This window comes from Micromonospora ureilytica, from assembly GCF_015751765.1.
GTDB lineage: Bacteria > Actinomycetota > Actinomycetes > Mycobacteriales > Micromonosporaceae > Micromonospora > Micromonospora ureilytica.
In genome coordinates, this window is the sequence record NZ_JADOTX010000001.1 from 2,688,299 (window position 1) to 2,745,969 (window position 57,671).

General features: G+C 70.9%; 45 protein-coding genes (2 of these 45 running past the window's edge). 28 read left to right on the forward strand and 17 right to left on the reverse strand.

All coding sequences use genetic code 11. The features are described from left to right. Positions 1–677, reverse strand: partial view of a glycoside hydrolase family 19 protein gene (locus IW248_RS12045; RefSeq protein ID WP_196927045.1) — the 5' portion only. It extends 403 nt beyond the left edge of the window; 677 of the gene's 1,080 nt are visible here — the first part of the coding sequence; the start codon lies at positions 675–677; its stop codon lies beyond the left edge, outside the window. 429 nt (positions 678–1,106) lie between these two features. Between IW248_RS12045 and IW248_RS12050 the strand changes: the two genes are divergently transcribed. The 7 genes from IW248_RS12050 to IW248_RS12080 all read left to right on the forward strand — a co-directional run bounded on the left by IW248_RS12050 (position 1,107) and on the right by IW248_RS12080 (position 10,149). Continuing rightward, positions 1,107–2,129: a polysaccharide deacetylase family protein gene (locus IW248_RS12050; protein WP_196927046.1), complete on the forward strand. Its 1,023-nt coding sequence runs from the start codon at positions 1,107–1,109 to the stop codon at positions 2,127–2,129. A 97-nt stretch (positions 2,130–2,226) separates the two neighbouring features. Further along, the gene (locus IW248_RS12055) at positions 2,227–3,186 is read left to right on the forward strand and encodes an acetamidase/formamidase family protein (RefSeq protein WP_196927047.1); all 960 of its coding nucleotides are present in this window, start codon (positions 2,227–2,229) and stop codon (positions 3,184–3,186) included. 61 nt (positions 3,187–3,247) lie between these two features. Beyond that, positions 3,248–4,666 carry a WGR domain-containing protein gene (locus IW248_RS12060; RefSeq protein ID WP_196927048.1) on the forward strand — a complete coding sequence of 473 codons (1,419 nt, stop codon included), beginning with the start codon at positions 3,248–3,250 and terminating at the stop codon, positions 4,664–4,666. A 67-nt stretch (positions 4,667–4,733) separates the two neighbouring features. Further along, a complete protein-coding gene (locus IW248_RS12065) occupies positions 4,734–5,837 on the forward strand; it encodes an endonuclease domain-containing protein (RefSeq protein WP_196927049.1) in 1,104 nt (367 codons plus the stop codon). Next, positions 5,834–6,565 (forward strand): hypothetical protein, encoded by a 732-nt coding sequence (locus tag IW248_RS12070; protein WP_196927050.1) that lies wholly within the window; start codon positions 5,834–5,836, stop codon positions 6,563–6,565. The genes IW248_RS12065 and IW248_RS12070 overlap by 4 nt, the downstream gene beginning before the upstream one ends. Further along, positions 6,562–9,807, forward strand: coding sequence for an ATP-binding protein (locus IW248_RS12075; RefSeq protein ID WP_196927051.1), 3,246 nt, complete (start codon positions 6,562–6,564; stop codon positions 9,805–9,807). The genes IW248_RS12070 and IW248_RS12075 overlap by 4 nt, the downstream gene beginning before the upstream one ends. A gap of 9 nt (positions 9,808–9,816) precedes the next feature. Beyond that, on the forward strand, positions 9,817–10,149 hold the full coding sequence (locus IW248_RS12080) for a putative quinol monooxygenase (RefSeq protein ID WP_124818540.1): 333 nt from the start codon (positions 9,817–9,819) through the stop codon (positions 10,147–10,149). A gap of 60 nt (positions 10,150–10,209) precedes the next feature. On the opposite strand, the gene pdxY is transcribed toward IW248_RS12080, so the two are convergent. The 3 genes from pdxY to IW248_RS12095 form a co-directional block, all read right to left on the reverse strand. After that, on the reverse strand, positions 10,210–11,061 hold the full coding sequence (pdxY, locus tag IW248_RS12085) for a pyridoxal kinase PdxY (protein WP_196927052.1): 852 nt from the start codon (positions 11,059–11,061) through the stop codon (positions 10,210–10,212). A gap of 142 nt (positions 11,062–11,203) precedes the next feature. Next, positions 11,204–11,998 (reverse strand): S1 family peptidase, encoded by a 795-nt coding sequence (locus IW248_RS12090; protein WP_124818536.1) that lies wholly within the window; start codon positions 11,996–11,998, stop codon positions 11,204–11,206. Positions 11,999–12,130: 132 nt separating this feature from the next. Continuing rightward, positions 12,131–13,147, reverse strand: a complete 1,017-nt coding sequence (locus IW248_RS12095; protein WP_196927053.1) for a LacI family DNA-binding transcriptional regulator — start codon at positions 13,145–13,147, stop codon at positions 12,131–12,133. Positions 13,148–13,404: 257 nt separating this feature from the next. Here IW248_RS12095 and IW248_RS12100 point away from each other — a divergent pair, with 257 nt between their 5' ends. From IW248_RS12100 to IW248_RS12160, 13 genes are all read left to right on the forward strand, one after another. After that, on the forward strand, positions 13,405–15,759 hold the full coding sequence (locus IW248_RS12100; RefSeq protein ID WP_196927054.1) for an AbfB domain-containing protein: 2,355 nt from the start codon (positions 13,405–13,407) through the stop codon (positions 15,757–15,759). Between the two features lie 406 nt (positions 15,760–16,165). Further along, complete coding sequence (locus IW248_RS12105; protein WP_196927055.1) at positions 16,166–17,458, forward strand: cytochrome P450; 1,293 nt, start codon at positions 16,166–16,168, stop codon at positions 17,456–17,458. A gap of 261 nt (positions 17,459–17,719) precedes the next feature. Next, positions 17,720–18,202, forward strand: coding sequence for a helix-turn-helix transcriptional regulator (locus tag IW248_RS12110; RefSeq protein WP_196927056.1), 483 nt, complete (start codon positions 17,720–17,722; stop codon positions 18,200–18,202). Between the two features lie 253 nt (positions 18,203–18,455). After that, positions 18,456–20,855, forward strand: a complete 2,400-nt coding sequence (locus IW248_RS12115; protein ID WP_196927057.1) for a sensor histidine kinase — start codon at positions 18,456–18,458, stop codon at positions 20,853–20,855. Positions 20,856–20,871: 16 nt separating this feature from the next. After that, a complete protein-coding gene (locus IW248_RS12120) occupies positions 20,872–21,276 on the forward strand; it encodes a roadblock/LC7 domain-containing protein (protein WP_030490280.1) in 405 nt (134 codons plus the stop codon). A gap of 55 nt (positions 21,277–21,331) precedes the next feature. Further along, positions 21,332–22,525, forward strand: a complete 1,194-nt coding sequence (locus tag IW248_RS12125; protein WP_196927058.1) for an ABC transporter substrate-binding protein — start codon at positions 21,332–21,334, stop codon at positions 22,523–22,525. Continuing rightward, positions 22,522–23,418 carry a branched-chain amino acid ABC transporter permease gene (locus IW248_RS12130; RefSeq protein WP_196927059.1) on the forward strand — a complete coding sequence of 299 codons (897 nt, stop codon included), beginning with the start codon at positions 22,522–22,524 and terminating at the stop codon, positions 23,416–23,418. Before IW248_RS12125 ends, IW248_RS12130 begins: the two co-directional genes overlap by 4 nt. Continuing rightward, complete coding sequence (locus IW248_RS12135; RefSeq protein WP_196927060.1) at positions 23,415–24,434, forward strand: branched-chain amino acid ABC transporter permease; 1,020 nt, start codon at positions 23,415–23,417, stop codon at positions 24,432–24,434. Before IW248_RS12130 ends, IW248_RS12135 begins: the two co-directional genes overlap by 4 nt. Beyond that, positions 24,431–25,174 carry an ABC transporter ATP-binding protein gene (locus IW248_RS12140; RefSeq protein ID WP_196930152.1) on the forward strand — a complete coding sequence of 248 codons (744 nt, stop codon included), beginning with the start codon at positions 24,431–24,433 and terminating at the stop codon, positions 25,172–25,174. The genes IW248_RS12135 and IW248_RS12140 overlap by 4 nt, the downstream gene beginning before the upstream one ends. Further along, entirely contained in the window at positions 25,174–25,944 is a 771-nt protein-coding gene (locus tag IW248_RS12145) for an ABC transporter ATP-binding protein (RefSeq protein ID WP_124818518.1), read from the forward strand. Before IW248_RS12140 ends, IW248_RS12145 begins: the two co-directional genes overlap by 1 nt. Positions 25,945–25,996: 52 nt before the next feature. Next, complete coding sequence (locus IW248_RS12150) at positions 25,997–26,800, forward strand: class I SAM-dependent methyltransferase (RefSeq protein WP_196927061.1); 804 nt, start codon at positions 25,997–25,999, stop codon at positions 26,798–26,800. A gap of 340 nt (positions 26,801–27,140) precedes the next feature. Further along, on the forward strand, positions 27,141–28,121 hold the full coding sequence (locus tag IW248_RS12155; RefSeq protein WP_196927062.1) for an ATP-binding cassette domain-containing protein: 981 nt from the start codon (positions 27,141–27,143) through the stop codon (positions 28,119–28,121). Continuing rightward, entirely contained in the window at positions 28,118–28,945 is an 828-nt protein-coding gene (locus IW248_RS12160; protein WP_124822795.1) for an ABC transporter permease, read from the forward strand. Before IW248_RS12155 ends, IW248_RS12160 begins: the two co-directional genes overlap by 4 nt. 1 nt (position 28,946) lies before the next feature. On the opposite strand, the gene IW248_RS12165 is transcribed toward IW248_RS12160, so the two are convergent. Continuing rightward, entirely contained in the window at positions 28,947–32,126 is a 3,180-nt protein-coding gene (locus tag IW248_RS12165; RefSeq protein ID WP_196927063.1) for an ATP-binding protein, read from the reverse strand. 157 nt (positions 32,127–32,283) lie between these two features. On the opposite strand from IW248_RS12165, the gene IW248_RS12170 reads away from it, so the two are divergent. From IW248_RS12170 to IW248_RS12180, 3 genes are all read left to right on the forward strand, one after another. Next, the gene (locus tag IW248_RS12170) at positions 32,284–33,189 is read left to right on the forward strand and encodes a siderophore-interacting protein (RefSeq protein ID WP_196930153.1); all 906 of its coding nucleotides are present in this window, start codon (positions 32,284–32,286) and stop codon (positions 33,187–33,189) included. A 129-nt stretch (positions 33,190–33,318) separates the two neighbouring features. Beyond that, positions 33,319–34,779, forward strand: a complete 1,461-nt coding sequence (locus IW248_RS12175; protein ID WP_196927064.1) for an SDR family NAD(P)-dependent oxidoreductase — start codon at positions 33,319–33,321, stop codon at positions 34,777–34,779. A 33-nt stretch (positions 34,780–34,812) separates the two neighbouring features. After that, a complete protein-coding gene (locus tag IW248_RS12180) occupies positions 34,813–35,289 on the forward strand; it encodes a heme-degrading domain-containing protein (RefSeq protein WP_196927065.1) in 477 nt (158 codons plus the stop codon). A gap of 43 nt (positions 35,290–35,332) precedes the next feature. Here the strand turns inward: IW248_RS12180 and IW248_RS12185 are convergent, their stop codons facing one another. Then, the gene (locus IW248_RS12185; RefSeq protein WP_196927066.1) at positions 35,333–36,709 is read right to left on the reverse strand and encodes an FAD-dependent oxidoreductase; all 1,377 of its coding nucleotides are present in this window, start codon (positions 36,707–36,709) and stop codon (positions 35,333–35,335) included. A 252-nt stretch (positions 36,710–36,961) separates the two neighbouring features. On the opposite strand from IW248_RS12185, the gene IW248_RS12190 reads away from it, so the two are divergent. Beyond that, positions 36,962–38,290, forward strand: a complete 1,329-nt coding sequence (locus tag IW248_RS12190) for an alpha/beta hydrolase (RefSeq protein WP_196927067.1) — start codon at positions 36,962–36,964, stop codon at positions 38,288–38,290. 14 nt (positions 38,291–38,304) lie between these two features. Here IW248_RS12190 and IW248_RS12195 read toward each other — a convergent pair whose 3' ends face one another. Next, a complete protein-coding gene (locus tag IW248_RS12195; RefSeq protein ID WP_196927068.1) occupies positions 38,305–39,525 on the reverse strand; it encodes an MFS transporter in 1,221 nt (406 codons plus the stop codon). 41 nt (positions 39,526–39,566) lie between these two features. Between IW248_RS12195 and IW248_RS12200 the strand changes: the two genes are divergently transcribed. Next, positions 39,567–40,661, forward strand: coding sequence for an ROK family transcriptional regulator (locus IW248_RS12200; RefSeq protein ID WP_196927069.1), 1,095 nt, complete (start codon positions 39,567–39,569; stop codon positions 40,659–40,661). A 146-nt stretch (positions 40,662–40,807) separates the two neighbouring features. Here IW248_RS12200 and IW248_RS12205 read toward each other — a convergent pair whose 3' ends face one another. Both IW248_RS12205 and IW248_RS12210 read right to left on the reverse strand, forming a co-directional pair. Further along, complete coding sequence (locus tag IW248_RS12205) at positions 40,808–40,978, reverse strand: hypothetical protein (protein ID WP_196927070.1); 171 nt, start codon at positions 40,976–40,978, stop codon at positions 40,808–40,810. Between the two features lie 73 nt (positions 40,979–41,051). After that, positions 41,052–41,435 (reverse strand): MerR family transcriptional regulator, encoded by a 384-nt coding sequence (locus tag IW248_RS12210; RefSeq protein ID WP_196927071.1) that lies wholly within the window; start codon positions 41,433–41,435, stop codon positions 41,052–41,054. Between the two features lie 110 nt (positions 41,436–41,545). On the opposite strand from IW248_RS12210, the gene IW248_RS12215 reads away from it, so the two are divergent. Then, positions 41,546–42,250, forward strand: coding sequence for an SDR family oxidoreductase (locus tag IW248_RS12215; RefSeq protein ID WP_196927072.1), 705 nt, complete (start codon positions 41,546–41,548; stop codon positions 42,248–42,250). 28 nt (positions 42,251–42,278) lie between these two features. Here IW248_RS12215 and IW248_RS12220 read toward each other — a convergent pair whose 3' ends face one another. Then, positions 42,279–43,526 (reverse strand): L,D-transpeptidase, encoded by a 1,248-nt coding sequence (locus IW248_RS12220; RefSeq protein ID WP_196927073.1) that lies wholly within the window; start codon positions 43,524–43,526, stop codon positions 42,279–42,281. Positions 43,527–43,740: 214 nt separating this feature from the next. Here IW248_RS12220 and IW248_RS12225 point away from each other — a divergent pair, with 214 nt between their 5' ends. Next, a complete protein-coding gene (locus IW248_RS12225; RefSeq protein ID WP_196927074.1) occupies positions 43,741–44,268 on the forward strand; it encodes a hypothetical protein in 528 nt (175 codons plus the stop codon). A gap of 224 nt (positions 44,269–44,492) precedes the next feature. Next, positions 44,493–45,629 carry a DUF1996 domain-containing protein gene (locus tag IW248_RS12230; RefSeq protein WP_196927075.1) on the forward strand — a complete coding sequence of 379 codons (1,137 nt, stop codon included), beginning with the start codon at positions 44,493–44,495 and terminating at the stop codon, positions 45,627–45,629. Positions 45,630–45,740: 111 nt separating this feature from the next. Here IW248_RS12230 and fxsT read toward each other — a convergent pair whose 3' ends face one another. The 7 genes from fxsT to IW248_RS12265 all read right to left on the reverse strand — a co-directional run. Beyond that, on the reverse strand, positions 45,741–47,894 hold the full coding sequence (gene fxsT, locus IW248_RS12235; RefSeq protein ID WP_196927076.1) for an FxSxx-COOH system tetratricopeptide repeat protein: 2,154 nt from the start codon (positions 47,892–47,894) through the stop codon (positions 45,741–45,743). Between the two features lie 358 nt (positions 47,895–48,252). Further along, positions 48,253–49,227, reverse strand: coding sequence for a hypothetical protein (locus tag IW248_RS12240; protein ID WP_196927077.1), 975 nt, complete (start codon positions 49,225–49,227; stop codon positions 48,253–48,255). Between the two features lie 32 nt (positions 49,228–49,259). Then, entirely contained in the window at positions 49,260–50,789 is a 1,530-nt protein-coding gene (locus IW248_RS12245) for an OmpL47-type beta-barrel domain-containing protein (RefSeq protein WP_196927078.1), read from the reverse strand. Positions 50,790–50,797: 8 nt separating this feature from the next. Continuing rightward, positions 50,798–54,736 carry a ThuA domain-containing protein gene (locus IW248_RS12250; RefSeq protein WP_196927079.1) on the reverse strand — a complete coding sequence of 1,313 codons (3,939 nt, stop codon included), beginning with the start codon at positions 54,734–54,736 and terminating at the stop codon, positions 50,798–50,800. A 23-nt stretch (positions 54,737–54,759) separates the two neighbouring features. Further along, on the reverse strand, positions 54,760–55,764 hold the full coding sequence (locus IW248_RS12255; RefSeq protein WP_196927080.1) for a multicopper oxidase domain-containing protein: 1,005 nt from the start codon (positions 55,762–55,764) through the stop codon (positions 54,760–54,762). 302 nt (positions 55,765–56,066) lie between these two features. Beyond that, the gene (locus tag IW248_RS12260) at positions 56,067–56,906 is read right to left on the reverse strand and encodes an amino acid ABC transporter ATP-binding protein (RefSeq protein WP_196927081.1); all 840 of its coding nucleotides are present in this window, start codon (positions 56,904–56,906) and stop codon (positions 56,067–56,069) included. Between the two features lie 4 nt (positions 56,907–56,910). Further along, positions 56,911–57,671, reverse strand: partial view of an amino acid ABC transporter permease gene (locus tag IW248_RS12265; protein ID WP_124820188.1) — the 3' portion only. The gene runs 34 nt beyond the window's last position; the window shows 761 of its 795 coding nt (coding positions 35–795); its start codon lies beyond the right edge, outside the window; the stop codon is at positions 56,911–56,913.

Sequence of the window (57,671 nt, forward strand, 5' to 3'; positions counted from 1 at the left end):
TTCGCGGTGTTCTGCTCGACCACGTGCACGAGCCCGCCGGTCTCGTGGTAGACGTTCGCCAGGAAGGCCGCGGCCTCCTGCCGTTGGACGGTGGCGCTGCCGCTGCGCGCGAACGCCGGGTAGGCGCTGAGCGCGGCGACAAGTCCGGAGTACGTGTAGAACGAGTTGCGACCTGGGAACATCTGGTTGAACTGGGCCTCGGTGACCACGAAGCCGCCCGGGTTGGTGGGCGGCGGGGTGGTCGGTGGCTGACCGCCACAGGTGTACGGCTCCCAGTACCAGGTGCTGACGACGGGGTCGTACCCCGGGTTGTCGTGCTCGGCGATGTAGTAGGAACCGTTTGTGTACCGCACTATCGCCCCGGTGGCGTACCAGGTCCCGGCGGTCCAGTTCGGGTAGCTGCAGGTCCCCCCGGTGGGCGGCGTGGTGCCCCCGCCACATGCGCCGAGGTCCTCCCAGACACCCGTCGTGCCCGGCGGCGCCTCGTTCTGGGTCCACCACTTCGCCCGGTAGTTACGGCCGTTGTGGGAGACCTGGGCGTCTCCCCAGTAGACGGCCGGTGCCTGCCACGATGCTGAACAGGCCGCCGCCGACGCGGCGGTGGCCGGGATGACCGCCACCAGCCCACCGGCGACGATCAGTGCCGCCAGCGCGACCAGCGCGCGCAGTCTCGTCATGTGATCACTTCCCTCCTGGTACCTCGCTGGCCGAAACCCGGGCGGATATCGACCGAAGTGACTGTAACATCTTCTGTTCACAATCTTTACTATTACGTGCGGCCGGCTCGACGGTCGGCTCGGCGACGGCTGTCGATAATTCCGGCAGCTTTCCGGATCATGTCGGGTACATACGTATCGACGAGCATGATCGAGATCCCCCGGGAGGCCGCAGTGCCTGGCCAGCCCCCAAACAGCCCTCTGCGTTGTTCCGAGGATGTTCCGGAACTTGTTGACGCGTTGGAATTCTCGCTGTAATACTCCGATCCACTGAGGTCAATGCCATCGGCTTCGTTGCGGTCTCGGCTCCACCCCACCACTCATCCACACCTGTCCGGACTGTGCTGCCCGCCCCCCAGGGCGCGTCCGGCCTGCGCGAAGGGGCACCAGATGAGCAGGCTCTTCCCCCGCACCGCCCTGTGGTCGAGGCGGTTGCGCGCGGCGCTCGCCGTCCTGGCCACCGCCGTCGCCATGTGCGGCGTCGTCCTCGCGGCCACCTCGACCCCGTCGAGCGCCGCCACCTGCAACGGCTATGTCGGCCTCACCTTCGACGACGGTCCGACCGGCAGCACCAGCTCGCTGCTGAACGTGCTGCGCACCAACGGCGTACGCGCCACCATGTTCAACGTCGGGCAGAACGTCCAGAACAACCGGTCGGCCGCGCAGGCCCAGGTGTCAGCCGGCATGTGGGTCGCCAACCACAGCTGGAACCACGCACACATGACCTCGATGAGCCAGTCGCAGATGCAGTCGGACCTGTCCCAGACCAGCTCGGCGATCCAGTCGGCGACCGGCAGCCGACCGACGCTGTTCCGGCCGCCCTACGGCGAGACCAACTCCACGTTGCAGTCCGTCGCGTCGTCGCTGGGCATGCGCCAGGTGATCTGGGACGTGGACTCCCAGGACTGGAACGGCGCCAGCGTCAGCCAGATCGTGGCCAACGCGAGCCGACTCCAGGCCGGTCAGGTCATCCTGATGCACGACGGGATCCAGAACACCCGCGACGCGATCCCCCAGATCATGGCCAACCTGACCAGTCGCAACCTGTGCCCCGGCATGATCTCGCCGTCCACCGGCCGCGCGGTAGCGCCCGACGGCACCACCCCGCCGCCCACCACCACCCCGCCGCCCGCCGGCGGCACCTGCACCGCCACCGCCACGACCCCCAACGTCTGGGGCGACAGGTACAACACGTCGGTGACGGTCAGCGGCGCCAGCACGTGGACAGTGGTCGTGGCCATCACCTCGCCCCAGCGGGTCACCACCATCTGGAACGGCACCGCCACCTGGGACAGCAGCGGCACCGTCATGACCATGCGGTCCAACGGCAGCGGCAACACCTTCGGCTTCACCACGATGACCAACGGCAACAGCAGCGCCCGCCCGCAGATCCGTTCCTGCACCTCGGGTTGACATCGCCCGGGTCCGAATCGTGCGCGGTGGGTGCGCCCGGCACCCACCGCGCACCGGGCCACCCGCGGCGCGGACCAGCTGCAACTAGCCTGCACAGATGCGACACACCCTCATCCCGGGGGATGACAGCCTCCACGGTCACTTCTCCCCCGATGTCCCGCCGGTGCTCACCATCGACCCCGGCGACACAGTCACCTATCGCACCCTGGACTGCTGGTGGTCCGCCGGCCCGTACCCGGGCGGACCGAACCGGGACCGGCCCCGGGTCGCGCAGCACCAACCCGACCACGGACACGCGTTGATCGGTCCGGTCGCGGTCCGCGGTGCGCGCGCCGGACAGACCCTCGTGGTACGCATCGACGCGGTCGTCCCGGCCAGTTGGGGAACCACAGTGGCCGGCGGCTGGCCGAGCGGGTTCAACGAGCGCTACGGCGTGCAGGACCAACAGGTGGTGCACGCCTGGACGCTGGACCCGGTGACGATGACCGGCCGCAGCCAGCATGGCCACGCTGTCGCGCTGCGGCCCTTCATGGGAGTGCTCGGCATGCCACCCGCGGAGCCGGGACGGCACTCGACGACCCCACCGCGCCCCTGGGGCGGCAATCTGGACTGCCGGGACCTCACCGCCGGCAGCACTCTCCTGCTGCCGATCCCGGTCGACGACGCGCTGTTCTCCGTCGGGGACGGGCACGCCGCACAGGGTGACGGCGAGGTCGGCGGCACCGCGATCGAGTGTCCGATGGACGAGGTGACGTTGACCTTCGACGTGCGCGACGACTTTCCGGTCACCGGCCCGGTGGCTCGTACCCCCGATGCCTGGCTGACGCTTGGCGTCGGTGCGTCCCTCGACGACGCCACGTTCGCCGCCCTGGACTCGATGCTGACCCTGATGCAGCGGCTGCACTCGCTCAGCCGCGCGGACGCGGTGGCGCTGGCCAGCATCGCTGTCGACGTACGGGTGACGCAGATCGTCAACCAGAGCGTCGGCGCACACGCGGTGCTCCGCGACGACGCGCTGCGCTGGCCGGACGCCGATTCTGTCGGGGGCCGCCGTTAGCGTGTGGGCACTGTCGCCGCGCCGGCCGGATCGCGCCGCTCGCTGACCCTCGGAGGCCCCCATGTCCCAGGAGACGACCTACCTCGAACTGTCCGAAGTGGACGGTGCGCACAAGTTCTACGAGGTCATCGTCGACAACGCCACACTGACGGTGCGCTACGGCCGGATCGGTGACCAGGGGCAGGTCAAGGCGAGTGCCTATCCGGACAACGCCCGGGCCCGGGCCGCCGCGGCGAAGAAGATCGGGGAGAAGGTCCGCAAGGGCTACGCGCCGGCGGTCCCCGGGGTCCGCCAGAAGCGCACCGTGTCGCGGCGGCAGATCGTGAGCACCCGCTCCACCGCCCACACCGCCCCGGTGCTCTGGCGCTACGACTCCGGCGCCCCCGCGTTCGGCATCTTCGTCGACGGGCAGCACTGCATGGTCGGCAACGAGCACGGTGTCATCACGACGCTCGACCACGACGCGCAGGTCCGCGGCCAGGTCCGCCTTCCCGACGGGGTGAAGTGCATCGTCGCCGACGACGCCTGGATCTACGCCGGCTGCGACGACGGCAACGTCTACGACCTGTCCGGCAAGGTGCCCCGGGTGGCGTACGCGATCGCCCCGGAGATCGACATCTACTGGCTGGACATCCACGACGGCGTCCTCGGCGTCTCCGACGCCGACGGCGGCATCACCGCCGTCGACCACGAGGACGAGTTCCTGTGGCGTCGTCCCGGGCGGGGGCGTTCGGCCTGGATGGTGCGGTGCGACAACGACGCCATCTACCACGGCCACTCGCAGGGCGTGACCGGCTACGAGTGGCGTACCGGCGGGGAGCTGTGGCACACCACTACCGGTTCGGTGCTCTTCGGCTGGCAGGAGCACGGCAGCGTGTTCGCCGGGACGGGCACCCGCGAGGTGGTGCGCCTGTCCAAGTCGGGTCGCCTCGAACGCACCTACCGCTGCGACGCCCCGGTCTTCTCCTGCGCCACCGCCGAAGGCGGTCGGTACGTCTTCGCCGGCGACAGCCAGTCTTCGATCTACTGCTTCGACGCGGCGGGCACCCGGCTGTGGAAGCTCGGCACCGGCTGCGGCTCGGCGTACTCCATGCAGTACCACGACGACCGGCTCTACGTCGTCACCACCGGCGGCCATCTGGCCTGCATCGACGCGAGCGAGCCGGCCATCCGCGCGGCGCAGGCCGGTGACGTTCCCCAGGTCCGCGACATCAAGGCCCCCCGCCAGGCGCCCCAGCCGGTGCAACCGACGATCGTCGAGGTGACAAGCGACCTGGGCGCGGGCGTGGTCGTGCAGTGCCTTGACGATCGGGGGCGGCTGCGGGTTCAGGTGCTCTCCGACGGCTACCGGCGCGACTGGTCGGTGCAGTTTCCCAAGGGGATTCGCGAGCCGGGCGCCCGCTATCTGGTGACCGAGGTACGGGAGTCCAGCCGCGGTGGTTACTACCGCGCGTACGGCGACATCCGCCGTCTGCGCTGACCGGCGAGCGCGCCGCTTCCGCTGTCGAGGGCCCCGGTCGCGCACGCTCGTGTCGTAGGGTGCCGGCATGGCGCACCCCGTCCGGGTCAACGGAGACGCCACCGGGGCCTGGTGGGCCGCCCCGCCGACGCGGCGAGTGAGTCACCTACCGGGCGTCGACCCGGAGCTGCTGCGGGTGGCGCTCGACCCGTTGCCACCGGCAGCGCCCGCGATCGTGCACTACCGGCCCACTGTGGTAGGTCCGCTCGGTGACCTCGTGGACGCCCTGCTCGACCAACTGGACACCGCAGCCCTCGCGATGTTCCCCCGCTGGTTGGCGGGGGCCGACCGTTTCGACAGCGCGGGCACGCTCGGTGTGGCGGCGGTGCGCGCCCTCGCGGCCCGTACCGCCGCCCGCTCCCGGCACTTCGGCCCGTTCCTCGCCGACCTCGCCGAGCGTGGGCTGCGCGATCGGCGCCGTGCCGCCGCCCGGTCCCGCTTCGCGCCGGGGGTACGTGCCGCCGGGCTCGCCCGCGTGATCGCCGAGGCGTACGACCGGGAGAGCTGCGTACTCGTCGTGGCCCTGCCCGACCTGGGTGAGGACGCCGAGCGGACGCTGGTGGCCGCCGCCGAGTGGTTCGTGCGGCACGGCGGCTTCACTGTGTGGTTGGCCGGTGGGCCGCTGCGCCACGTCGACCGGGTGCGCTCGGTGCCCCTGCCGGTGCCGGCGCGATTCGCCGAGCTGGCCAGCACGACCGAACCGATTCCGGCCACCGTCGCCGAGCCGGAGTCGACGGTGCTGGCCTGGCCGCCGATCGCGGGCGTGCCGCGCGGTGACAGCGCCGCCGAGCAGGCGTTGGAACGCGCGCTCGCGCCGCACGACTGGGCGCGGGGCCGGCGGTGGAACCAGACCTACGAGTGGCACGTGCTGGGCGCGGCATACCGACTGGATCTGTTTTGGCCCGTGGAGGGTCTTGCGGTCGAGGTGGACGGCCCGGAGCATCGTGGGCGAATCGCTTTCGCCAACGATCGGCGGAGAGACGTGCAGCTGCAACTCCTCGGGCTGGACGTGCTCCGCTTCACCAACGAGCAGGTGCTGACCGACGCTCCGGCGGTGGTCGACGGGATCCGTCGGCTACTGGCCCGGCGGCGCGCGGGCGGCACGTACCCCCATGGAGATGAGACATCATGACGAGCCCGGCGGACGTCCCGCACCTGACGCCGAACCAGATCAACGCCCTCGTGGTGCTGATGGTCGAGGCGCGTCGAGTCACAAACGTCGAGCTGAAGGAGCTGGCCGGTTTCACGCTGACCGGCAAGGACAACACGAAGCTCGTCGACCTGGGCCTGGTGGACACCGACAAGAATCACCGGCCGTTCGCCCACGAGCTGACCGAGGACGGCTGGCGGGTGGCACGTCAGCTGCACACCTCCCCGCCGCCGAAGCAGGGCGGCTCGACCACCCGCTCGCTGTTCGTCGTCCTGTCCAACCTGCACCGTTCGCTGGACCGGCTCCGGGTCAGCCACGGCGACTTCTTCAAGCAGACCGGAGCAACGGCGCCGGCGGCCGGCGAGTCTCGGCCCGACGCACCGGCACCGGCCACGGCGGCGGCACCGACTGCGGCGGCACCCACGGCGGCGGCACCCGTGTCCGCGGCGGAGGTGGAGGCGCTGGTCCGTTCGGCGTACCGGGATCTGGCCACCGCGCCTGGCGCCTGGGTCGGCCTCGCCGACGTCCGCGACCGGCTCGCCGACACCGATCGGGCCGCCCTGGACGCGGCGTTGCGGGCGATGGTCGGCCGGGAGGACGTCCGCATCATCCCGGTGGCGAACACCAAGTCACTGACCGCACGGGACCGGGCCGCGGCCGTCCGCATCGGGAACGAGGACAACCACGCCCTGGCGATCGGCCCGGCATGATCTCCGACGACCAGCGGGCCGCGCTGGACGCGGTGAGTCTCAACCCGGCGGTCACCCCGGACGACGTGTGGCGACCCAGCCCGCACAACGTGCCGGAGCTGCACGAGAAGGTGGCCGCGGAGATCCTGCGCGGGGTGGCGCGGGCCCGCACCGACGACACGAGCATGCCGCTCGGCGTGGCCATGCAGGGCCGCGCGGGCGCCGGCAAGACGCACCTACTCGGAGCGGTCCGGGAACGGATCCAACGCGACGGCGGCTACTTCTTCCTTGTCGACATGGTCAGTGGCAAGACGTTCTGGGAGAGCGTGGCCCTGGCCCTGGTGGAGGGGATGGGTCGGCCCCACGTCGGCTGGGGCACCCAGCTGAAGACCTTCCTGCGTCGACTCACCCCCCAGCTCGGCCTGCCGACTGAGGTCCGTGACGCGGTCGCCGGCGCCCAACCGGTGACCCGTGCGCACCTCGACACCTTCATCTGGGCGCTGCGCGAGCGCGATCGGGAGGTCGGGCGGGACGCCCAGGACACCGCTCGGGCGCTCGTCCTGCACGGCGCCATCGACTTCGAGGCACAGGACGTCGGTTACGCCCACCTGATCTCCGAACCGGGTGACCCGGCCGCGCGGGCGGCGTGGGGGTTGAGCACCGCGATCCGTACCCCGCAGCAGGTCGTGCAGGACATCTCCCGGCTGATGGCCCTGACCCTGGACCCCACGGTCATCGCCGTGGACCAGCTCGACACGCTGTTCGCCCAGACCAGCACCTCACTGCTCAACCAGCATCAGGGGCTGGAGGACGGCCAGGCCAAGGTGCTCGGCCCGATCGCCGACGGCCTGCTCAAGCTCCGCGACATCACCCGCCGCACCCTGGTCGTTGTCTCGTGCCTGCCGGACACCTGGGTGCTGATGACCCGCGCCGCGCCCACCCCGGTCGCCGACCGCTTCCGTACGTCGACCCTGCCCGACCGGATCCCCACCCCGGAGATTGGGCAGGCGATCGTGGCGAAGCGCCTCACCGCCGCGTTCGCGGGAATGTTCTTCGGGCCACCGCACCCCACCTGGCCGATCGCCCCCGCCGCCTTCGCCGACGCTCCCACCCTGACGCCACGCGCCCTGCTGCGCCGGGTGGACCGCCACATCGCCTGGTGCCGTGATCGCGACGATGTGGTCGAGCTGGACCGGCTCATCGACGGCGCCGACTCGACGCCGACGGTGGGCCCCGTCCGTGGCTCTTCCAGTGACCCGACGACGGACGAGCGCCGCCTGCACGAGTTGGACGCGCGGTTCGCCGAGCTGGTCGAGGCCGCGGACGTGTCGGCCGCCGTCGACCCGGCGGGCGAGGACGAACACATGCCACCGCTGCTCGCCGCCGGCCTGGCCGCCTGGATCGCCGAGCAGGCGCCGACCGGTGCCACCTACAAGTACGATCCGCCGCCCGGGCGCAAGCCCGCGCTGCACGGGCGGCTGATCGAGGTGCTCGACGAGGCCACCGAGAACGAGGCGCACTGGTGCTTCCGGGCCATCGCGCACCCCAACGCCGTCGCCGTCACCGCGCGGGTCAAGGCCGCGTGCACCCTCGCCGGGTTGGACCGGGACCTGCCACAACGGCGGCTGATCCTGCTGCGCAACGGTCCGTGGCCGACGGGGAAGCGTACGACCGAGGTGTTGGCCGGCTTCGACGCGGCCGGCGGCCTGCGGTGCGCCGTGCCGGAGGCGGACCTGCGGGTCTTCGCGGCGCTGCGGGTGATGGCGGCCGAGCCGTCCACGGCCCTGCAGGAGTGGCTGGTGACCCGTCGCCCGGCCAGCGGCACCGAGCTGTTCCGCGCGGTCCTGCCCGGGCCCGACGGGACGCGCGGCGCTGCTCCGCCGACGACGCCGGACGACGGCGAGCCACCGTCGGACGGCAGCGACTCCGACCCGACGAACGCGCCGGTCGCCGACGTGGCAGGTGGTCCGGCGGCCGGTTCGGCGGCCGGGCCGGCCACTGCCCCGGTCGACCCCGTTGTCGGCGCCGGCGGTCTGGCGGTCGGGCTGGGGCGGACCGTCGACGGTGGTCAACCGTTCACGGTGCCCCTGGAGTCGCTGCGCCGCCACGCCGTCGTGTTCGCCGGGTCCGGCTCGGGCAAGACCGTGCTCATCCGTCGGCTGGTCGAGGAGTGCGCCCGCGAGGGAGTCTCGGCGATCGTGCTCGACCCCAACAACGACCTCGCCCGGCTCGGCGACGCGTGGCCCGATCCACCGAGCGGCTGGGGCCCCGGCGACGCCGAACGGGCCGCCGACTACCTCGCGCACACCGAGGTGGTGGTGTGGACGCCCCGGGTCACCGCCGGTCGGCCGCTGAGCTTCCAGCCGCTGCCCGACTTCACCTCCCTGCGGGACTGGCCCGACGAGTTCGACCAGGCCGTCCGCTCCGCCGTGGAGGCGCTCGCGCCCCGAGCCGGCGTGGACAGGTCGAGCCGGCTCGCCCAGCAGGGCAAGGCCGTGCTCACCGAGGCCCTCCAGGCGTACGCGCGAAGCGGGATGGTGGGCCTGCCCGGCTTCACCGACTTCCTCACCGACCTGCCCGAGGGGGTCAGTCGGCTGGCCCGCGCCGGTAAGCTCGCCGAGGAGTTGGCCGAGGCGCTCAAGGCGGCGATGGTCACCGATCCGCTCTTCGGCGGGGTCGGCGCGCCGGCCGACCCGGGACTGTTGCTGACGCCGTCGCCGGGGCGGCGGGCCCGGGTGTCGGTGATCAGCTTCGTCGGCCTCACCTCCGACCAGGAGCGGCAGAGCTTCGTCAACCAGTTGCAGATGGCGCTCTTCGCGTGGATCAAGCGGCACCCCGCCGGTGACCGACCGTTGGGTGGGCTGTTTGTGATGGACGAGGCGCAGACACTGGCGCCCTCGACCGGCACCACGGCCTGCACGGCCAGTTCGATCGCGCTGGCCTCGCAGGCCCGCAAGTACGGGCTCGGGCTGGTCTTCGCCACCCAGGCGCCCAAGGGTCTGCACAACCAGATCTCCGGCAACGCGACGACGCAGTTCTTCGGGCTGCTCAACGCGCCGGCGCAGATCGACGCGGCCCGGCAACTCGCCGAGGCCAAGGGCGGGCGGCTGCCGGACATCGGCCTGCTCAACAGCGGTGAGTTCTACGCCGCCGGGGAGGGATTCTCGTTCGTCAAGGTCCGCACCCCGTTGTGCCTGACGCACCACCCGAAGGCGCCGTTGACCCCCGAGGAGGTCGTCGCCCGCGCCCGCCCGGCTGGGTAGCCTGGGTCCATGATCTTCATTACCGCCAAGTTCCGGATCTTGGCCGAGCACGCCGACCAGTGGCCGCAGATCGCCGCCGAGTTCACCGAGGCGACCCGGGCGGAGCCGGGTTGCCTGTGGTTCGACTGGTCCCGCAGCGTGGACGACCCGACCGAGTACGTGCTGGTCGAGGCGTTCCGCGACGACCAGGCCGGCGCGGCCCACGTCCAGTCCGCTCATTTCCGCGCGGCCCGGGAGACCCTGCCGCCGCACCTGGCCGAGACGCCGCGCATCGTGAACGCCACAGTGCCGCAGGAGGACTGGTCGCTGCTCGGCGAGATGGCCGTCCCCGAGGGCCGCTGACCAGCGCCGTTTCACCGACCGCCGTCAGCGCTGACGGTTCGGCGACCCGCCGCCCGCCCGTCAGCGCAGTCGGCGGGCGGTAAAACGGGTCGGCGGGTCGGCGATCACGTCCTGCGCCGCGATCAGTTGGATCTCCCGGGTGCCGGCCGCGAGAGTCGCCTCCAGCACGGCGTAGACGGAGGCGATGGTGCGTTCCAGCGCGGTCGCTGGTGAGCCGGTCGTCCACAGGTGCGCGAGGTACAGCGCCGCGGTGACGTCGCCCCCACCGTTCGGGTTGATCGGCAGCAGCGGCGTGGTCACCGCCCAGGCGCCTTCGTCGGAGACCGCCACCACCTCCAGCGAGTCCGGCGGCAGGTCGCCGTGCAGGACGCTGGTCACCAGGACGTGCCGCGGCCCGGTCGCGCGCACCACGTCGACCGCGTCGAGCACCTCGGCCAGCGAGTTCGTCGTACGGCCGGCGAGGAAGTCCAACTCGAAGTGGTTCGGCGTGATGATGTCCGCGCGTGGCACGACGGTGTCCCGTAGGTACTCCGGAATTCCCGGCCGGACGAACATGCCCCGACCGGCGTCGCCCATCACCGGGTCGCAGCAGTACACGGCGGCCGGGTTTGTCGCCTTCACCCTCGCCACCGCGTCCAGGATCACCGCGCCCATGGCCGGGTCGCCCTGGTAGCCGGAGAGCACCGCGTCGGCGGTGCCGAGGACCCCGCGGTCCTCGATGCCCGCGATCACCTCCGCCACGTCCGCCGCCGGGAGCAGCGGGCCCCGCCAGGCGCCGTACCCGGTGTGGTTGGAGAAGTGCACAGTCAGGACCGGCCAGACCTCGTGCCCGAGCCGTTGCAGAGGAAAGGCCGCCGCCGAGTTGCCGACGTGACCGTAGGCGACCGACGACTGGATGGACAGGATCTTCACCGGCCCATCATCGCCGTTGCGCCCGGCGCCGCACGGTCGGCCCGCCGAATCTGTCGGGTGGCCCACTCGCCGCCCGTTCCGTCGGACGGCACGAACGGGCGGCCCGGACCGTGTCGTCCGGGCCGCCCGCGCGGGCGTACGGTCAGCCGCCCAGGCTCGCCGCGGCCGAGGCGATCGACGAGGCGAAGTAGCTCACCTGGGTGTAGACGCCCGGGTAGTTGGGCCGGGCGCAGCCGTTGCCCCAGCTCACGATGCCGACCTGGATCCAGGCGTTGCTGGCGTCGCGGCGGAACATCGGGCCACCCGAGTCACCCTGGCAGGTGTCCGTGCCGCCGCTGGCGTAGCCGGCGCAGATCTCCTGGGCCGGGATGAGGTCCCCGCCGTAGTTGGCGTTGCAGGTGGAGTCGCTGACGAACGGCACCGTCGCCTTGAGCAGGTACCGCTGCTGGCCGCCGCCCTCGCGCGCGGCGCCCCAACCGGCGACGGTGAAGGTGCCGCTGTCGTACGCGGTAGTGCTGGCGATCGGCAGCGTGCTCAGCCCGGTGACGGGACTGGCCAATCGGATCAGCGCCCAGTCTCGCCCGGCGCCGTTGTAGCCGGGGGCGCGGTAGACGTAGTTGGACCGGACGGTGATCCGGCTGGACGACTGGAGGTCGACAGTCCCGAGCGTCGCGGTGATGCTGGTGTTGGTGCCGGTCGAGCCCACGCAGTGTGCCGCGGTGAGCACCAGCCGGGAGCTGTACAGCGCCCCGCCGCAGCCCATCGAGAGACGCACCATGAACGGGAACTCGCCCTGAGCGGCGCGGGTACCACCGACGACGTTCGGCGTCACGGGACTGTCGGCCGCGGCGGCCGGCGCGGTGAGGGTGAGGCTGGCCGCGGTCACCGCGGCCAACGCGGTGGCCAGCAGGCCAGTGAGGGTACGCCAGCGAACCATGCATTCCTCCGCATCAGGATGGCGCGCCTCGTGAGCGCACCCCGTTTCGAGATAGCGGTCATCATATTGAGGTGCGTGGATGTTGCGGGTCATCCTCTCTGGGTCGTACCACCGAGGCTATGGATCTCGGTCTCACCCGCCCGGCGTGCCGGTGCTCTCCCGGCGGATGAGCCGGAAGGGCGTCTGCACGGTCAGCGGCCCCGCGACCTCCGTGCCCTCGATGCGAGCGACGAGACGGCGTACCGCGAGACGGCCGATCTCCCTCTTGTCCGGGGCGATCGTGGTGAGGGTCGGGGCACTGAACCGGCCCTCCTCGATGTCGTCGATCCCGACCACCGCGACGTCCTCGGGCACCCGGTGACCGGCCTCGGCCAGCGCCCGCAGCGCGCCGATGGCGACCAGGTCGTTGTAGCCGAACACCGCGTCCGGCGGGTCACCGAGCGCGAGCAGGTCACGCATGGCCCGCTTGCCGTCGAGCCGGCCGAACGCGTCGGTGCGGGCGACCAGCCGCAGTCGGTACGGCAGGCCGGCGGCCGTCAGGGCCTCCCGGTAACCCCGGAACCGCAGGTGCGCCGACTGCCGGTCACCGCCCGGGGTGGCGCCGATAAACGCTATCCGGCGGCGCCCGATCGCCACGAGATGCCGGATCGCCGCGTGACTGGCGGCCACGTTGTCGATGGCGATGTGGTCGTGCGGCACGTCGAAGACGCCCTCGCCGATCAGCACGAGTGGGCTGCCGGCGGACCGGGCCAGCACCTCCTCCCGGCCGATGCGCACCGGGCTGAGGATCAGGCCGTCGATGACGCGCTGCCGGGAACCGTCGAGGAGCGCCAGCTCCGCCCCCCGGTCCGCCGCGGTGTTCTCCATGACGAGCGTGTAGCCGAGCGCGGCGGCCTCGGAGATGGCGATCTCGGCGAGCTCGGCGAAGTAGGGGTTGGTCAGTTCCGGGACGGCCAGGGCGATCAGGCCGGTACGCCCCCGGCGGAGATGTCGGGCGCCGAGGTTGGGGCTGTAGCCGAGTTCGTCGATCGCCTGCTGCACCCGCTGTCGGGTCCGCTCCCCCACCGGCCGGTACCCGTTCACCACGTTCGAGACCGTGGCCAGCGAGACACCGGCGCGCTGGGCGATGTCCTTCAGGTTGACGCCCATCCACCAACCTTTCGCGAATTCGGCAGGCGGGCCGACAAGGCATTGATGAACAAGCATTGACGGGACGCCCGGCGCGGCTCTATAACGTTATACAGGTGATGATGGATGTCAATATGCCGGTCACCGTTGGCGTGTGGAGATCCCACCGACATCCGTCGCTGACGCCCGTCCCCCGTCAATGACCACCCGATGCCCACCACCCACGCGCTTCGGGCCTGGCTGCACAGCCCGCGGCGACTCGCCCCCTCGGAGACGGCATGACACGTCACGTCCCCATCCGCCCCGCCCTGCCCCTACTGCTCATCCTCGCCCTGGTGGCCGGCATTCTCGCCGCGCCCTCCTCGTCGGCGTACGCCGCGCCGGCGAAGACGCCACCACTGACCACCCCCTGGACCAGCCAGGCCCTGGCCGGCACACCACTGCCCGAGTACCCGCGACCCCAGATGACGCGGCCGGACTGGCTCAATCTCAACGGCGAGTGGCAGCTACGCCAGTCGACGACCGACGACGCCCCACAGTTCGGCGCCAACCTGCCCGAGCGGGTCAACGTGCCCTTCCCGGTGGAGAGCGCCCTGTCCGGCATCCAGCGGGCCGCCAACGACAACCGCAACTACCTGTTCTACCGACGCACCGTCACCATCCCGGCCAACTGGTCGGGTCGACGGACCCTGCTGCACTTCGGCGCCGTCGACTGGCAGAGCACGGTCTGGGTGAACGGTGTCCGGGTCGGCGCGCACACCGGCGGCTACGACGCCTTCACCTTCGACGTGACTCCCCAGCTCACCGCCGGGACGAACGAGATCGTCGTCAAGGTCTGGGATCCCACCGACACCCGGCAGAACGGCAGCATGCCCGCCATCGGCAAGCAGACCAAGACACCCAGCGGGATCTTCTACACCCCCAGCTCCGGCATCTGGCAGACGGTGTGGCTGGAGCCGGTGCCCGCCGCCTCGATCAGCAGCGTGGACGTCTACCCGAACCTGAGCAACAACACACTGCGGGTCCGGGTCTTCACCCGGGGCGACGTGAGCGGCCACAGCGTGCTCGCCGAGGCGCTGAACGGCGGCACCGTTGTCGGCTCGGCCACCGGCGGCTTCACCGACTTCAGCGTGCCGGTGCCCAACGCCCGCCGCTGGTCACCCGACGACCCGTTCCTCTACAACCTCCGGGTGACAGTGCGCAACGCCACAGGCACCACAGTGGACCGAACCACGCACTACTTCGGCATGCGGGAGATCACCACCGGCATGGTCAACGGTGTGCTGCGCCCCAAGCTCAACGGCCAGTTCGTCTTCCAGGTCGGCACCCTGGACCAGGGCTTCTGGCCGGACGGGCTCTACACCGCGCCGACCGACGCAGCCCTCGCCTTCGACCTGCAGAAGCACAAGGATCTGGGCTTCAACATGGTGCGCAAGCACATCAAGGTGGAACCGCAGCGCTGGTTCTACCACGCCGACCGGCTCGGCCTGCTCGTCTGGCAGGACATCCCCTCGCTGACCGCGCAGGACGTCGACCCGACCGACGCCCAGCAGGCGCAGTTCGAGGCCGAGGCACGGGAAATCGTCGACGAGCACCGCAGCTCACCCGCCGTGATCGCGTACACGCCCTACAACGAGGGCTGGGGCGAGCGGTCCCTCACCGACACCCGGCGGGTCGCGCAGAACATCAAGAACCAGGACCCGACCCGTCTGGTCAACCCGCACAGCGGCCACAACTGCTGCCAGTCCCTCGGCAACCCCGGCAACGGCGACATCGACGACTGGCACGTCTACCTCGGACCGGACTCCCCCGTACCGTCGAACAGCCGGATCGCGGTTCTCGGTGAGTTCGGCGGTCTGGGTCTGCACACGCCGGGTCACGAGTACAGCCCGAACGGCAGCTTCTTCGCGTACGAGTGGCAGTCCAGTTCGAGCGCCCTCACCGACCGGTACGTCGGGCTGGTGCAGGGCACCCAGAACCTGATGCTCGGCAAGGGGCTCAGCGCCTCGATCTACACCGAGATCACCGACCTGGAGGGTGAGCTGAACGGCTTCGTCACCTACGACCGGCAGGTGATCAAGATGGACCAGGCGCGGGTGCGCGCCGCCAACACCGCCCTGATCAACGCCTCGAAGACCATCGGCAGTTCGGCGCCCGTCGCCCTGCCGGTCAACACCCGCCGGTCGTTGCAGGTGACCACGCCCGGCTTCACCAACCGCTACCTACGCCACCAGGACAGCCTGGCCTACACGGAGGTGGTCGACGCCGCGAGTTCCAGCCTGCTCAAGGCCGACGCCACGTACACCGTCCGACCCGGCCTGGCCGGCACCGGTTGCTACTCGTTCGAGTCGGTCAACTTTCCCGGGCAGTACCTGCGCCACCAGAACTCCCGGGTCCGCAACTCACCGGACGACGGCTCCGCGCTGCTGCGCGCCGACGCCACCTGGTGCGCCCGCACCGGGCTGACCGGCACCGGCGTGTCGCTGGAGTCGTACAACTTCCGGGGCAAGTACCTGCGGCACTACAACGCGGAGGTCTGGCTCAGCAACGGCACCGGCGGCGACGCGTACAACACCCCGACGTCGTGGACCGCCGACAGCACCTGGAGCATCGCCGCCCCGTGGGCGCCCTGACGGCTGCGCGCTGAGCGGGTCGTCACGACACGACGACGCGCGGGGGGTTCCGGCAATGGCTGGAGCCCCCCGCTTCTGCCGGGGGTCGGTGGACTCCGGCGTCACCCGTCGTCGCCGGGGTCGTTTCCCGGTCGGGAGGGAAAGCAGCGAGTCGAATGCATCGACCGGCTGGGTCGACTTCACGGCAAGGGCCGCGCCGCAACTTGCATCTGGCCAGGTTCGCCCGGCGGTTGCAACACGCAATTATGCCGACCAATAAATAGACGAAACCCAATCTTGACTTGTGCGGCCGGCCAGCGCACCGTAAAGAGCCAGAGGCAGATGCGCGCCATTATCGGCCCGGCTGAAGTGGATCGCCAAATGGGGGCGCTGCCGGTCTCGCGCCGCGTGCATCAGGAGGCTTTCCATGCGGTTGAATCCGTTCACCGGGGTTTATCTCACCGACCCGGCAAGCATGTGGCGGCGTATTCTCGACGATCCCGACGGGGTGCACTACGCCGAGGATCTGGGCCTGTGGTTGATCAGCAGGCACGCACACGTCCGACGGGCCCTCGCCGACACCGCGACATTCGCCAACGCCCTCACCCTCGCCCCGGTCTACGAGGTGTGCCCCCCGGCACTGAACGTCATCATGCAGATCGACGCGCCGCCCACGACGGCCGCGGCGGACCCACCGGCGCACCCGCGCACCCGCCGGGCCCTACGGGCGACCTTCGCGAACACCGCCGAGCGGGTCGAGGCCGAGTACGGTGCGATCGTCCGGCGCCGGGTCGACCAACTCGTGTCCCGGCTCGCCGCCCGTCGGGGCGACCAGGTCGACCTGATACCGGAATTCGCCACCGAGCTTCCGCTGCTGGTGGTCCTGGACATCCTCGGGGTGCCCGACGCCGACATCGGGCGGATCCGGAGTTGGGCAGACGGCCAGATCGCCCTCATCTGGGGGCAGCCGGACCCGGCCGAACAGGTGCGCCTGGCGCAGGGCCTGCTGGAGTTCTGGCACTACTGCGAAGATCTGGTCCGCCAGCGGGTGGACAGCGGACACCTGGGTGACGACTTCATCAGTCGCGCGTTGGCCTACCGGGACGACGACGACACCGTGCTGACGGTGCCCGAGGTGGCGAGCCTGGCCTTCAATCTCCTGGTAGCGGGCCACGAGACGACCGCCGGATTGCTCGCGCACGCCCTCGACCAGGCTCTGTCCACTCCCCAGCGCTGGTCGGCGATCGCCAAGGACCCGGGGCTCGTTCCCGCCTTCGTGGGCGAGACGCTGCGCTTCGCGCCGGCCATCGACGGCTGGCTCCGGGTGACCACCCGGGATGTCACAGTGGGGGCGGTGACGATCCCCGCCGGGGCGCGTTGCCTGCTGTTGATCGGAGCGGCGAACCGGGACCCCGCGGCGTTCCATGACCCGGACCGGTTCGACCCACACCGGGCCGATGTGGGCAATCACCTGTCGTTCGGGCACGGTCCGCATTTCTGCATCGGTGCGGGGTTGGCGCGACTTGAGGCCGGGATCGCCCTCAGCCGGCTCGCCGAAACCATTCCCGACCTACGGTTGTCACCGGAGCAGCATCGCTCGTACAAACCCAATGTCGCGTTTCGTGCGCACCGCACACTGCTCGCGATAATCGATATCCCGACGCCCGCGGACGCGCCGGTGGCACGGGGTGGGGTGGCGGCCGAAGTGCACGCCGCCTGAGTGGGCGCGAGCCCCAGCGGTGCTGACCTGCGGACGGGTCGAGGGTGGGCGGGGCGGTGTTGCCCGCTCCACCGGGCGCACCTCGGTGCCGGCAACGGGCCCGGCGCGCACCTTTCGCGCTTTGCCCGACGATTCATACCGGTGAACGTCTTCACACCCATCGCGTGTTGGGTTAAGAATTGCCCTCTGTGAATGTCCTGCTCATCGGCCAATCTCGATCCGGTGTCCGCCGCCGAATGTCCGTTCCACGAAGGTGAGCGCATGGAGCACACGTCCCCGTCGAGCTCGGCTCCCTCCGCGGCCAGTCAGCGGTTCCGATGGGAGTTGCGCAACTGTCGCGTCCAACGGGGCCTGACCCAACGGGCCCTGGCGGATCTGGTGCGGTTCAGCCGGGAGACGGTGGCGGCGGTCGAGTCGGGTCGCCGGTTCGGCAGTCACGAGTTCGCGTTGCGCTGCGACGACGTGCTCGGCACCGACGGCCGACTGGCCGCCCTGTGGCCGCAGGTCGCGGCCGAGCAGTTGGCGGCCGACGGTCGCCGGGGCCCGCGCGCTCCGGAACCGGCTCGGCTGGATCGGCGGGTGCCGCGTCAGCGTGGGCGGCGTGACGCGCGCGACCCGGGCGCCGTCGTGGACGCGATCGACGAGCTGCGTGAACTGATCGGCCAGGTGCTCAACGGCCAGCCCGAGACGGATGATCCGGAGCGGCGGCACCCGCCGGCCGAACCCCTCGACAATCAGCGCTGACCCGACCGATCCGGCACGACCTCGCGGCGTCACCGGTCGCTGACGTTGGGTACAGATGCTGGTACGGGCAGTTTGTACCACGGCCAGGTCTGGTCTACGAGCGCGGCGTCCGGCCGAATGGGACTTGCATTCGGCAAGGTGCGGATAGACCGTCATCGACGAGTCGTGGGAGTCAATCTTGGCGTCGAGCACCCGGTCCCACGCGGCCAGACCCTACCCGACCCGCCGACGCGGTTGGAAGATAGCCGGCCGGATGCGCCTCATCGTCGCGGCCCCCCTCGTCGCCGTGATCGGCTTCGCCGGTCTCGCACTGACCGAGAGCGCACGCCAGACGGCCCGTGCCAGCGACCTGCAGATCCTGGCCCAGATCGGTGCCGAGGCCGGCGACCTGGCCTACCGGCTGCAACGCGAACGCATCGCCGCCGCCGACCTGCTCACCTACGCCCGGCCGGAGCAGCAGGACGCCTTCGGCGCGGAGATGGCCGCCACCGACCACGCCGTCGCCCGCTACCGCGGGCAGCGTGACCGGCTGTCCACCGACAACGACGCCAACCCGTCTCTCCTGCGGCGCATCGACGCGGCTCTGGACGGCCTCGCCCCTCTGCGCACCCAGGTGCGCACCGCCACGCACGCCTCGGTGTCGGCGATGACCTTCAGCTACCGCATCGCGATCGCCGACCTCATCAACTTCCGGGAGAACGTCTCACACGGCGTGGTGGACGCCCAACTCGCCGACGGGATCCGGGCCTCGGCGGCGCTGTCGAAGACGGCCGAGGCCATCGGTCAGCAGCAGGTCGCCGTGCTGCGCGCCGTCGCGGGCGGCGAGCTGACCCCGGCCATGCAGCAGGACATCACAGCGGCCCGCACCAGCTACACCGAGTCGAGCCTGTCGTTCCTGGCCCTGGCCCCACCCGAGTGGGGCATCTGGTGGGAGCAGGCCGGCACCGGCAAGGAGGCGCTCGCCCTGCAACGGATGCAGGACGAGGTGTCCCGGGCCCAGCCGGGGTCGCAGCTGCAACTGGAGACCGGCGCGTGGGTGACCACCACCCAGACGCGCGCCGCCCGCCTGGCCGACCTGCGCGCCCGGGTCGACAACGCGGTCCGCGACGACGTTCGGGCCGCGCACGCCGACCAGCGCCGCCGGGCCGTGGCCGAGGCCGCCAGCGTCCTCCTGGCCCTCATCCTGACCACGTTGGTGACCTGGGCCGTCGCGCGGCAGATCACCCGACGGCTACGTCGCCTCCGGGACGCGGCCAACGCCGTGGCGTTCGAACAGCTCCCCGCCGTGGTGGCCCAGCTCCAACAGCCCGGCAGCGCCACCGTCGACCCGCAGAAGCTGGCCCACCAGCAGTCCAGCGCCGCCCTCGAACCGTCCAGCGACGACGAGATCGGCGAACTGGGTCAGGCGTTCAGCGCCGTGCACCAGGCCGCCGTGCGGACCGCCGCCGAACAGGCAGTCATGCGCGCCAACACCGCCGACATCTTCATCCACCTGAGCCGCCGCGAACAGCGACTGGTCGACGCCGTCCTGGCCCAGGTGGACCTGGTCGAGCGGGACGAGACCGACCCCGACCGGCTCGACCAGCTCTACACACTGGACAACCTGGCGACCCGGATGGGCCGGATCAACGCCAGCCTGCTGGTGCTCGGCGGCGTCGGCGTGGGTCGCGTACGCCAGCGGGACGTCCCTCTGCAACAGGTGCTCCAGGCTGCGCTGTCCCAGATCGAGCACTACGCGCGGGTCCGGCTCGGCATGATCGACGGCGACGTGGCAGTGGCCGCCAAGACCGTCGACGAGGTCGTGCACCTGCTCGCCGAACTCATGGACAACGCCACGACGTACTCGCCGCCGGGCAGTGAGACCTGGGTGAGCGGCCGGAGCCTGGGTGACCGCGTCATCGTCCAGATCAGCGACGAGGGTGTGGGGCTGTCCGCGCAGCGGATGCAACAGCTCAACGAGCTGCTGGCCCGCCCGCCGGCCATCGACGTGGCCGCCGTGCGGGCGATGGGGCTGGTCGTCGTGGGCCAACTCGCCGCTCGGCTGGGCGCCACCGTCCAACTGCGACGCGGCCCCCGACGCGGCATCCTCGCCGAGGCGACACTGCCCGCGGCGATCATCCGGTCCCTGCCGCCGGAGGAGTACCTGCTCGCACCCGGCCGGCTGTCGCGGCGGGCAGCGCGGACGCCCAGCACTCCGCCGCCGTACCAGCCGCGCCCCGAACCCACCGCCGGACGCCCTACGGCCGAACGGACGCTGCCGGCGGCGCCGGTCTTCCGACCGGCTCCCCAACCCCCGGACCGGGGTGACGCGCCCACCGAGGAGCTCCTCATCTTCGAACAGGTCAACCACTGGTTCCAGAACGACGTCGTCGACGGCCAGAACGGTCAGAACGGTCAGCAGTGGTCCACCCCCGCCGACGACGCCTGGCGTACGGCCGCCCAGGCGCACACCCCCGAGGTCGCCACGACCACCAACTCCGGTCTGCCCAAACGGCAGCCGCAACGGCACCTCGTGCCCGGCGGGGTGACGGTGCCCCAGCAGCAGCAACGCTCCGAGTACCGCGACCCGGCGCAGGTGGCGACGGCGATGGCCGCGTACGCGAGGGGTGTGGCGAACCGACGGCGCACCCCGATCAACCTCGGCAACAAATGACGGGACAGGAGAGCACGTGACCGACCAACAGGATCTCGGCTGGCTGCTGGACAACTTCGCCGCGCGGGCGACCGAGGTCAGCCACGCGATTGCCATTTCCAGCGACGGTCTGATGGTGGCCGCCACCCGCGACCTGCCACCGGACCGGGCCGACCAGTTGGCCGCCACGGGTAGCGGGCTCGTCAGCCTGCTGCGGGGGGCGGCGGCCTTCTTCGACGCCGGCGCGGTGATCTCCAACGTCACGCAGCTCGAGGGCGGGTTCATGTTCTCGATGGCCTTCAACGACGGCGCCTCGCTGCTGGTGCTCGCCGCCCCCGAGTGCGACGTGGGCAAGGTCTCCTACGAGATGACCGAGCTGGCCAACCGCATCGGGGACGCCCTGACCCCCGCTGCCCGAGCGGCTCTCGCCCGCAGCCGCTGACAACCCCGGCGCCCCCACACGCCGGAGACCCCTTCCCCTTCCCCTGGAGTTAGACATGCCTCTCACCACCCCTTGGCGCAGCCGTGCCCTGACCGCCGCGCTGCTCGCGGCCGTGCTGACCACCAGCACGGCCTGCGGTGACGACGCGCCGGGCACGAGCGCCGGCGGCTCGATAAAGATCGGTCTGCTCGCGTCGCTGTCCGGGACGTACCAGGCGGTCGGCACCGAGATCCGCGACGGCTTCCAGCTCTACCTGGACACCCACGACGGCAAGTTGGGCGGCCGGCAGGTCGACCTCGTCGTCGCGGACGAGGGAAACGGCGCCCAGACCGCGGTCCCGGCGGCGACCAAACTGCTCAAACAGGACCGGGTGTCCGCGCTGACCGGCATCGTCGGCGGCGGCTCGGTCGCCGGAGTCACGCCGCTGCTCAACGAGACCAAGGTGCCACTGGTCGGCTCCAACGGCCGACCGGAACTCAAGGACGTCTCCCGGGTCTGGCACACCTCGTACCTCTCCGACGAGCCCGGGGCGGCGATCGCCCAGCACGTCCGTGACAACGTGAAGGGCTCCGTCTACGCGATCGGCCCGGACTACCAGGGCGGTTGGGACGAGCTGCGCGGTTTCACCGACGCGTTCGGGAAGATCGGCGGGAAGCTCGCGAACACCGACGGCAAGACGACGTTCACGCCGTTCCCGGCCACCACCAACTTCCTCCCGTACTTCGCCCGCATCAAGGCCTCCGGCGCGGCGGCGGTCTACACCTTCTACGCCGGCAGCGCCGCCGTCGACTTCGTGAAGCAGTACGCGCAGTCGGAGATCAAGGACGTCCCGTTGTACGCGGCCGGGTTCCTCACCGAGGGCGGCGTGCTCAACGCGCAGGGCGAGGCCGCCCGGGACATCTACTCGGTGCTCAACTACTCGCCTGACCTCGACAACGCGGAGAACCGCGCCTTCGTGGCCGCGTGGAAGGCGAAGCACGACGGTTCACCGACGACCTACGCGCTCGCCTCGTACGACGCGGCGGCGGTGCTGGACCGGGCGATCGGCGCCGCCGGAAGCGACCCGACCCCCGAGGCCATCAACGCGGCCATCGGCCAACTCGGTCAGATCGCCAGCCCCCGCGGTACCTGGCAGTTCTCCACCACCACACATTCCCCAGTGCAGAAGTGGTACCTGCGGCAGGTTCGCCAGGACGGCCGGGCGCTGTCCAACACCGTCGTGGGTGACCTCGCGACCGTCGGCCGGTGATAGCGGTGGCGGCCGGCACGAACCGGATCGACCCGTACCTGATCCCGGCGTTGGACGGGGTCGCCTACGGGCTGCTCGTGTTCGTCGCCGCGTCGGGCCTGGTCTTCTGTTTCGGCGTCGCCAACATCCTCAACCTGGCGCACGGCCTGCTCTACGCGATCGGCGGGTACACCGCCGCGGCGGTGCTCGACGGCGGCTGGGCGAGCCTGGCGTTGGCCCTCGCCGTCGGTGTGCTGGCCGCCGCCGCGGCGGGGGTGCTCCTGGCCGGCCTGCTCACACCGGTCGCCACCGGCAATCACCTGAGTCAGGCGCTGCTGACGTTCGGGGTGGCGCTGGCCGGCGGCAGCCTGCTCGTCGCCGGCTTCGGGCCCGACAACCCGCAGGTCCAGGTTCCCGCAGCCCTGGAGGGGTCGGTGATGGTCGCCGGTCACCGCTACGCCGCGTACCGGTTGGTGTTCATCGTCGTCGCGGCGGTGCTCGCCGCCGGGCTCTACCTGGTGGTGCGGCGCACCAGGGCCGGAATGCTGGTCCGGGCGGCCGTCGACGACCCGGAGATGGTCGCCTGTCTGGGCGTGAGTCCGGCGCGGATCCGGGCCGGTGTGCTCGCCGCCGCCGGTGCGCTGGCCGGCGCGGCCGGGGTCCTGGGCGCGCCCATCATCGGCCCCGGCACGGGCACCGCCGACACGGTGCTGCTGCTCTCCCTGGTGGTCGTCGTCCTCGGTGGTCTCGGGTCGATGGCGGGCACCCTGCTGGCCGCGCTCGCGATCGGTGAGATCCAGACGCTGGGAGTGGCACTGCTGCCGTCCGCCGCGCCGTTTCTGCTCTTCGCGGCCATGGCGGCGGTGCTGGCCGTGCGGGCGCGTGGCCTGGCCGGCAGGTGGAGGACGGCATGAGGGGCGAGGTGATCCGACGGGTTCGGGGCGGCATCGCGGCGCTCGTCCTGGTCGGCCTGGTCGTGGCGCCCTGGGTGGTCGACGACTACACCACGTCGATCCTGGCCCGGACGCTGGCGCTGGCCCTGGTCGGGGTGAGCGTCGCGCTGCTCACCGGCGTCGCCGGCATGCCCACCCTCGGCCAGACCGCACCGTACGCGGCGGGCGCCTACGCCTGCGCGGTGGTCGGCAGCCGAATCTCCGACGTCGGCGTCGTGCAGCTCGTCGTCGCGGCGGCCGCCGGGGCGCTGCTGGCCGCGCTCACCGTGCCGCTCGTCGTACACGCCCGAGGGGTGATCGTCCTGATGATCACCCTGGCCATCGGCGAACTCGTCGTCGTGGTCCTCGGGCGGTGGCGGTCGGTGACCGGTGGCACGGACGGGCTGGCCGGCATCCCCGCGGTCCGCCCGTTCTGGGGGCTCCCCGCCCTGGCCAGCGATCAGGCCCGTTACCTGTACGCCCTGGTCGTCGTGGCGACGCTGATCGGCGCGGTGTTGGTGTTGCTGCGTACCCGGGCCGGGTTGGTGTTGCGGGCCGGCCGCGACGACGAGACGCGGCTGCGCGCCAGCGGCCACCGGGTGGCGCTGCACCTGTCCGGCGCGCATATCGCCGCCGGGGCGATAGCCGGTGCCGCCGGCTCGCTCCTGGTCGTCGCCCAGCAGTACATCTCCCCCGCCGATTTCGGCTTCGACACGTCAGCCCTGCTGTTGCTCGGTGTCGTCATCGGTGGCACCGCCTCGGTGGGCGGCGCCCTGGTGGGCGCGGCGTTGGTCATCGCCGTCCGGGACTGGCTGTTCGGGGTGCTGCCCGGCCACGCGCCGTTGGTGTTGGGCGCGCTGTTCGTGGCGACGGTCTACCTGCTGCCCACCGGCGTCAGCCGGGCCCGGGTCCGGCTGCGCCCGCCGGGCGCCCCGGCGCTACGGCCGGACCAGCCGGCCACCCATGATCAGGCCACCGTTGCGGAGCTGCACCGATGACCGGCCTGCTGGAAGCCCAGAAGATCAGCGTGCGGTACGGCTCGCTCGCCGCGCTCGACGGTGTGGACCTGTGCGTCCACGACGGCCAGCGGCACGCCCTGATCGGCCCGAACGGGGCCGGCAAGACCACGCTGCTCAACGTGATCGGCGGTTCCACCAGGCCGCAGCGCGGCACTGTGCGGTTCGACGGACGCGACGTCGGTCGGCTCGGGCCGGCGGGCCGGGCGCGGAGGGGCATCAACCGCATCCACCAACGACCCGCGGTCTTTCCGACGCTCACCGCGACGGAGAACGTCGTGGTGGCCGCGCTGCCACGGGTCATCCCACGCCGTCGGTGGTGGCCGGGCGGACGCCGACGCGCCGCGCAACACCTGGCGGGTCCGCTGCTGGACCAGATGGGGCTCACCGCCGTCGCGGCGGTGCCCGCCGGGCACCTCGCGCACGGGCAACGACGCCAGTTGGAGATCGCGATGGCCCTGGCCGGTCGCCCCCGCCTGCTGCTCCTCGACGAACCGGCGGCCGGGCTGTCCGCCGTCGAGGTCGGCCGGCTGGTCGAGTTGCTCCAGGCGCTGCCCAGGGCCGTCGCCGTGTTACTTGTCGAACACCGACTGGACCTGGTGTACGCCCTCTCCGACACGGTCACGGTGCTGCGCGACGGTCAGACGTTGGCCGCCGGCACACCGGACGAGATCCGTACCTCGCCGCTGGTGCGGCAGGCCTACGCCGACGGGGTGGCCTGATGCTCACCGTGGATCGCCTCAGCGCCGGCTACGGCGGGGGAATCGTCCTGCACGAGGTCAGCCTGCGGGTACGCCCGGGCAGCATCCAGGCCGTGGTGGGCCGCAACGGGGCGGGCAAGAGCACGCTCGTGCACACCATCGCCGGGCTGGTTCGGGCGTCCAGCGGTCGCATCGAGATCGGCGGCGTGCACGTCGCCGGCCGACAACCGCATCGCATCGCCCAGTCCGGCGTCGGTCTCGTCCCGCAGGGCCGACGGGTCTTCTCCCGGTTGACAGTGGCCGAGCACCTGCACCTGGCGGCCGCGCCGTGGCGGGCCCCCACCTCCGGCGGTGAGGGCTGGACGGTCGCCCGGACCCTGGAACTGCTGCCGAGGCTCGCGGTGCGGTTACGACACCGCGGCTGCGAACTCTCCGGCGGCGAGCAGCAGATGTTGGCGATAGCCCGTGCGCTACTCGGCCAACCCCGGGTGCTGTTGCTCGACGAACCGTGCGAGGGCCTGTCGCCCGATCTGGCGGCGCGGGTCCGCGAACTCGTCAACGGTCTCGCCGCCGACGGCCTGACCGTGCTGCTCGTGGAGCAGCAACTCCAGCACGCCATCGAGGTCGCGGACCGGGTGGCGGTGCTGGAGTACGGCCGGGTGGTCTACGACCGGCCGACCGCGGAGGCCCGCCGCGACCCGGCCCCGCTGGCGGCGATGTTGAGCGTCGCCGCCGTTGCGCCGCCCCCGGCCAACCGATCGACCCCTCGGCTCTGGGCCGACACCCCGTAGTCAAACCGACCCTTCTCGAGTCACCCGACCCTTCACGGAGAGGTAGACACCGATGACAACCGCTACGAGCGATGACACGTACACGTTCGACAACGGCGCACCGGACGCCGTTCCCCAGATGCACGCGCTGGAGTCCTTTCTGGATCCGATCACGACGCGTCGGCTGGCCCGCCCGGTGCTGGAACCGGGCGCGACCTGCTGGGAGGTCGGGGCCGGTGGCGGCTCGATGGCCCGGCGGATGGCCCGCGCGGTCGGCGACGACGGGCACGTGCTGGCCACCGACATCGACCCCACCCACCTCGTGGCCGAGGCCAACCTGCAGGTACGCCAGCACGACGTGCGCACCGAACCGCCACCCGGGGACGCGTTCGACCTGATCCACGCCCGGCTGGTGCTGCTGCACCTCCCCGATCGACGGCGGGTCCTGCGCACCCTCACCGGCGCGCTGGCGCCCGGCGGGTGGCTGGTGGTCGAGGAGTTCGACTGCACCGCGCCGCAGCGGGTGCTCACCGCGCCCACCGACGACGCCGCGAAGCTCTTCGCGCAGGTCATGGACGCCATGATGGGCGTCCTGGAGGACCACGGCGCGGACCTGGGATGGGCGCAGGACGTGCACACCGAGATGGCCCTCGCCGGTCTGACCGACCTGGACACCATCACCCACTCGCAGAGCTGGGCCGGCGGGTCGACCGGAACGTCGCTCTACGAGACCAACTCCCGCCAGTTGGAACCGGACCTGCTGGCGGCGGGGCTGTCGTCCCAGCAACTGGACGCCTTCCGGCGGCTGCTCCGTGATCCCGGGTTCGCCGTCATGTCGTACCACTTCGTCTCCACGCGGGGCCGCCTGCCGAGCTGAGCAGGCGGACCACCGCGCGGAGCGCGGTCGCGCCGTCCGTACCTCGCCCGCGCGCAGCACCTCCCCCCGCTGCGCTCCGGCAGCGCCACGACGGCGTCGACCGCACCGGCCGGGCTCCCCGCAAGGGAGCCCGGCCGGCCCGCGCCCGTGGGCCAGGCCCCGTCCCGCGATCTTGCGCTTACTGTCCCGGCAAAGGGCTCATTACGGCGCTTTTCGGCAACCGAAACTACAAGATCGGCGCAGGCGAGGCTGTCTTCCTCCCGGCCCCGATGTCAGCCCGTGTCGGCCGGTGTCGGTGGCGTGTCAGGGCGGTGTCAGCGGGCCCGCGCAGACTGTCCGCATGACAGCTGACCTGGTGATCGAGGCCGAGGGCCTCGTCAAGACATTTGGGAAGACGAGGGCGCTGCAGGGCGTGGACCTCGCCGTACCCCGCGGAACGGTGCTCGGGGTGCTCGGCCCCAACGGCGCCGGCAAGACCACCGCCGTGCGGATCCTCTCCACCCTGCTCACCCCCGACGCCGGGACCGCCCGAATCAGCGGTTTCGACGTGGTACGGGACGCCGAGCGCGTTCGGCAGAGTATCGGTCTCACCGGCCAGTACGCCTCGGTCGACGAGGACCTGACCGGGCGGCAGAACCTGGAGCTCTTCGGCACCCTGCTGGAGCTGGGGCGCGCCGGCGCCCGGCGACGGGCCGCCGAGTTGCTCGACTGGTTCGACCTGACCGATGCTGCGAACCGTCAGGCCAAGACCTACTCCGGGGGCATGCGGCGACGGCTGGACCTGGCCGCCAGCCTCGTCGGCTCCCCCGACGTGATCTTCCTGGACGAGCCGACGACCGGGCTCGACCCGGCCAAGCGCGAGGACATGTGGGACGTGGTCCGTTCGCTTGTCAACAACGGTTCGACGGTGCTGCTGACCACCCAGTACCTGGAGGAGGCCGACGCGCTCGCCGACGCGATCACGGTGATCGACCACGGCCGGGTCATCGCGCACGACACCCCGGAGGGGCTCAAGCGGGTGGTCGGCGGTCAGACCCTGGAGGTCCGGCCGTCCGATCCGGCTCAGCTGCCCCGCACCGCGGAGATCCTGACCCAGGTCGGCTCCGGCGGGCAGGCCGACGAGATCCGCAAGGGCGTGCTCGCGGTGCCGGTCACCGACGACGCGGCCCTGACCGAGAGCGTCGCGCGATTCGCCACGGCCGGCATCGCGGTCACCGAACTCTCCCTGCACCTGCCGAGCCTCGACGAGGTGTTCTTCACCCTCACCGGGCGTACGGCATCGGAAGACGACACCACCCGCCCCACGGAGGTCGCGGCATGAGCACTCTGACCGACACCGCGCCGACGCGAAGCCGCGCGCTCTCGACAACCGCGCCGAACCCTCGGCCTTTCCGGCTGGTCCGGCACTCGTTGGCGCTCGCCAAGCGCAGCCTCATCAAGACCTGGCGTACGCCCGAAGCGCTCATCGACGTCACCCTGCAGCCAGTCCTGTTCCTCATCATCTTCGTGTACGTCTTCGGCGGCGCCGTCGCCGGATCGACCCACGACTACCTGCAGTTCCTGCTGCCCGGCATCCTGGCGCAGACGATCGCGACCGGCGCCATCGCAATCGGCGTCAACCTGAACACCGACATCGCCAAGGGCATCTTCGACAGGTTCCGGTCGTTGCCCATCCCCCGTTCCGCACCACTTGTCGGCGCGGTCCTCGGCGACGTCGTCCGGTACGTCATCGTCACCGTGTCGACCCTCGCGATCGGCTACGTGATGGGTTTCCGGATCGACACCGACCCGTTCCGGGCGATCGCCGGGTGTCTGCTCGCGGTACTGTTCGCGCTCTGCCTGAGCTGGCTGCCGGTGCTGGTGTCGATGAAGGTGCGGACCGCGGGCGCCGTGCAGGGTGTGATGTTCGCGTTGATCATGCCGCTGAGCTTCGCGTCCAACGTGTTCGTCGGCGCCGACACCCTGCCGGGCTGGATGCAGGCGTTCGTGGACGTCAACCCGATGACCCACCTGGTGGCGTCGGTACGCGGGTTGTTCCTCGGCACCCCACTGGGCAACCACGTGTGGTGGACGCTCGCCTGGTGCGCCGGCTTCGTTGCGGTGTTCATGCCGCTGGCGCTGCGGGCGTACCGCAAGAAGATCTGAGTCAGGCGAGCAGGTCGTCCATCAGCTCGCGGATCCGGCTGACGGCCGCGGCGGGTGGCCGCTCGCGCCACGCGGCCAGCAACGGCTCACGCTGCTCCTCGTTCCCGAGGATGGCGTTGAGCCGTTCGCCGTTTTCGAAGGGGAAGAACATCTCGATCTGGGTGCCGATCCGCTTCGCGAGTACGGCCAGTTCGCGGGCGCTGTCGACGTCACCCCGGTACGCCGCGAGTTCCGCGCCGCCCGACGCCCACGCCCCGATCACCGGCAGGTCCCGCGAGGTCAGCGCATCGTCACGGGCGAGCGACAGCATCGCGGCCGCCTGGACTGTGGCGTCGTTGCCCGACACCCGCCCAACCTGGGCCACCCGCAGGTAGATGATCGCCGCCGTGGCCCGCAGCATCACGCGCGGCTGCGGCTGCGGCCCGACCCAGCCGGCGAGGACGCGGGTCACCTCGTCGGCGTGGGCGAGCGCCTCGTCGTACCGCTCGCGCAGCCAGGCCAGGTGCGCCAGGCCGAGGAGCGCCTGCGCGGCGTCCATCTGTTCGGCCTGCCCCAGCGCGGCCGTCTCGCCCAGTCGCCGCTCCGCCTCCGCGTCGCCGCTCAGGGCGAGTTGCACGTCCAGCCGGACCCGGATGGACCGCGCGTCCTGCGTGGCGCCGACCAACTCCATGTGCCGAACGCTGCGGGTCAGCCACTCGGCCGACCGGGAATCCCCGCCCGGGACGAGGAACTGCCCGACCGCGCCCGCCGCCATCGCCATGCCCCAGTGGTCGCCGGCGGCCTCGAAGCGGTGGTACGCCTGCTCGGCGTCGCTGACCGACGCCTCCGGCAGCCCGCCGTTCTCCCGTACCGCCGCGCGCGCGAACAGCCCCAGCCCCTGTACGTACGGGTCCGGGTGCGCGACCATCTCGGTAGCGCTCTTCAGGCTCTGCTCCACATCGGACGCGTCGAAGCCGGGCAGCGCCGACGCGAGAGCTGTCAGCCGGGACGACACCTCGGCGGGACGTTCGGCCTGGAGCGTCCGCAGGGCCCGCCGGGCGAGCACGGCGGGCCGCAGGTCGGCGCTGACGCCGGCGTTGACGCTGATCACCACGCACGTCCAGGCCAGCCGGTCGGCATTGGGCAGTGGCCGGCCGCTGGCCGCGCCGCTCACGATCGCCGACCGCAGCCGTCGCTGCGGGTCGTCGATGTGCAGCAGCCCGCGTGCCCAGGCGAGAACCTCAAGGTGCAGGCCCCGCACCGACCAGAGGTGGAACAGCGCGGTGGCGACGTCGACGGCGGCCGGCTCGTCGTCCGCTGCCATCGCCCATCGCAGGCCCGCGACCAGGTTGTCCTGCTCGGCGGCGCAACGGTGCAGCGCCTCCACCTGGCCGGGGCCGATGAAGCGGCCGGCCAGCGCGACCGCCTGCTCCCGCGCCCAGCTGACCAGGCCGGCCATGGCCTGGTCCCGCTCGCCGACGGCGTCCAGCCGGGCCTCGCCGTACTCACGGACCGTTTCGAGCATGCGGTAGCGCGGCGGACCGTCCCCCTCGACCAGTGTCAACAGGGACTGTTCGACGAGGGTCGCCAGACCGCGGCGGACGTCCGGGGCCTGCGCGACGGCGGCGGCGAGGTCCGCGGTGAACGGCGCGGGAATGACCGCGACCCGCTGGAGCAGGTCGCGGTCGTCCTCGGCGAGCAGTTCCCTGCTCCAGTCGACAAGCGCCCACAGGCTCGCGTGCCGCTCGGGCAGGCCGCGTAGGGCGTCGTCGAGCAGCGCGAACCGGTCGGTCAGCCCGGCGAGCACGTCGTCGATCGGCATGTGCCGCAGTCGCGCGGCGGCCAGTTCGAGCGCCAACGGCAGGTTGTCGAGCCGGTGGCACAGGGCGAGCGCCCGCTCGGTGTCCCAGGTCGGCACGGCGCCACCGGCCCGGGCTCGGGACTCGACAAGTGCGAGCGCGTCGGCGTCCGGCAACGCGGTCAGCCGGTGCACCAGCTCGCCGACCAGGCCCAGTGGGGCGCGGCTCGTCGCGAGCACCGCGACCTCGGGCGAGGCCGCCGCGACCAGGTCCGCGACGACGACGGCGACCGCGTCGAGCACGTGCTCGCAGTTGTCCAGCACCACCAGCCCGTCGAGGTCCGGCGCGACGGCGCGCAGCCGCTCCTCGGGGGTGAGGACCCGCCGTTCCAGACCCAGGTTGCCGCCGGTCGCCGTGGTGTCCGCGCCGCCGAGCGCGGCGAGCACCGTGGGCAGCACCTCGTCGGGTGAGCGCAGGCCGGCGAGTTCGATCACGCGTACCGCCCGACCGGCCGCCGCCGTACGCCTCGCCACCTCGGCGGCGAGCCGGGTCTTGCCCGCCCCGCCGGTCGCAACGATCGTCACGACGGGTGTCTCGGCGAGCGCGCCGGTGACGGCCTCGACGTCCCGCTCCCGCCCCACGAGGGCGGCCATGGGACGACGCCACGCGGCGGGCAGCGTGATCCGCGCCGGTTGCCGGGGCGGCGCCGCGACGGGCGGGGCGGCGAGTTCACCGCGCAGCAGCGCCAGATGGACGTCCGTGATCACGGGCGACGGGTCGGTGCCGTACCGGTCGGCCAGGTCGGCGCGCAGCCGCTCGACCAGCTCCAGCGCCTCCGCCTCCCGCCCCTGCGCGGCGAGCACCCGGACGAGCAGGGCGGCGGACGGCTCGTCCGGCGGCGTACGCGCGATGAGTCGACCCAGGTCGACCTCGTCGAACGAGCCCACGCCGGCGAGTGCCGCCTGCGCGCGTAGCGCGGCGACCTCCGCGAACAGGCGGGTGTCCTCGGCGCTGACCAGCTCCGGCACCTCGGGGAACAGGGCACGCGCCTGATCGGCCAAGCCACGGGCGGCGCGGAGGTCACCGCACCGGAGCACGGTGCGCGCCTGGTCGACGAACGCGCGCGCCTCGACCGCGTCGACGGTGATCTCCTCGGCGGGCAGCCGGTATCCGCCCGGCACCGCGACCACGGGCAGCCCGAGACGGCGCACCCTGGACACGAGCGCCTGGACGGCGCCTGTCGCGTCGTCGGGTGGCGTGCCGTCCCAGACGGCGTCCACGAGCAGGCTCACGGAGACCACCCGCCCACGCGCGTCGACGAGCGCGCGGAGCACCGCCGCGAGCCGTTCACCCCGAACGGGCTGGCCGTCGACGGCGAGTGGGCCAAGGGTCGCGATGTGCACGGAACCAGCATCCCCCACGCGCGCACGGACCCGACGACCGCCGGTCCGCCAGGCTGGTCACGGCCCGCGTCCGGCTTGACAGGCCGTCATTCCGTTAGGTTAGCCTACCCTCATGCAGAACGAGTTGGCGTCGGCCAACAGGGAGCGTAGAGGCACCATGACCGAGACCCTGCCCATCGCCCCGTGGCGCGTGTTCGACGTCGCCGTCCGCGCGGTACGCCGACTCAGCCCGTCCTTCACCCGGGTGACCTTCACCGGCACGGACCTGGACCGTTTCGCCGACAACGGTTACGACCAGCGGATCAAGCTGGCGCTGCCGCTGCCCGGTCAGCGCCGGGGGACCCTGCCGGACGGAGCGGACTGGTACGCGGCGTGGCGGGCCCTGCCGGAGCACCTGCGCAACCCGATACGGACGTACACGGTGCGGGCGGTCCGGCCGCACCTGGCCGAGGTCGACGTCGACCTGGTGCTGCACGGCGACAGTGGTCCGGCGACGCGCTGGGCTCGGCGGGCCAGCGTCGGCGACGAGATCGCCCTCGTCGGGCCGGACGCCGGCTACGACGGCAACCACGGCGGGGTCGAGTTTCGACAGTCGACCGGCGGCATGCTGCTGCTGGCCGGGGACGAGACCGCGGTGCCGGCGATCAGCAGCATCTGCGAGCGACTCCCCCTCGATGCCCGGGGCACCGTCGTGCTGGAGGTGCCCGACGCCGCCGACGTGTTGCCGCTGGTCGCGCCCCCCGGCGTCGAGGTCCGCTGGCTGTCCCGGGGCGCCGACGGGTACGGCAGCCGGCTGGTGCCCGCCGTCGTCGCCGCGGCCGGGGAACTGTTGACCCCCGGTGCGTCGAAGGCCGACCAGCCGGCGCCGGACGTGGACGTGGACACCGAGATCCTGTGGGAGGTGCCCGAGGAGGTGGCCTCCGTGCCGCTGTACGCGTGGCTGGCCGGGGAGGCCGGTGTCATCCGTAACCTGCGCCGGCACCTGGTCACCGAGCGAGGTCTGGACCGGCGGGCGGTCGCCTTCATGGGCTACTGGCGCCTCGGCCACGTCGACGCGGACTGACCGCGCCGCGAGGCGCGCCGCCTCGGGCAGCCGCGAGGTGCGTGGGAGGCCGTGAGGCGCGTACCGTTTCGGGTCGGACGTGGGGGGACCGGCTGGAGCCGGCACGGGATACGGGACGAGACAAGACGCATGACGGTGGACAACATTACCGAAAACGGTCAAGAGGGCATTGACCGAAGCCGGCTGGAGGCCTGCCTCAGCGTCTTCGAGGCGTTGGAGGAGCTGCCCTCCGACCACCCCGACGTGGTGCGGGTGCAGCGGGCCACCGCCCGGCTCTACAAGGTGATCAAGCAGCGGCGGCGGGAGGAGCGGCGGGACGCCATCCTCGCCGCCGACCGGGCGGTGACGGAGGCCACCGCCACCGGCGCTCCGGGGCGGATCGACGACGAGACGCAGGGCATTCCGCTCGCGTCCTCCGCCCCGGGCGAGACGGCGGGCTTCCTGCACAACCCCCGCGGCTGCTACGTCTGCAAGCAGCGCTACCGCGAGGTGGACGCCTTCTACCACCAGCTCTGCCCGTCCTGCGCCGCGCTCAACCGGGAGCGCCGTGACGCCCGTACCGACCTGACCGGCCGGCGCGCGCTGCTCACCGGCGGCCGGGCCAAGATCGGCATGTACATCGCGCTGCGCCTACTGCGCGACGGCGCGCACACGACGGTGACCACCCGGTTCCCGCACGACGCGGTCCGCCGCTTCGCCGCGATGCCCGACAGCGGGGACTGGCTGCACCGGCTGCGCGTCGTCGGCATCGACCTGCGCGACCCCGCCCAGGTGATCGCCCTCGCCGACGACGTCAGCGGCCAGGGCTCCCTCGACATCCTGATCAACAACGCGGCACAGACCGTCCGCCGGTCCCCCGGGGCGTACGCGCAGCTCATCGCCGCGGAGGCCGCGGCCCTGCCGGACGGCCCACTGCCGGAGCTGATCACGTTCGCCAAGCCGGACGGGCAGGGCGGCCCGGTGGGCAGCCTGACCGCCGGGCCACAGTCGACCGCGCTCACCCCGCACGCGCTCACCGCACTGGCACTGACCAGCGGCTCGGCCTCACCGGAGCGGATCGCGGCGTCCACGGCCATCGACGCCGGGGGTCTCGTGCCCGACCTCGACTCGGTCAACAGCTGGGTCCAGCGCGTGCAGGAGGTGGACCCGGTCGAGCTGCTCGAAGTGCAGCTGTGCAACGTCACCGCACCGTTCGTGCTGGTCAGCCGACTGCGCCCGGCGATGGCCGCCGCGTCGGCCCGCCGCAAGTACGTGGTGAACGTGTCGGCGATGGAGGGCCAGTTCGGCCGCGGTTACAAGGGGCCAGGGCACCCGCACACCAACATGGCCAAGGCTGCGCTGAACATGCTGACCCGCACCAGCGCCGAGGAGATGCTGACCGACGGCATCCTGATGACGAGCGTCGACACCGGCTGGATCACCGACGAACGCCCCCACCCGACGAAGATGCGGCTGGCCGACGAGGGCTTCCACGCCCCACTGGACCTGGTCGACGGCGCGGCCCGGGTGTACGACCCGATCGTCCGCGGCGAGCTGGGCGAGGACCTGTACGGCTGTTTCCTGAAGGACTACGCGCCCTGCGCCTGGTGATCGAGGTCGCCACCGTTGAACGAGGAGAAACACATGTCAGCTGACCGTGAATCGTGGCCAACGCTGGACGAGCTGCTGCGCGAGGAGAGCGAGCTGGAGCTCGCGGGCCTGTCCGAGACCGACGCGTACGAGCTGGGGATGCTCGCCGTCGCCGCGGCGACCGAGCAGCGGCTGCCGGTCTCGGTGGGTGTGTGGCGGGCCGGGCGGCAGCTGTTCCACTGTGGCCTGCCGGGGTCGACGGCCGACAACGACGCGTGGCTGCGCCGCAAGGGCCGGGTCGTGATGCGGTTCGAGCACTCCTCGCTCTACATGGCCCGACTGTGCCAGGACAAGCAGGTGACGCTGGCCGAGAGGTTCGGCCTGCCGGCCTCGCGGTACGCGGCGGCCGGAGGCGCGGTGCCGCTGCGGGTGCGCGGCACCGGTGTGGTGGGCTGGGTCGGTGTCTCCGGGCTGCCGCAGCTGGACGACCACCGTTTCGTGGTCGACATTCTCCGCAAGCTCCCCCGGTAGGGCTGACCCGGCGGCCTCTCCACGAGGCCGCCGGGTCGCCCGCTCAGTGTGCGCGTCGGTTGGCGCGCAGGGCGTCGAGGAGCACGCCGGGCCGGGCCAGTGAACGCGGGTGCGCGCGCATGGAGACGACCTCGTTGAACCGCCGCGCGGTCGTCACGTCCGTGACGGTCGCGGCGATGACCTGCCCGCTGGCCCAGCTGGCGAGCCGGTAGCCGCGCGGGTAGGGCCCGTCGACGTGGGGCAACGCCAGGTCCGCCGAGGTCGAGAGCGACCAGGCGGCGTCGACCACGACCTTCTGAAGCTCGAGGTAGTGGCGCGCGGGCGCCCGCAGATCCGGGCCGGACCGGAGGTACGTCGACAGGCAGGCCGCGTGTAGGGCCGCCGCCGTCATGCCCTGCCCGTAGACCGGGTTGAACGACGCGACGGCGTCACCGACGCTGATCAGGCCGGCTGGGAACCGCTTGAGCGCGTGGAAGTCCCGTCGCCGGCTGTCGGCATGGTGGTAGGTCTGGACGTCGCCGATCATCTCCTGGTCGGCGACTTCGCCGAACTCCGGCGGGAACTGTTCCCGCAGGCGGCGGACGAAGTCCTCCGCGGTGCGCCCCGGGCGGTCGTCGCCGTAACCGGCCATCATGGCCATCCACCGGCCGTCCTCAATGGCGAAGAACGCGGCCCCGGCCACGTCCGTCGCCATCCTCGGAGTGTTCAGCGCCAGCACGACCGTCGAGGCCGGGGTGACCTCCGGACGGCGGAACAGGGCTGTCGCGTAGTTGAGATGCACGGTCATCCGCCGGGTGACCGGCCGGTCCCAGTCGGCCTGCTCCAGCCAGTCCGACAGTTTGCTGGACCGCCCCATCGCGTCCACCACGAGGTCGGCGCGCTCGACACCGGGCACCCCGCCGACCTCGCAGCGGACCCCGCTGACCGCGGTGCCGTCGAACACGAGGCCGGTGGCGCGGGCGGTGATCGTCTTGACGTTGGGCAGGCGAAGCACCTGCTGGCGGATCAGGCCCTCCAGGAGCGGCCGGCTGCCCGCCAGACTGTCGGCGTCGTCGGGGACGACGACCTTCAGACGCCCGTCGAGGTAGTTGCGCCGGGCCGCGGGCGGCGCCTCGACCGCTCCGCGCGCCAGTGCCTCCTCGCGGAATCCGGGAAACAGCCGCTCCAGCTGGAAGAGGCCGCCGGGCAGCAGCGCGTGCAGCTGAGTCCCCTGGGGTACGCCGGGCCGTGCGCCGGGCACCTGTGGGTCGTCTCGGTCGATGATGACGACGGTGTCGGCGTGGTCGGACAGCACCCGCGCGGCCAACAGACCGGCGACACTGCCGCCGACCACCACGGCCGTTCCCATCGTCGGGGACGGCTGGTCAGGGGGTCGAGTCGCATTCAGCTCTGCGAAGACCCGGGACGGGGAGAGGGACATCGTGCTCTCCAAGGGGGTAACGAGGTGTGTGCCCTCCACGGTTATTGTCCGCGACCGTGCGCTGACAGACCGGTGGACGGTCGTTCGACGTAATGCCCGCCGATCGTCGCACAACCGCCGGAACGTCAACCGAGAGTGTCCGTCAGATGACCACCTGTTGACCGACGGGCCGGGTGTGGACCATCGCGCCGCACCCTGACACGATACTTGCGCTAGTAGTGCAAATACTTCGTCCGTCCAGGTGGAGGACCGATGCACGCATCTCGCCGGAGGCTGCTCTCCGTGGTGGCCGGGGTCGCTCTCGCGGCCAGCCTGTCCGCCGTCGCCGTTCCACGCGCCGCCGAAGCCGCCACCACACCGACGTACCGTCCGGTGATCTTCGTGCACGGCAGCGCGGGATCGGCGGCGCAGTTCGAGACCCAGGCCAAACGGCTGGCCAGCAACGGGTATCCGATCGACATCATCGAAGCCCACGAGTACGACTCCCCGAACGTCGCGACGATCCTGCCCCAGGTGTACGCGGGCCTCGACGCACGAATCTCCCGCCTGCTGGCGGCCACCGGCGCGGACCGGGTCGACCTGCTCGCGCACTCACTGGGCACCTTCGTCTCGCAGGCTTACCTCACCAGCTCGACGGAGCGTGCCGCCCGGGTCGCGCACTACGTCAACCTGGACGGACGCACCGCGACCTCCCCGCCGGGTGGTGTGCCCACGCTGGCGATCTGGGGTGAGGGAGACCCGGCCCGCGCCGTCGTCGGGGCGACAAACGTGCACCTGCCGGACCAGTCGCACACCCAGACCGTGTCGTCGGCGGAGTCGTTCACCGAGATCTTCGGTTTCCTCCGGGGCCGCGCGCCCCACACGACTCGGATCGTGCCGCAACTCTTCGGCGCCACCCGGGTCTCCGGCCGCGCCGTGCTCTTCCCGAGCAACGTCGGCGTCACCGGCGCGACCCTCGAGGTCTACCCGGTCAACCCGCTGACCGGCGGCCGGCTGTCACACCGGCCCGCGCATCGGCTGCCGCTCGGTGGCGACGGCTCGTTCGGCCCCCTCCCGGTGCTCGCCACGGCCCGTTACGAGTTCGCCATCGTGCGCCCCGGCGCCGCGACGCACCACTTCTACTTCCAGCCGTTCCTCCGCTCGGATTCGTTCCTCCGCCTCGCGACCAGCGAGCCGGGCGAGGGCCTCAGCGGCCTGGTCGAGACCAGCGACCGGCACACGGCCCTGACGATCCAACGGCAGAAGGAGTGGTGGGGCGACCAGGGCGACGCCGGCGACCACCTCTGGATCAACGGCAGGGATGTCCTGAACGCGGCGAACACACCGCGCGTCAAGCGGACGATCGGCATCTTCGCCTTCGACGACGGCAGCGATGGCGTCACGGACCTGACGGCCCCGTTGCCGGAGTTCTTCGGTCAGACCTTCATCACCGGCATGGACGTCTTCATCCCGGCGACGCCGGCCCACCTCGGGCTGGCACGGATCACCGTGGGCCAACGCGGCGGCGGCTACCAGGTGATCAACGTGCCCAACTGGAAATCGAGCACCGACCGGGTGACGGTCAGCGTGGACGACTTCTGACCGCGTCTCGCACGTCAGACGGTGGCCGGGACCCGCTCGCGCACTCGTCGCCCGACGGCGAAGCTGACCAGTCCCAGGATCAACCCGACGACCGCCAGGGCGACGCCCACCCGGGCCGGCGCGAGGTAACCGAGTCCGGCGGCGATGGCGACGCTGCCCAGGGCGGCGCCCAGGCTGTTCGCGATGTTCATGGCGGACTGGTTGAGCGCCGCGCCCATCAGTTGCGCTCCCGGGGCGACGGTGATCAGACGCGCCTGCAGGACCGGGCCGAGATAGAGGCTTGTCGCACCGACCAGGAACGCGCCCACGAACAGGCCGACGTGTGTCGACGCCACGAGGCTGAACACGGCGATGCTCACGATCATCGCCACGAAGCCGATGACCATGCTCCGCTGCAGGTCGCGGTCCGCCAGCCAGCCGCCCAGGGCGTTCCCGACGGTCATCCCGAGACCCACCGCGACCAACGCCCACGGCACCGTCGCGGCGGAGAGGCCGGTGACGTCGGTGGTGACCGGAGCGATGTAGGTGTTCACCGCGAAGAACCCCGCGAAGCCGACCGCGCCGGTGGCGGCGACCAACCAGACCTGCGACGTCCGCAACGCCCGCAACTCGGCGGCCGGCGAGCCGTCGACCGCCGCGGCGACCTCCGGCACGACCGCCAGCACCGCCAGCAGGGTGAGCACAAAGAAGCCGGCGATGACGAGGTACGCGACACGCCAGTCGACCGTCTGCCCGAGCCGCGTGATGAGGGGTACGCCCACCAGGTTGCTCACGGTCAGACCGCCGAGCACGGTGGCGAAACCACGGGCCTCGTTACCGGGGCCCATCAGGGTCGCCGCGAGCAGACCGGCCGCACCGAAGTACGCCCCGTGCGGCAGCGCCGCCGCGAACCGGGCCACCAGCACCAGGTCGAAGGTGGGGGCGAGCGCGGAGGCGACAGTACCGAGGGCGAACAACACGAGCAGCCCGAGGACGAGCTTCTTGCGGGGCAGGCGCGCGCTCAACGCGGCGATCAGCGGCGCGCCGACGACCACGCCGAGCGCGTACGCGGTGATCATCCAGCCCGCACGGGCGACCGCGCCCGACGACGATTGCGCGTACTCGTGCGGGAGCAGACCACGGGCGATGTCGGGCAGGAGGCCCATCGCCACGAACTCGGTCAGGCCGACAGCGACGCCGCCCAGTGCCAGAGCGGCAAGCGCCGCCAACCGTCGACCTCTACTCAACTCGATCACCGAAAAAATTTAGCAACAGCGTTGCGTAATAGGGTGGTGAGATGACTCGCGTCACTGCCGACGTCACCTTCCTCCGCGACTACAACCAGGCACTGGTCATGGCGGTGGGGCGCACTGCTCGCACGTTCGAGCGCTCGACGGTGGTCGAGGCCACCGGCCTGACACCACAGGCGGTCTCCAAGGTCATCGCCCGGCTGACCGCCGACGGGCTGATCCGCCCCGCCGGCGTGCGACGTCCGGGCATCGGCAAGCCCGCGGTCGTCTACGAACTCGTCCCGGACAGCCGGTACGCGATCGGCGCCCACGTGGCCCGGCGCACGCTGCGGCTCGTCCTGGTCGACCTGGCCGGCACCGTGCACCAGTCGGCGGTCAGCCCGCTGCCCCGCGACTTCACCCCGGAGCAACTCCTCGACGCCCTGAGCGCCGGCATCGACACACTGGCCGGCATCGGCGACCTGCGGGGCCGGCTCACCGGGCTGGGCATCGGCATGATCGGCCCACTCGACCACGCCAACGGCCTTGTCCGGGACGCCCACGGCCTGCGGCACTGGCACGACGTACCCCTGCGCGAGGTCGCCGAGAAGCACCTGGGCCTCGCCGTCCACCTCGACAAGGACGTCACCGCGGGGATCACGGCGGAGGCCTGGCGGCACGGCGCGACGTTCGGCGACGCGGCCCTCATCATGGTCGAGTCCGGCATCGGCGGCGGCTTCTGGCTCGGCGGCGCGGCCCACCGGGGAGCGCACACCAACGCGGGCGAATTCGGCCACACGGTCGTCGACCTGACCGGGCCTCTCTGCGTCTGCGGCCGGCACGGGTGCCTGGAGATCGTGCACCATCACGCCGCCGAGGCCGGGGACATCGCGCACGCCGCCCGCGTGCTGGCCGTGGGCGTCGTCAACCTGCTCCAGACCCTCGACCTCGCCCACGTCGTGCTGGCGGGCGCGGATCTCCTCCGGCACCCGCAGACCTACCTCACGGCGGTCACCGAGGCCGTCCAGGCCGACGCGCGGCGCGCGGCCTGGCTCAGCACGAGGGTGGCCCTGTCCAGCCTCGGCGCGGACGTGATCGCCGCGGGCGCCGCCATGCAGGTCCTCGACCAGCACTACGGCATCCCCGAGTTGGCCCCGATCTAGTCTCCATCCCCAGCGCCGCGACGCCGCAGCGCCGACCCACGTCGATCATGGAGGCGTGGTGCCCGTCTTGGGGCCTAGCGGCTATTTTGTCCCCCACCACAACTCCATGATCGACGGGGGTGCGGGTGCCGCGTGGCGGGGCCGGGTCAGATGGTGGCGGGTGGTGACAGTGCCATCTTCTGCCAGTTGCGGAACACGAAGCGGTGCACCGATTTCAGCCCGACCCAGAGTGCCGGCTCCAGCGCGAGGCGACCGTACCCACGGACCGTCACCGTCGTGGTCCGGGTGACCCGCGTGCCGCCGTTCACCTCGGTCACATCGGCAGACTGGTCGTGATGCGCCCCGGCAACGCCGGTTCCGCCACCGACGGGGACGAACTCGCCCGCGTCGCTAGGCCACCAGGACGTCGGCGTTCGTCCGGGTGCAACCGCTGGCCGGGCTCTCGCTGAGCGCGATGACCGCGTCGAGCCGGTCGCGTGCCTGCCGGAGTTGATTGATCTGGCGATCGATGCGCTCGCGTTCGGCGCGGAGCATGGCCCGCGACTGCGGTGTGTTGACCTTCGCGTCGACGCAGGGAAGCAGGTCCAGGATGGTGCGGCTGGACAGGCCTGCGGCGTACAGCATCTGGATGAGGTGCACCCGGTCGACCGCGTCGTCGAGGTAGTGGCGCTGGCCGCCACTGCTTCGCGCGGCACCCAGGAGGCCCTGCTCCTCGTAGTAGCGCAGTGCTCGTACCGAGACCCCGGTCTTCGTGGCGAGTTCCCCGATCCGCACAGACCCTCCCCCGGCCGGTGACCGCAGTCACACAGCCTTGCCTCTCACGTGAACGTCAGGTTTTACCGTAGCTCGCGTACCGCTCGTCCTGAACCTGCCAGGAGGCAATCATGCGGATCTCTGGTTCGATCGCTCTGGTCACCGGTGCCAACCGTGGCATCGGTCGGCACTTCGCCGGACAACTGTTGGAACGTGGAGCGGCCAAGGTGTACGCCACGGCCCGCAACCCGGAGCAGATCGACATCCCCGGCGTCGAGAGGCTCCGGTTGGACATCACCGACCCACGATCCGTCGAGGAGGCAGCCGCGGTCGCGTCCGACGTCACTCTGCTGGTCAACAACGCCGGGATCTCCACCTCCACCAACCTGGTCACCGGCGATCTCGGCACGATCAGGTCCGAGCTGGACACCCACTTCTACGGCACCCTCAGCATGGTCCGGGCATTCGCACCGGTGCTCGGCACGAATGGCGGCGGGGGGATTCTCAACGTCCTGTCGGCGATGTCGTGGTTCTCCTACGACGGGGACAACGCCTACGGCGTCGCGAAGGCAGCCGAGTGGAGCCTGACCAACGGGATCCGACTGGAACTCGCCGGCCAGGGGACCCTCGTGACGGGCCTGCACCTGGGCGCCGCCGACACCGACATGTCGGCCAACTACGACGGCGACAAAATCGACCCCGCCGACGCCGTACGCGCCGCACTGGACGGCATCGAGGCCGACCGGGTCGAGGTCGTCGCCGACGAGTGGAGCGCGTACGTCAAGGCGTCCGTGGCCAAGGACCCGAGCGAGTTCTATGCCGCGACGGCGCGGTGACTCACTGGCAGACGCGCCACTCGGTGGTTCAGCCGCCAGAGGCGGACGGCCCCGGCGTCGGCACGCCACCGGCGACCGCACGCGCGGGTGGCGCCGACGCCGGGGCCGGGCGAAGATCCGCGGGTACGGGCAGCGCGCTGCCCTTGACGAACTGGCTCCAACTGGTGTTCCAGGCCGTCCAGCCGTTGCCCGCCTGGAGCCGGACCTCGGTGCCGGTGAAGGTGACCAGGTCGCCTACCTGGGTGACGCCCATCAGCCAGTCCGCGTTGGCCGCCGAGATGTTCGTGCAGCCGTGCGAGACGTTGCGGTGTCCCTGGTCCGACACCGACCAGGGTGCCCCGTGGATGAACTCGCCGCCCCAGGTGAGCCGTTGCGCGTCCTCGACGTTCACCACGTAGCCGCCGTTCGGCTCGCCGCGCGTGTCGAACGTCGTGTACTGGTGCTTCTCCATGATCACCATCTTGCCGCTGGACGTGGGGGTGCCGCGCTTGCCGAGGCTGACCGGGATCCTGCGGATCAGCTTGCCGTCCCGCAGCACGCGCATCTGCTTGGTGGCGTTGTCGACCTCGAGCGCCACCTGCCGTCCGATCCGGGATGTCGCGGTGCGATCGGCGTCGCCGATGTGGTTCGCGCCGATCGGCAGCCCCTCCAGGCCAGCCCGGACACTGATTGTCGTGCCCGGCCGCCAGAAGTCGGGTGCCCGGTAGTAGACCTGACTGCCGTCGTCCACCCAGGACCAGGCACCGGGCTGCGGTGGGTTCGTGGTGACGAACAAACGACGCTGCACGTCGGCGCGGGCGGCCCTGGCGATGGGCGGATCGAAGCCGATGGTCACCGGCATCGCGGTGCCGTACGTCTGCCTGTCGGCGAAGTACAGGGTGCTGCTCACCTGCGGCTTCGTCGAGGCCGCCGCGGTGGTGAAGGTGGTGGTGCGGGTGGTCTGCCCGGAGTCGCCGGTGGCGGTCACCGCCACGGTGTAGGTGTGCTGCGGGCGCAACGGGACGCTCGGCACCCAGGCCGAACCGTCCTCGCGTGGTTCCGCCCGGACCAGCGTGCCCGCGTCGTCGACGATGCGCACGGCGGTGATCTTTCCGCCCGTGACGAGCGGAACCACCTCGGCGCTGAGCGGCACTTCCCGGGAGAGATCGGCGGGCGTGACGGTCAGTTCGGGCGACGGCACCACCTGCTCGGCGGGACGCACGGCGGCCTTCCGCTCGGTGGTGCACCCACCGAGGACCAGCGGTGTCGCCGCGACGGTCACCGCAACGAGCGCCATACGCCTTCGTAAACCCATCGAACGTCCCCCGGCTTCCGCGTGCTCCGTGGCGGCAATTCTCTCCGCGTCGGCGGCGCCCTGCGCTGTTTCCGGAAATCACGCAACGAAGGTGGGAACGGTCGTCAGGGCACCCGGTCCGGGCCCCTCGGTTGCGCTTCCCTTTCGTGATCCTCGGGGCATCGAAGTGTGACGCCGCCGTGGAATGCTGGCCGACATGCGCGGAAGACGACGTCCATGGATTCTGCTCCCGCTCCCCCTCCTTCTCCTGACCGCCTGCTCACCAGCGGAGGAGCCGATTGTCGCTCTCGCCGTGCAGGACGGCCGGCCGGTCGGCGTCTTGGTCACCTGCGACGACCGTGACGCCAATATCCGCGTGTTCGAAAACGGTGATCATCAGGGTGAGCCGAGCAAAAGGTCCCTGATCAGGTGGCGCATCGGCGGCCCGCCGGCGAGCGAGGTCGTGGAGGTGGCGCTGTTGGGTCAGCCGCCGGAGGGCTGGGTGGTTGCCGACGCTGTCGACAGCCCAGGGACCGAGGTGGAGGTGGAGCTGCTCACCGAATTTCGGGCCGGGGTCACCTACACCCTCGACGGGTCAAGCCGCCGCGAGGCCCGGTCGGTGGACTTCACCCTCGCGGACCTCCCACGCATCGGCCCGGACCAGGTGTTGGCGCCGGGCGGACACAACTCGACGACTGTCGTGTCGCGGGAGACCTTCCTGCGCAAGGCACGCGACCGCTGCTGACCCGACGCGGCAGACCACTCAAGAAAGTGGAGTGCCGCCACAGTCGCTGATTACGGTTTTTGGAGAGAAATCAGAGAATTGAGATTGAGTCGACATCGCGGCGGCTCCGCAGAGCTGAACAGGCAATCGCTGAGCGCTATTTAAGGGAGAATTAATCGTTTCAGTTGGAAACGAGCAGGGGGCCGACTCGTATTCTTCGTGCTCGGAAGAAAGGTGCTCCCCCGTTGATAGATTTCCGATCCACCCCTCGACACCGTCGTGCCGTCACCGCCCTGCTGCTGGTGAGCGTGGCGCTCGCCGGCGGATGCAAGGAGGCGCCGGGCACTCCCGGCGCGTCCGGCCCGTCCAGCGACACCGGCATCGGCTCGTCCGGCCCGGACGCGCCGACGGCCACCGCCCCGGGCGACGCCTCGGCCACGCCGAGCGCGCCGGGCACGTCGGCCACCCCGTCCGTGCCGGGCAAGCCGGCGACCCCGGCCACCAGCGCCGTCCCGCCCACCGCGTCCGGCGGCTGGATCACCATCGACGCTGCCGCGCAGGCCGCCGCGACGAAGGCGTTCTTCGCGCGCAAGCCCAAGCCGGTGACCGGCAACCCGGTCAAGGTGCCCGAGTTCAACGTCGGCTGTACGACCAGTCACCACAACAGCGACGACCCGATCGTGCTGCCCAAGCTGGTAGGCGGTTCGCACAACCACACGTTCTGGGGCAACAAGTCGACCGACGCCAACTCGACAGCCGAATCGCTGCGGGCGTCCAAGGCGACCACCTGCAACTCGCCGGACGACCAGTCCGCCTACTGGGTGCCGACGATGTACCAGAACGGCAAGGTCGTGGACCCGAAGGAGGTGACCGTCTACTACGGTTCCCGGCTGAAGGACCCGAGCAGGACGCAGCCCTTCCCGTTCGGCCTGCGAATGATCACCGGTGACGCCAAGAACCAGGTCGACACTCCGGACAAGCAGGGCAACCACTTCTGGTGCGCCGGCATCGGCGGCGAGATCGGCCGCAGCGCCGACAAGACGTTCCCGGTCTGCGCCAAGACCGCGAACATCGTCCGGCAGATCACCTTCCCGGACTGCTGGGACGGCAAGCACCTGGACAGCCCGGACCACAAGGCGCACATGGCCAACGGGGACCACACCGGGGCGTGCCCGAAGAGCCACCCGGTGCCCGTCCCCTCGGTGTCCTTCGTGATCTCGTACCCGTTGAGCGCGAACACGGACGGCATCACCCTCGCGTCCGGCACGTCGTTCTCCATGCACGCGGACTTCTTCAACGCGTGGAAGGACGAGGCGCTCGCCGCGCGGGTGCGCAACTGCCTCGACCAGGGCGTGAAGTGCAACTCGGCCGGTAACTTCTAGCGTGATCGTCAACCCGGGGCCGGTGTCTGTCGGCCCCGGGCTGACGATCAACTAGGCATGCAGGAGTAGGCGCGGGCCGCGCTGTCTCCCTATTGAGTACGACCGCCCCCGTCAGCCCCAGGCGAACCAGCGCGACTTCGGCAGGCTGGCGATGTTCGCTTGAGCGGTACGCGTGTACGGGTGCTCTGGCCCGAGGACGCGGGTGTAGTCCGAGACGACGGCACTGAGGATCGCTTGGGCCCACCGACGCCGCCCGATGGCTGCCAGAGCCAGGCCGAAGTTGCGCCTCGCGTTGAGTGACCCCGGGTGGTCGACGCCGAGGACGCGCTCCCGATCCGCGACCGTGCGCTCGAACAGCGCTAGCGCCTCGGTGTGGCGTCGACCAGCGAGCAGCGCTCGCGCCAGGAACAAGCGGAGTCGAATCGCCTGCGGGTTGTCATGTGGCAGAACGTCGTCCACGCGCTGCACAAGAGCACGAAGTTGGCCGATCGCTTCGTCGTGCCGACCTGCGGCGGAGTAGGCGGCCGCGCGGTACTGAGGCCACCAGGTGAGGTGGATGTCGGCCCGTTGCTGGTCGGTTCCGAGTGCCGCGTTCTCCTCATGCAGCCGGACCCCTTCGGCGGCCCGTCCCGTCCGCACATAAATGCGCGCCAGCTCGCCGCGCGCGTTGATCGTCGAGCCGTGGTCAGGGCCGTAGACCCGCACGTTCTCCGCGAGGTTCTCTTCGAACAAGGGGACGGCCCTGGCGAGGTCACCCATCGAGCGGTAGGTGCTGGCAAGATTGATCCTCGCGCCCATGGTGGAAGGCGCGTCCGGGCCGCAGACACGAACACTCTCGACGAGGTTGTAGCGGTGGATGGTCAAGGCGCGGTCCAGTTGACCCCCGCACTCACAGCAGTAGCCCAGGAGGTTGCGGGCGCCTACCGTGCTCGGATGATCGAGACCGGCCAGGCGTACACGATCGGCCAGGGCCTGTTCGGCGTAGGGGATGGCCTCATTGTCACGGTCGGCGGTCATATAGGCATCGATCAGTGCCCGTCGCGCCAGGGCAACGGCTTCGTGGTCAGACGGCGCGAGCGCTCGGTGCTCGGTGAGCACCGTGCGGCCCACTGCCACCGCACGATTGAACTCCCCCATGGCGGTGAGCCGTCCGACACTCCACCGCCGCAGCCGTAACAGCTCAGCGGCGATCTCGTCGTCGCTCACCAGAACCGTCTGCGTCTCGGCCCAGACCTCAGCGATGTGGTCCACAACGTCGACGCCGGGCGCAGGCTGCGCCTCCGTGACACGGGTCAACAGCATCAGAGCATCCCGGACCGTGTCGCGGATTCGCCCTTCCGTTCGGGCCCGCGCCAACACCACTTGGCGGGTAAGCCGATGCATCGCCACCCGTGTGCCGGTGACGTCGAAGCCAACAACGGAGGCATTCGCCAACCCGCCCAATGCCTCGTCGACGCGCCTCGGTTCATCAAGCAGATTACGCAGCAGGTCGCGACGAACTCCCGCGTCCGACAGCACGGCCAAGAGATCGATGAGACGTCGGACCAACCCGTTCGGATCGCTGTCTTCGACCTCGCTGACCGACAGCAGCGTGGCTTCCTCCAGCGTGCGTGGATAGTTGTCACCGGGCACGCGGGGAAGCAGTGACCTCAGTGGCATTGATCGAAACCCGGCCAGGTACTCGGCGAACGACCACCGATGACGGCGGATCACGGCGCCCGCCTGCGCGAGTGCGAGCGGCAGTTGACCTAACTCTCGCGCGACCAGCGCGGCGGCCCTCGGGTCGTCGAGGCCCGCTCGCGAGCAGAGAAAGGTCACCGCCTGCGCGGGCGTAAGGACGTCGACGTGCACAGTGGCGCCGAAGACAGTGAACTCTTGGTTCGTTGTCGTGATAAGGACGTGGACGTTTCCGCGCTGCGGCATCCATCGGGCGATCGCGTCGGCATCGAGCGCATTGTCGAACACGATTACGGATCGCTCCGATTCGTTTTCAAGCCAGCGGAGTGCGGTGCGCGCGGCCGGCTCAGTGTCGACAACCTCGTCCACTGCCCCCGCCTGCCGCGCGAAGTCAGCAAACGATGTGACCACCGCCGCGACGTCATCCGCGACGATCCAGAGCACCCGCGCGACGTCAGCGCACAGTTGGTCACGCACGTGCGTGGCCGCGAGATGCGTCTTTCCGACCCCCCGCCCGCCCATCAGCACACATACCTCGCTGTTCGCCAACACCGTCGCGACCTCAGCCAGCAACTCCTCGCGGCGCATGTGCGACACCGGCTCACGCGGGACGTCACCGACGACGAGTGGGCCGCCTAAGCCCCGATTGCCCGTCACCGCCGCAGCGGGCGGGGTCGACACAGACGCTGAGGGTGTCCGTCGTAGTTGCAGGAAGGCGGCCACGGTCCCCAGAACAGCGAGGACCGCGCTCAAGGCCCCGATGGCTACCTCCGCCGCATCCACGGCATCCACGGAACCACAACCGGTAGCGACCCGGTACATCCGATCGATCACCGTCGTGTCGGTTGACGTGGCGCTGCTGGCCGCTTCCCTCCGCCCAATCCCTCGGCTTGCTGCTGGGCCGGGCGCCTGGATGGCGTCCGGCCCAGCGTCAGGGGTCGATCGGCTAGAGCCGGGCGGCGCCCGCCTCGGTGGCCTCCTGCACCGCCGAGGTACGGCGGACCTCGGCCCGCTCGTCGCCGGCGTCCTCGCGGTCCGGGGCGGCCACCCGAGCCGACCGGTTGGTGGTCGCCGCCGCCTGGTCACCGGTCACGCCGCCACGGATCCGGTTGTTCGCGGCCACCTGGGCGGCCGGGTCGTTGGACGTCACCGCCAACTGGCCGTTGATGATGTTGTCGTCGACGGTGACGCCACCGGTGGTGCTGGTGACGCTCACGTCCCCACCCCAGTAGCCGCCGGAGGCGCAGCTGTCGAGGGTGCCGTTCGGGCCGAGCTGCACACCGCCCAGGTTGCCGGCGAAGGTGGCCCGACCCTGGACCGCGCTGCCACACACCACACTGCCGGTGGCGCTGTTGAGCACCGACAGCGTGCCGTCGACGAACGAGTCGTGCACGTCGGTGTAGTAGGTGCCGGTGCTGCTGAGGTTGCGCACCTGGGTGCCCCGGTCGAGCCGGACCTCACCGGCGCCGACGTTGACGTGCCCGGTGACCGTCGACGCCTCGGCGAACAGGAAGCTGTCGATGGTCGTGGAGCCCTTCGGCCGTACGGTCAGGGTGCCGGTGCGGGCGTCCTTCAGGAAGATGCCGTACCCCCCGGCCGCGAGCACGACCTGGCCGTCGACTGTCGTCTCGGTCGCGTCGAGGTACCCGTCGGCGGCGACGCGTACCTCACCGCTGACCCGGCCACCGGTCACCACCAGGTTGCCGCCGGCCGCGACTGTGACGTTGCCGGTGATCGTGGTGCCGGTGAGCGCGCAGGACTCGCCGGCGGGCACGAGCAGGTCGTTGGGCACGGTCACCGCGCCGCCGGTGCCGATGCAGTGGGTGACCAGGTCGGCGTGTGCGCTGGGTGCCACGGCCAGCACCGAGGCCGCGATGACGGCGCTCACGGTGGCCAGCTTGGCGACGGTACGTCCGGGCATCGTGGTACTCCCTGTCGGTGAGGTTCGAGGACTCATGCGCCGACGTCCGATCGGGCCGCGGCCCGGACGATGGCGCCCTGCTGCCGCCGGTCGAGCGTGCCGCCGGTCACGAGCGCGGCGGTGACCGCCTCGACGTGCCGGACGAATTCGGCGTGGCCGGGGTAGTTGGCGTGTTCGTCGATCAGATCGTTGATGGTGCAGCCGTCGCCGGTGTCCACGTTGGCCACACCTGTGTCGCCGCCGTCGATGATCACGGTGGCCCGGCTGTCCGAGTCGGGGCACTTGTCGGTGCCGTCCGCCACCACTGTGAACGTCGTCGACTGCTCGGTGGAGGCGTTCCCCGCCGTGTCGGTCGCCCGGTACCGCACTGTGTGCGCACCGGGTGCGCGGACGGCGACCGGGGCGGCGTACGCCGTCCAGCCTCCGGTGTCGAGCGCGTACTCGATCGTGGCCACACCCGACTCGGCGTCGGTGGCCGTGACGGTCACTGTCGCGCCGCCGACGTACGCGCCGTCGTCGTTGCGCTCACCGGCCACCGTGGCGGCGACAGTGGGTGCGGTGGTGTCCTCGGCCTGCGGCTCGACGACCGTGAAGTGGGACATCTGCTCCGCCGACGTGTTGCCGGCGGCGTCGGTCGCCCGGAAGTGCAGCATGTGCATCCCGGCCGCGTTCACCACGATCGGATTCGTGTACGCGGTGAAGGCCGCCCCGTCCAGCGCGTACTCGATGGTGGCGACGCCGGATCCGCTGTCGGTGGCGGTCAACGTGGCGGTGGCCGTACCGACGTAGTTGCCCTCGTCGTCAAGGTCGCCGGCCAGTGCGACCGCGACCACCGGCGCGGTGGTGTCCTCCTCCCCCGGCTCGACGATCCGGAACGACACCGAGCCGACGGCGCTGGTGTTGCCGGCCTGGTCGGTGGCGCGGAACTGCACCGCGTGGTCGCCGATCGCTGTCACCCGCACCGGCTCGGTGTACGGCAGGAAGCTGGTGTCGTCGACCTGGTACTCGACGGTCTGGACTCCCGAGCCGGCGTCGGTGGCCGTCACGGTCACCGTGGCCGCGCCGAGGTAGTTGCCGTCCTCGTCCTGGTCGCCCGACACCGCGCCGGTCACTGTCGGCGCTGTGGTGTCGCCACCGCCGCCGCCGTCGGTGACCACCAGCTCACCGACCATCGAGCTGTGGCCGGGGATCGAGCAGAAGTACCGGTACCGGCCCGGGGTCAGCGTCACTGTCGCCTGGTGGCGGCCGTTGTTGGCGTCGAACGGGCTGGCCAGGATGTTGACTGTGACGTCGTGGTTGTAGCCCTCGGCACTGGTGTCGAACGTCAGCGTGTGCGGCATCCCGATGGTGTTGCCGGTGGCCTCGCTGTTCTCCCAGATGATCGTGGTCTCGCCGGCCACCGCCGTGGTGGGCGCGGACTTGTAGCGGGTGATGTCGCCGTCGGCGGTCCAGGTCAGCACCTGGTCGGCGGCGACTCGGGGGGCGGCGGAGGCGGGCGCCACTGCCCACGGGATCACCGTGAGCAGAAGCGCCGCCAGCGCGGCCGTCAGTCGTCGGGTCATCGTCACTCCTAGAGTTCCCGCGCGCGGATGTTGCGGAACTCGGCCAGGTCGTTGTCACCGTGGTTCTGCAGACCGATGAAGCCGCGCAGGAACTGCCGCAGATCGGTCGGCGGATCGCCGGCACGCGAGGACTGCTTGCCGGGCGTGTTGTCGAACTCGTTGATCACCACGCCGTTGCGGATCATCGTGTAGTGCTGCCCCACGGCGCGGATCTCGTAGTCGTTCCACTCGTTCTTCGGCGTCACGCCGGCCTGGGCCAGCGGCACCGGGTCGAAGTTGTAGACCGAGCCGGTCTTCTGCGGCTCACCGGTGTCACCGTCGTAGATCTGGATCTCGTGTCCGCAGTAGATCGCCATCCACGCCGTCGAGGTCCGGGCCGACCCGACAGTGCCGCAGCTGTCCGGCGGACGCTGGTCGAGGGGCGTTCGCAGGTCCGGGAACCGGATGAAGACTCCGGTGTTGGCCCGGCCGGTGCCCGGCGCGATGTCCCGGAACTGCAGCTTCAGCGAGAAGTCGCCCAGCTCCTTGGTGTGCCAGAGCATGCCCAGGCCACCGCTGGAGCGCAGCGACCCGTCCGGCTGGATGCCGAACTGTCCCGACGGCGCCTGCTGCCACCCGCGCAGCGACTCGGCGGTGCCGTCGAAGAGCGGCTCGTACCCGGTGTGACCGTCGCGGCCGATCTCCGACGCGGCGGCCAGGCGGGTGATGGTGCCCGCCTCACGGGAGCTGAGCAGGTCGTCGTCCTGCAACGCGCGGGCCACGGCGGTCACGTGCCTGACGAAACCGTTGTGGTCGGCCCAGGTGCTCTCGTCGTCGATCAGGTCGTTGGCCGTGCAGCCCTGCCCGACAGTGCGACTGGGTACCCCGGTGTCGGTGTCGCCGAGCCACACCGTCGACCGGTCGTCGGGCACCGCGCAGCCCACCGTCACGGTGGTCTGCGTCGTCGCCTTCTGACCGTCGGCGTACGTGACGGTGAGCTTCGCGGTGTAGGTGCCGACAGTGGCGTACGTGTGCCGGGGGTCCGCCTCGGTCGACGTGGCGCCGTCGCCGAACTCCCACCGGTGGCTGACGCCGCCGGAGCGGGAACCGGTGAAGGCGATGGTCAGCGGCTTGTTCTGCACGGCGACCGAGGTCGCCGCCGGTGCCGGGGTGGGCGCCCCGCCGGTGTAGGTGATCCGGATCAGCTTCTGGTTCGCGTGCAGGCTGAAGAACCCGCCGCCGTAGTCGAGCACGTAGAGCGCGCCGTCCGGGCCGAACTTAGCGTCCATCCAGCTCTGCAGTTTGGTGTCGCCATTCCCGCCCGGGATGATGGCCCGCAGCGACTCGGCGTACACCGGTGGGGCGGCCTGCGGCACGCCGGCCGGGTCGACGGTGACCGCGACCCGGTTGGCGGCGTTCGACTGGTCGCCGATGAACCACTTGCCGTCCCAGTGCTCCGGCCACGCCACGCCGCTCGTGGTGTCGACGAGGCTCCGGTGGTACGTCGGACCGGACATGATGGCCTGTCCGCCGCCGCGCAGGTACGGCTGCGTGTAGGTGGCGTCGGCCGCGACGTAGGTCGGCAGGTCGCTGCCGTCGGTCCGCTTCGGGAACACCGGCCCGCCGCCGTCCGGCGAGTACCAGATCATGTTGTCCCGGGCTGCAGGGATGTCCACCAGTCCGGTGTTGCGCGGCGACTCGTTCTTCAGGTTGTCGCAGTCGTACCAGCCGGTCAGCACCGTCGCGTCGGTGGTGCTGCGGTCGCGGTACGGCTGCCGGTTGCCCATGCAGTACGGCCAACCCTGGTTACCGGCCGAGGTGATGATGGTGGCCGTCTCGTACTTCGCCGGCCCGAGGGTGGGGCTGGGCGACGAGGCGTCCGGGCCGACCCAGCCGGCGGTCAGCCACTGGTGCACCGGGTCGATCTGGAGGCGGGCGATGTTGCGCACGCCCATCACGTAGATCTCCGGCCGGGTCTTCTCGGTGCCCGGTGGGAACAGGTTGCCCTCGGGGATGGTGTACGTGCCGTCCGGCTCCGGGTGAATCCGGATGATCTTGCCGGCGAGGTCGTTGGTGTTACCCGACGTGCGGCGGGCGTCCTGGAACGAGATCCCCTGGTACTCCTGGGTCCAGTTGTTGCCGGCGTAGCCCTGCGACCCCTCCGAGGAGTTGTTGTCGCCGGAACCGACGTAGAGGTTGCCCTTGGCGTCGAACGCCATGCCGCCGCCGGCGTGGCAGCAGCTGTGGACCTGCACGGGGAACTGCAACAGGTCCTTGCGGGTGGCCTGGTCGATGGTCTGCGCCTGCCGGTCGTAGGTGAACCGCGAGACGGTCCGCTGACCGACCCGCTTCACCCGGTCGACCGAGTCGTGTGGCATCCAGTAGACGTAGAGCCACCCGTTGTCGGCGAACGCGGGGTCGGGCTCGATGCCGAGCAGGCCCTCCTCGTTCTTCACCAGCTCGGAGCCGCTGCCCCGGTTGCCCATCACCTCCAGGGTGGTGAGCAGCTTGACCTGCTTGGTGCGCGGGTCCCAGGAGTGGATGGTGCCGCAGCCCAGGCCGACCTTCGGGTTGTTCCAGTCCGCGATCGGGCCGCTCGGGCAGGCGGCCTTGCCGACGTAGAAGACAGTGCCGTCCGGCGCGATGGTGAGCCCGTGCGGCTCGCCGATCTGGTCCAGTTGCCCGGTCTGGTTGGCGGCGGTGAGTCGCTCCACCTTGTAGTTCGCGGCGATGGTGGCCTGGCAGTCGCCGCGTACGCGACCCGTGGTCCAGTTGAGAGCGCCGGCGAGGTGCGTGCGGAACGCCTCCTCACCGTAGCTGCCCTCGGTGTGACCCATGCCGGTGTAGAACGACCGGCCGCCGTCGTAGTCCCGGCACCAGGACACCGGGTGGAAGGCGCCGTTGGCGGCCGCCCCCGGGTTGTAGTGCCGCTCCTCGACCTGGGCGAGCGTGTGCACGGCGCCGATCGGGTTCGGATCCCAGTTCTCCCAGCGGTCGGACCGGGTGATGGTCATCGGCAGCGACGCGGTGGCCGGGTGCTTGCGGTCCAGGATGTTCACCACCGCGCGGTTCACCGCGGGCGGCTCCGGGGCTGTGGTGCTGCCGGTGAACAGGCGCAGGTCGGCGAGCTGGACCAGCGGCTCACCGCTGTTCGCTGTGACGTTCAGCCGGTAGCGCGTGAACTCCTGCGGCGCGGCGATGTCGAACCGGCGGGTCTGGTACCGGTCCGGGAAGGTCTGCCCGGTGCGGCGGTCCAGGTCCGTCCAGCTCTGACCGTCAGTGGAGCCCTGCAGGGTCCAGTCCTTCGGGTCCCGACCGGCCGAGTCGTTGGCCGACGTGAGCGCGTACCCGGTGATCTTCTTCGGCGCGCTCAACTCGTAGGCCACCCAGGCGGTCGGGGTGCGGACCAGCCACTTCGTGTTGGCGTCGCCGTCGGTCAGCTTCTCCTTGGTCTCGTTGGGGGCGTTCTCGCCGCTGGCGGTCACCTTGGCCACCGGCTCGGCCACCGGGATGGCGCCGGCCGGGCGGGTGCCGATCAGCCCGGTGAACCAGGTGGAGTCGACCTGGGCGCGGGCGGCGTCGGCGATGCCGACGAAACCGCCGCCGGCCTTGACGTAGCTCTGTAGCGCCGACTCCTGGTCGCGGTTGAGCGCGGCGCCCGTCGCGGAGAGAAAGACCACGCTGCGGTACGCGGACAGCCCGGCCGCGGTGAAGGTACCCGGGTCCGTGGTGGCCGTGACATCGATGTCATGGACGGCACCAAGCTGTTTGATGGTGTCCACGGCGCGTGAAACCGGGTCCTGCTGCTCGGCCACCGGTCCGTGGAACACCAGGACCGCGGTCTTCTGCGGCTGCGCCGCCTGCGGGGCGGCCGCCGTTCGTGGTGCGGCCGCGGCCGCCGTCGTTGCCGGGATCAGTGTCGCGAAGGCCGCTACCGCGGCGAGGGTTCGTCGTAGTTTTCTGGTCATGCCCGTCCCCACTTTCGGTTCGGTCAGCTTCCGTGCGTGTGGGTGTGTCCCTGGAACCGGTGGATCGCCTCCTCGGCGCCCGGCGGCATGCTGCCGTCGGCGTTGCGCACCAGGAAGATCCCGGCCATGCCGCCGTCGGAGTGCGTCTGCACGTGGCAGTGGTACATCCACGCGCCAGGTCCGACGCCCTCCCCGGCCAGCACCTGGAAACCGAACGAGCTACCGGGGTTGAGGTCCTTGTTGTCGACCACCAGGCTCGGGTCGCTCGGCCCCTCCAACATCCCGGTGCGGTTGTCCGCCCAGCGATGCGCGTGCAGGTGGAAGGTGTGGAACAGGTTGCCGTGGCCGATGGCGATCCACTCGACGCGCTCGCCCAGGTTCGCCTCGAACATCGGGGTCGCCGGGGCCATCCTGTTGTTGATCATCATGTCGTGGAACACCGCCGTGGACTGCTTCGACGGCAGGATGTCGCCGCGCCGCCGGACGATCAGCGCGCCGTACAGTCCCTTCGCGACACCGCCGGTGCCGTGGTCGGTGCCCATCGCGTGATCGTGGTAGTGCCAGTAGCCGGCGCTGCCGGGCATGTAGCGCCGGCCCGCCGCGGCCACCATCTCGTGCGAGCGCCAGACGTACGTCCGCGTCTCGCCGGGGTTGTTGAACGAGGCGTTGAAGGGGCTGCCGTCGGACTCGGTGCTGTAGTCCACCCCGTGCGGATGGATGGACAGCCGCTGGGTGGTGGTGTTGACCAGGGTGATCTCCAGGGTGTCACCCTCGTACATCTCCAGGATGGGGCCCGGAACGGTGGCCTGACCGGGTGCCAGGCCGTACCCGAACAGGTTGCCGGGCAACTGTTCGGCGTAGATGGTGATCTTCTTGGTGACACCGGCGGCGGCCCGGGCGGGGCTGCCTCCGAAGGCGGTGCCGATCGTTGGGGCGGACGCGCCCAACGCCCCGGCGGCGAGCGCGCCGGTGGCGATCAGCGATCTGCGGGACAGGTGGCGGTGAGGGCCACCAGCGTGATCGTCCATGGGTCTCCGTTCCCGACCGGGCGAAGACGCGACGAGGGCAGGGTGCATCGACCGCCGAGCACGAGGGCGGTGGCATGGCACGACTGAGGGTGAGGCTCGTCGCGGACTTTGCTCGGAAGACTCAGAACTTTCGATGGATAACAGCAACTTATGTAATCCATCGACGAAAGTACAGGTCTGATTGCAAAAAGATTACCTTGACATCACGACGTCCGTCGATTGACATAGTCCTGACACACAAACAGCCGCCGGGCTGCCGTCGATGCGGCAACCCGGCGGGTAGGACGTACGGGAGCTGTGAGTCAGAGCTGGTGGCGGTCGTCTGCCGGCAGGGCGGCGGCCGCTGGCGGCTCCGGCGGCTGGTCAGGCCCACCGAGCTGCGCGACGTGGGTCGGGTCGAGGACCCGGGAGAGGAACGCGCGGGTCCGTTCGTGCTTCGGCGCGCCGAGCACCTCCTGCGGCGGCCCCTGCTCGACCACCACGCCACCGTCCATGAACACGACCCGGTCGGCGACGTCGCGGGCGAACGCCATCTCGTGGGTGACCACCATCATCGTCATGCCGTCCTCGGCCAGCTTGCGCATGACGGTGAGAACGTCGCCGACGAGTTCCGGGTCGAGCGCGGAGGTCGGCTCGTCGAAGAGCATCAACTTCGGCTCCATCGACAGCGACCGGGCGATCGCCGCCCGCTGCTGCTGGCCACCGGAGAGCTGCGCCGGGAAGGCGTCGGCCTTGTCGGTCAGCCCGACGCGCTCCAGGTTGGCCCGGGCGATCCGTTCGGCCTCGGCCCGACTCCGCCGGAGCACCCGGCGCTGGGCGATGGTGAGGTTGTTCAGGACGGTCAGGTGCGGAAACAGGTTGAACGACTGGAAGACCATGCCGATGCCGCGGCGGACCTCGTCGATCTCGACGTCCGGGTCGGTCATCTCGACCCCGTTCACCCAGATCTTGCCTGCGGTCGGCTCCTCCAGCAAGTCGACGCAGCGCAGCAGCGTCGACTTGCCGGAACCGGACGGCCCGATGACGCAGACCACCTCGCCCTGGCCGACCTCGAAGTCGATTCCCTTGAGCACCTTGAGCGGCCCGAAGGACTTGTGCAGGTCGCGGATCTCCACGGCGGGGCGGGATGGGTTGGTCGTCATGGGGTCACCGGGCCTTGGCGTAGCGGAGTTCGAGGCGTCGTACCACCTGCGACAGCGGCAGGGTGATCACCAGGTAGGCGAGGCCGGCCACCAGCAGCGGAGTCGCGTTCACCCGGTCGTTGAGCATGTCCCGACCGAACTTGGTGATCTCGATGGTCTGCGCCGTCACCCCCAGCACGTAGGCCAGCGACGAGTCCTTGGTGAGCAGGATGAGCTCGTTCGTCAGCGGTGGAATCACGATCCGGAACGCCTGCGGGATGACGATCGTGCGCATGGCGGTGAAGTGCGACATGCCGAGGGTCCGCGCCGCCTCCATCTGCCCCTTCGGCACGGCCTGGATGCCGGCCCGGATCGTCTCCGCCATGTACGCCGCGGCGGTCAACCCGAGGCCGATCGCGATCGAACCGAACACCCCGCCCGGAATCTCGCGCTCCGGGAAGGCGATCGGGATGCCGTACCCGACGAGGAAGAGCACCAGCAGCGCGGGCAGACCCCGGAACAACTCGATGTACGCCGTCGCCACCCAGCGGTACGGCGCCACCCGGGACAGCCGCATCAGCGCCAGGACGGTGCCGAACACGAGGCCGAAGGCGAACGCGCCAAGCGTGTAGAGGACCGTGTTGCGCAGCGCGACAGTGATGATGGTCGGGAACATCGACTTGATGATGTCGACGCGGAAGAACGCGTCGGCCAGCCTGTCCCAGTCCGCGGCGACGAGCACCGTGGCGATGATGGCGATGAAGACCAGGTACTGGAGCCCGAGGG

Bases quoted from the DNA above. Each gene is read 5' to 3' on its own strand.
- IW248_RS12145 (WP_124818518.1), top strand. From the start codon at position 25,174: ATGCTCACCGTGGATCGCCTCAGCGCCGGCTACGGCGGGGGAATCGTC.
- IW248_RS12050 (WP_196927046.1), top strand. From the start codon at position 1,107: ATGAGCAGGCTCTTCCCCCGCACCGCCCTGTGGTCGAGGCGGTTGCGC.
- IW248_RS12185 (WP_196927066.1), bottom strand. From the start codon at position 36,709: ATGTCCCTCTCCCCGTCCCGGGTCTTCGCAGAGCTGAATGCGACTCGA.
- IW248_RS12090 (WP_124818536.1), bottom strand. From the start codon at position 11,998: ATGGTTCGCTGGCGTACCCTCACTGGCCTGCTGGCCACCGCGTTGGCC.
- IW248_RS12135 (WP_196927060.1), top strand. From the start codon at position 23,415: ATGAGGGGCGAGGTGATCCGACGGGTTCGGGGCGGCATCGCGGCGCTC.
- IW248_RS12190 (WP_196927067.1), top strand. From the start codon at position 36,962: ATGCACGCATCTCGCCGGAGGCTGCTCTCCGTGGTGGCCGGGGTCGCT.
- IW248_RS12060 (WP_196927048.1), top strand. From the start codon at position 3,248: ATGTCCCAGGAGACGACCTACCTCGAACTGTCCGAAGTGGACGGTGCG.
- IW248_RS12225 (WP_196927074.1), top strand. From the start codon at position 43,741: ATGCGCGGAAGACGACGTCCATGGATTCTGCTCCCGCTCCCCCTCCTT.
- IW248_RS12255 (WP_196927080.1), bottom strand. From the start codon at position 55,764: ATGGACGATCACGCTGGTGGCCCTCACCGCCACCTGTCCCGCAGATCG.
- IW248_RS12100 (WP_196927054.1), top strand. From the start codon at position 13,405: ATGACACGTCACGTCCCCATCCGCCCCGCCCTGCCCCTACTGCTCATC.
- IW248_RS12055 (WP_196927047.1), top strand. From the start codon at position 2,227: ATGCGACACACCCTCATCCCGGGGGATGACAGCCTCCACGGTCACTTC.
- IW248_RS12200 (WP_196927069.1), top strand. From the start codon at position 39,567: ATGACTCGCGTCACTGCCGACGTCACCTTCCTCCGCGACTACAACCAG.
- IW248_RS12155 (WP_196927062.1), top strand. From the start codon at position 27,141: ATGACAGCTGACCTGGTGATCGAGGCCGAGGGCCTCGTCAAGACATTT.
- IW248_RS12260 (WP_196927081.1), bottom strand. From the start codon at position 56,906: ATGACGACCAACCCATCCCGCCCCGCCGTGGAGATCCGCGACCTGCAC.
- IW248_RS12115 (WP_196927057.1), top strand. From the start codon at position 18,456: ATGCGCCTCATCGTCGCGGCCCCCCTCGTCGCCGTGATCGGCTTCGCC.
- IW248_RS12250 (WP_196927079.1), bottom strand. From the start codon at position 54,736: ATGACCAGAAAACTACGACGAACCCTCGCCGCGGTAGCGGCCTTCGCG.
- IW248_RS12160 (WP_124822795.1), top strand. From the start codon at position 28,118: ATGAGCACTCTGACCGACACCGCGCCGACGCGAAGCCGCGCGCTCTCG.
- IW248_RS12245 (WP_196927078.1), bottom strand. From the start codon at position 50,789: ATGACCCGACGACTGACGGCCGCGCTGGCGGCGCTTCTGCTCACGGTG.
- IW248_RS12180 (WP_196927065.1), top strand. From the start codon at position 34,813: ATGTCAGCTGACCGTGAATCGTGGCCAACGCTGGACGAGCTGCTGCGC.
- IW248_RS12140 (WP_196930152.1), top strand. From the start codon at position 24,431: ATGACCGGCCTGCTGGAAGCCCAGAAGATCAGCGTGCGGTACGGCTCG.
- IW248_RS12170 (WP_196930153.1), top strand. From the start codon at position 32,284: ATGACCGAGACCCTGCCCATCGCCCCGTGGCGCGTGTTCGACGTCGCC.
- IW248_RS12080 (WP_124818540.1), top strand. From the start codon at position 9,817: ATGATCTTCATTACCGCCAAGTTCCGGATCTTGGCCGAGCACGCCGAC.
- IW248_RS12240 (WP_196927077.1), bottom strand. From the start codon at position 49,227: ATGCCCGGACGTACCGTCGCCAAGCTGGCCACCGTGAGCGCCGTCATC.
- IW248_RS12065 (WP_196927049.1), top strand. From the start codon at position 4,734: ATGGCGCACCCCGTCCGGGTCAACGGAGACGCCACCGGGGCCTGGTGG.
- IW248_RS12095 (WP_196927053.1), bottom strand. From the start codon at position 13,147: ATGGGCGTCAACCTGAAGGACATCGCCCAGCGCGCCGGTGTCTCGCTG.
- IW248_RS12125 (WP_196927058.1), top strand. From the start codon at position 21,332: ATGCCTCTCACCACCCCTTGGCGCAGCCGTGCCCTGACCGCCGCGCTG.
- IW248_RS12075 (WP_196927051.1), top strand. From the start codon at position 6,562: ATGATCTCCGACGACCAGCGGGCCGCGCTGGACGCGGTGAGTCTCAAC.
- IW248_RS12175 (WP_196927064.1), top strand. From the start codon at position 33,319: ATGACGGTGGACAACATTACCGAAAACGGTCAAGAGGGCATTGACCGA.
- IW248_RS12070 (WP_196927050.1), top strand. From the start codon at position 5,834: ATGACGAGCCCGGCGGACGTCCCGCACCTGACGCCGAACCAGATCAAC.
- IW248_RS12220 (WP_196927073.1), bottom strand. From the start codon at position 43,526: ATGGCGCTCGTTGCGGTGACCGTCGCGGCGACACCGCTGGTCCTCGGT.
- IW248_RS12105 (WP_196927055.1), top strand. From the start codon at position 16,166: ATGCGGTTGAATCCGTTCACCGGGGTTTATCTCACCGACCCGGCAAGC.
- IW248_RS12215 (WP_196927072.1), top strand. From the start codon at position 41,546: ATGCGGATCTCTGGTTCGATCGCTCTGGTCACCGGTGCCAACCGTGGC.
- fxsT (WP_196927076.1), bottom strand. From the start codon at position 47,894: ATGCGCCGCGAGGAGTTGCTGGCTGAGGTCGCGACGGTGTTGGCGAAC.
- IW248_RS12110 (WP_196927056.1), top strand. From the start codon at position 17,720: ATGGAGCACACGTCCCCGTCGAGCTCGGCTCCCTCCGCGGCCAGTCAG.
- IW248_RS12150 (WP_196927061.1), top strand. From the start codon at position 25,997: ATGACAACCGCTACGAGCGATGACACGTACACGTTCGACAACGGCGCA.